The organism is Mesorhizobium sp. M0293, from assembly GCF_040321735.1.
In the GTDB taxonomy this organism is placed as follows: domain Bacteria; phylum Pseudomonadota; class Alphaproteobacteria; order Rhizobiales; family Rhizobiaceae; genus Mesorhizobium.
In genome coordinates this window covers 1-42234 of the sequence record NZ_JAMYSA010000053.1, presented here as the reverse complement: position 1 = coordinate 42234, position 42234 = coordinate 1, and the positions used below count along the sequence as shown (strand labels likewise).

Sequence of the window (42234 nt, the reverse complement as noted above, 5' to 3'; positions counted from 1 at the left end):
CCCTCTGGCCTGCCGGCCATCTCCCCCTCGAGGGGGGAGATTATGCGCTCAGCTTGCCAGCCGGCTCACCATCTCGTGCTGGGCATAGGCACGGCCGAAGCGGTTGGCGAGGAAGGTGTCGAGCGCGATTTCTTCCTGCTTGATGAAACCGGTCGCCGGCAGGCTGCCGTCGGCCAGCATGTCGAGCACGGCGCAGATGCCGGAGGCGGTGGTGATCTGGATGGCGCTGCGCACCTGATCGCCGACGCGTTTCGAGTAGATCTTGTTGGCGTAGGTCTCCTGCAGCAGGCGGCCGTTCTTGCGGCCCGAGACGGTGACGAAGACGATGACGACGTCCTGCAGCGTCGCCGGCAGGGCGCTTTCGAAAATGTCCTTCAGCACGTCGCGGCGGTGGCGCAGGCCAAGGTCGTTGAGCAGCGCCTTCATGATCGCGGCGTGGCCGGGGTAGCGGATGGTGCGGTAGTTCAGCGTGCGCACCTTGCCCTTCAGCGTCTCGGCCAGCGTGCCGAGGCCGCCGGAGGTGTTGAAGGCCTCGTAGGTGACGCCGTCGAGCGAGAATTCCTCGCGCTCCTCCAGCGGTGGCACTTCGACCAGCTCGCCCTCGACGATCGCTTCGCAGGGCTCGCAATATTCGTTGATGACGCCGTCGGTGCTCCAGGTCAGATTGTAGTTCAGCGCGTTGGACGGGTATTGCGGCAGGGCGCCGACGCGCATGCGCACGCTTTCCAGCGTGTCGAAGCGGCTGGCGAGGTCATTGGCGACGATCGAGATGAAGCCCGGCGCCAGGCCGCATTGCGGGATGAAGGCGCTCTTGCCCGAGCGAGCCAATTCCTTGACCCGGCGGGTCGAGACGACATCCTCGGTGAGGTCGAGATAGTGCACGCCGGCACTTGCCGCCGCCTCGGCGATGCGCGTGGTCAAATGGAAAGGGGCAGCGCTGAGCGCCGCGAACTTGCCAGCGAGCGCCGCTTCAAGCGTGCCGGAGGCCTCGATATCGAGCTCCAGCGTCGCAACCGTGGCCGGCACTTCGGCAGCAGTGAGCTGCGCCGCCGAGCGGTCGACGAGCGTGACCTGATAGTCACCCGTGGCGGCGAGCATCTCGGCAATGGTCGAGCCGATCTTGCCGGCGCCGACAACAACAATTTTCTTCATGACCGATCCCTCGCGCAAAAGCTGATTTATGTCTTTTTGTCTTATGCATGTCGTTGCCCCAAACCGCTGAAAACTTTGGGCGACATGCATGAGTTTTGCAGCTTGCCCGTCGAAAGGAAGCGTGGAATTGTTCGAAACGAAACTCTAATTGCGCAATCTGCCGACGGGAATCGTTGAAATGCTCAGTGACGCCGAACAGGCCCTGCTTTCCCTGCTGCGCGAGAACGCGCGCGCCTCGACCGCCGAGCTCGCGCGGAAGCTTGGTGTGTCACGCACGACCGTGCAGAGCCGGCTCGAACGGCTGGAGCAGCGCGGCATCATCATAGGCTATGGCGTCCGGCTGGCGCCGGACTATGAGCAGGGGCTGGTGCGGGCGCATGTGCTGCTCACCGTGACACCCAAACTCGCCGACAAGGTGGTGCGCGGCCTGCGCGACCTGGCGCCGGTCAGGACGCTGCATTCGGTCAGCGGCAATTTCGACATGATCGTCATCGTCGACGCGCCGTCGATCCGCGACCTCGATCTGCTGCTCGACCAGATCGGCGCCATGGACGGGGTCGAGCGGACCTCGTCATCGATCATCCTGTCGACGCGGATTGACCGGTGAAGCTGCTGATCTCCCCCCTTGCGGGGGAGATGGCCGGCAGGCCAGAGGGGGTCGGTTCGACCGGATGCGACCTCCTCACGACAGATGGGGGTTAGCGCTTCACGTGAGGCGACCCCCTCTGTCGCCTACGGCGACATCTCCCCCTCAAGGGGGGAGATCGACCTCTAATCCACCGCCAAGGGAAAACTCACCACCACCTCAAGCCCGGGCCGGCAATCCTCGAGCGTAATCGATGCGCCATGCAGATCGGCGATGGCCCTGACAAGGCTGAGGCCCAGCCCGCTGCCGGGCGTCGAGCGGCTGTGGTCCAGCCGGTAAAGCCGCTGGAAGACCTTCTCACGCTCGTCGGCGGGAATGCCGGGTCCGTTGTCGGCAACGCTGGCGACAACGTGGTCGCCCTGGCGCGTCACCGACAGTTTGATGGATGTGCCTGATGGACAATGGCGCAGCGCGTTCTCGACTAGATTGGCGAACATCTGCGTCAGCAGTTCGCGATCGCCGTGGATACGGTCCATCGTTTCCTGCCGTTGCGCCAACGACAGCGATTTTCCGTCGTCCTCGGCCACGTCGGCGTAGATCTCGGCGATGGTTTGCAGCACCTCGCCCAGATCGATATCGGTAAACCGCGCCCTGCGGGCGCCGGCCTCGATCTGCGCGATGCGCAGCAGCGCGTCGAAGGTCTCGTTGATCTGCAGGCTCTCGGCATATGCCTCGGCGAGTTCACTGGTGATTTTCTGACCCGACAGGTTCTTTTCGGTCGCGGTGTCGAGGATCATCTGCAGTCGGTTGAGCGGCGTCTTCAGATCGTGTGCGATGTTGGCGCTGACCTGTTTCATGCCTTCGACCAGCGCCGACAGGCGGTCGAGCGCGGCGTTGACCTGGTTGGAGACGATGTCGATATCGTCGCCCTTGCCGGTCAGCGGAATGCGGGTGTCCAGCCGTCCATGCGAGACGTCCACCATGGTGGCGGCGATGCCGTCGAGACGGCGCTGGACGCGCGAGGCAAGCAGCGCGCCGCCGGCGACCGCCAGCCCGGTGATGATCAGCGTCCCCCAGCCGAAGCTCATCAGCACCACCTCTTCCAGCTCCTCCGTTTCGGAAAGGCTGAAGGCGACGGTCAAAGTGTTGCCGCCGATCGAGCCGGAATAGGCGCGGTACTCGGCGCCGGGCGGCACGCCAGGCATCTCGGCATTGAACATCGAGAAGCCGTCGGGAAGCCCCGCCGCGGTGAAATTGCCGGCCAGGCGATTGCCGGCCGCGTCGGTCAGCGAAAACAGCTGTTGCTTCCTAGGGCTGCGCATGGAGTGGCTGCCGACGGTCTCCACCAGCTCCTTGAGATCATTGTCGGCATAGGTCGCGGCGACGACGGCGTAGGTTTCCTTGATGGTGTCGTCGAGCCGCTCGGCAAGATCGGCGCTCATCATCTGGTAGACGATGGCGCCCGACAAGATGAAGGCCAGCACGAACAGAAAGGCGAAGGTCAAGGCAAGCCGGAACGGCGTGCTGCGCAGCAGGCGGGACCAGGTCTCGGTCATGGCGGCGCGTGCAGGCTGTAGCCGGTGTTGCGGACCGTGTGGATGAGCTGGGTTTCGAACGGCTTGTCGATCTTGGCCCGCAGCCGGCTGATATGGGTCTCGACGACGCTGGTCCTGGGATCGAAATGAAAATCCCAGACGCGCTCCAGAAGCATGGTGCGGGTGATGACGCGGCCCTCGCCGCGCATCAGCACTTCCAGCAGGCTGAACTCCCTCGGCTGCAGGTCAATCGGCTGACCCCGCCTGACAACGCGCCGCATGATCAGGTCCATCTCGAGGTCGGCAACCCGCAGAACGGTTTTCTGCTCCTGCGCGGCCGGCCGGCGGCCAAGCGCGTTGATGCGGGCGAGCAGCTCGGAAAAGGCGAAGGGCTTGACCAGATAATCGTCGCCGCCGGCCTCGAGGCCTTCGACGCGGTCGTCGACGCCGCCGACGGAGGTGAGAAAGATCGCCGGGGTCCGTACGCCCGCGGCGCGGATCGCCTTGATCATCGACAGGCCGTCGAGGCCCGGGATCATGCGGTCGGCGACGATCACGTCATAGCTGCCGCTGGTCGCAGCGAAAAGCCCGTCATGCCCGTTGCGCAAGAGGTCGCAGACATGGCCGGCCTCGGTCAGTCCCCTGACGATGTAGTCGGCCGTCCTGAGGTCGTCCTCGACGAGAAGCAGTCGCATGAAAGGTCCGGTCCGTTGCCGAGATCGGCAAGCTAACACCGGCACGGGCTTGTTCCTAGGATGTCGCGAGGCCGCATGTCCGGTGGCGCTTCGCTCTAAACATTCGAGATTGGCCGAGGCCTTCACAACTTCGTCATCCCAGGGCGGAGCAGGAGCGGAGCTCCGTCGCGGAGACCCTGGGATCCATGCCGCGACCCCAACGTGTCGCCACGGTTCAGAATTCTGCTCCGCTGCATCCTTCGGCCGAGGTCGCGGCATGGATCCTCGGGTCTGCGCCGCGTCGCTACGCTCCTTGCTCCGCCCGTGGATGACGAAGCGGGGGGGTTTTCGGTAATTGTCAACGCTAGCGCAACCGCCCTGTACCCTATTCCGATTCCAGCAGGATTTCGTCGGCGTCGTCGGTTGCGCTCTTCAAGGTCATGTGAACGACGAGGGCAATGATGCAGCCGAGGAAGAGCAGGCTGGTGAAAATGGTGCCGAAGCCCAGGCCGCCATGCCTGACCGACCGTGACAGCAGGTCGCCGAAGGAAGCGCCGAGCGGCCGCGTCAGGATGTAGGCGAGCCAGAAGGCCAGGATGCCGTCGAGATCGAGCAGCCAGTAGGCGAGCGCGATGAGCGCGATCGCGCCGCCGAACAGCAGACCGGTGCCGAGGTAGCCCATGCCGAAGCTTTCGGCGACGAGGTCGCCGGCGGCGGTGCCGAGCGAGAACGTCAGGAGGATCGCCAGCCAGTAGAAGATCTCGCGCCTGGTGGTGAAGATGGTATGGATCGACAGCGTCCTTTCGCTGGCGTACCAGACCGCGAATGTCGCGGCGAGTGCCACCGAGAAGGCGATGGTCGTCGTCTGCAGGCGCACGCCGAAATCGTCGACCAGATTGTCGGTGACCAGCGTGCCGACGATGCTGATCAGCACCACCGCCAGCCAGTAGGCCCAGGGCACATAGCGTTTCTGCGCGAATTGGACGACAAGCGCGGCAATCAGGACACCGGTCATGATCAGCGAGGTGACGGGCAACCCAAGTCCGATCGTGTCAGAGAGATAGTCGGCCGCCGTCTCGCCCATGGTGACCGCCATCAGCTTGATCAGCCAGAAATCGAGGGTGACCTCCGGAACCCTGTTGTGGCTCGGTGCGGCGGGTTGCTGCATGTTGGGCGCGAGCATGGCTGATGTCCCGAGATCCTTGATTGCGGCGGCGCAGAATTGAGCCGGCATGGCGCACAGTACGCAGCAGAGTTCGCATCAGCCTGTCCGGCGGCATACAAATTCGTAAGAATGGGTCTCGTAAAAGGCCGCTACGCCCGACGGCGCGCCGATGGTGCCGGCCTGCTGTTCCCGGCCTTCGTCGCGCTCTCCTGAGCGGCTGCTTGTCGTTGTTTTGGCGCAATTCCCAAGGGAAAGCGCTATGCGCTTTTCCCGGGAAAAGCGCTTCACACTTTTCCTGGAATTGCTTAGCCGCCAAGCGGATGCGGCATGTAGCCGACAAAGCCCGCGATCTTCCAGCTGCCGCCGACCTTGGTGCAGAAATACAGCGTCTGCCATTTCAGCCTGTCCACGCTGCCGTCGGCCTTGGCGACCGAGCCGTCGAATTTCTTGTGCAGCACGGCGCGGTCGCCGTCGACATCGATGTCGCGCATGTTGGTGACGCGGAACAGCGCCTCGCGCAGAGGCTCGGCGAATTTGGTCGCCGCGGTCTCCTTGGCTTGGCGCAGCCACTCGTCGCGATAGATTTCCAGCCGCGGAAACTGCAGTCGCCAGGCATCGGCATTGCTCAGGAAACGCGCGTGCATGCCGAAGAAGCTTTCGGCGACGAAATCATCCTCGACCATCGGCCAGTCCTGGCCGATGAAAGCGTCGATGTCGCGCCGCACCAGCATTTCCCAGAGCGCGTGACGATCGGCGTCGCCTGCCGGAAACGGGTTCTTGTCGTAGGTCATTGCTGCTGTCTCCGGTCTGGCAAATGCTGTGCGTTGCGACCGCAAGGCGGGCCGCCAGTGCGCACGATGCAAGCGCTTCTGTAATAAAGCAACATGAATTCCTGGGAATGTTGCTTTCCAACAAGGCCTCTATGAGGATCGCCCCGATCGGGGTAAATGTCGATCGAAGCGGGCGCTGTCATGGCGCCCCGCCCTGTCATCAGAGGAGGCCTTCCCTTGCCCAAGCAATGTTTTGGAACGTCGCATGTGCCGCTGTCGCCCGCCGTGCGCGCCGGCGATCTCGTCTATGTCTCCGGCCAGGTTCCCGTCGGCAGCGACGGCATCGTGGTCAAGGGCGGCATAACGGAACAGACCGAGCAGGTGCTCGCCAATATCAAGGCCGCACTGGCGCTCGCCGGCTGCACCCTTGACGATGTCGTCAAGACGACGATCTGGTTGGAAGATGCGCGCGATTTCGGCGCCTTCAACGCGGTCTATGCCAGGCACTTCCCGAAGAACCCGCCGGCCCGCACCACGGTCGAATCGCGGCTGATGATCGACATCAAGATCGAAGTCGAGGCGGTCGCGTACAGACCGGTCGGATAGGCGACAACGAAGCGGAGGTTCCCCCCATGCAATTCGACCTCCTGCTGAAGGGTGGACGGCTGATCGATCCGGCGGCCGGCATCGATGCGCTGCGCGATGTCGCCATTGCCAATGGCCGAGTCGCTGCGATCGATGCCGATATCCCGGTGACCAGCGCCGCGCAGGTCGTCGATGCCGCCGGCTGCATCGTCACATCAGGCCTCGTCGACCTGCACAGCCATGTCTATTGGGGCGGCACCTCGCTCGGCGTCGATGCCGACCGGTTGGCCGCAAAGAGCGGCACCACCACCTTCATCGATGCGGGCAGTGCGGGTGCAGGCAACTTCCTCGGCTTCCGCCGCCACGTCATGGAGCGCTCGAAGGTCCGCATCCTGGCCTATGTCAACATTTCCTTTGCCGGCATTTTCGGCTTCTCGCAGACGGTGTCGGTCGGCGAGTGCAGCGATCTCCGGCTCTGCGAGCCGCGCGAGGTCGTGGCGGCGGTGCGCGAACACCGCGATGTCGTGGTCGGCGTAAAAGTCCGCTCCGGCAAGCACGCCGGCGGCACCAGCGGCATCGCACCCGTCGATCTGGCGCTGGAAGCCGCCGATCAGGCCGGGCTGCCGCTGATGGCGCATATCGACGAGCCGCCGCCCGGCCGCTCGGAAGTGCTGCCGCGCCTGCGCAAGGGCGATATCCTCACCCACTGCTTCCGGCCGTTCCCGAATGCGCCGGTCTTCGCCTCCGGCGCGGTGCGGCCGGACATGCGGCTGGCGCGCGAGCGCGGCGTCATTTTCGACATCGGCCACGGCATGGGCTCGTTCGATTTCGCGGTCGCCCGGGCCATGCTCGAGGAGGGGCTGGCGCCCGACGTGATCTCGAGCGACGTGCATCTCTACTGCGTCGACGGGCCGGCTTTCGACATCCTGGTCTGCATGTCGAAGCTGCTGGCGCTCGGCATGCCGCTGGTCGAGGTCTTGCGCGCCGCGACGCAGGCGCCGGCACAGGCGATCGCGCGGCCTGATCTGGGCACGCTGGCGGTCGGCACGGTTGGCGATGTCGCCGTGCTCCGGCAGCACCCAGGCCGCTTCACCTTCGTCGACGCGGTCGGCGCATCGCTGGTCGCCGACCAGCGGCTGGTCTGCGAAGGCATCGCCATCGGCGGCACCTGGTGGCCAAACGAGACGGTGAACGACGTCAGCGAGACGGAACGTTTCGGGGCGCATGAACGGCATACGCATGTCGAGGTTGCGGCGAGGCATTTTGGGCATCGGCATGAGTAGCTGATCTCGGCCGTCGGGGTTGTGCCTGCCTAACGGCGGCTGCGCGTTTGGCGAATGGCTTCCCCCACTCCGTCACCGCTTCGCGGCGCCACCTCTCCCCCCTCCGGAGGGAGAGGAAAAGCGCCAAGGCTGGCAAACTCGTGCCCTTCCTCTACCCCGTCGATCGGGGGAGAGGTGGCGAGCGAAGCTCGACGGAGTGGGGGTCGATCTTACCTGGCGTTGCTCACCGCCCCATAGACCGGCGTCTCTATCCCCTCCATCCGTGCCTTGATCTGCAGCGCCACATATTTCGAGTAGAAGCGCGACAGTGCGAGGTTGCCGCCGTGGAACCATAGCGCTTCCTGCGCGGTTGGTTTCCACATGTTGCGCAGCTCGCCTTGCCATGGGCCGGGGTCGCCCTTCACGCCGGAGCCGAGGCCCCAGCAGGGGCCGACCTTGTCGGCGACCTCGCGCGAGACGATTCCCGCCACCGTCTCGTTCATCGACTGATAGCCGGTGCAGGCGATGATGGCGTCGGCGGCGAGTTCGGTGCCGTCCTCGAACAGGATGCCGCTCGGCGTTAGTGACTTGATGGCGACGCCGCTGCGGACGCCGATCTTGCCGTCGATGATCAGGTCGGACGCGCCGACATCGATGTAGTAGCCGGAGCCGGTGCGGTAGGCCTTCATCAAAAGGCCGGTCTCGTCGTCGCCGAAATCGATGGCGAAGCCGGCGGCGCGCAGGCGGTCGTAGAAGGCCGCGTCGCGCGCCTTGACCACCTCGTAGAGGGCGCGCTGGCCCTTGGGCACCAGCGCGAACGGCGTCGAGGCGACGATCATGTCGGCCTTCGCGGTGGTGATGCCGCGCGCCAGGGCGGTCTCCGAGAATATCTCGAAGCCGACTTCCATCAGCGTGTCCGACTTGACCACGGTGGTCGGCGAGCGCTGGATCATGGTGACGTCGGCGCCGCTTTCCCAGAGATCGACGCAGACATCGTGCCCGGAGCTTGCCGCGCCGATGACGGCGACCTTTTTGCCGCGAAATTTCTCGCCGCTGGCATACTGGCTGGAATGCAGCAACTCGCCCTTGAATTGATCGGCGCCCGGCAGATCGATCCGCCGTGGCGGGCCATAGGCGCCGGTGGCGAAGACGATGTGCCTCGGCTTCAGCGTGATCTGCCGGCCGACGCGGTCGACCACCACGGTCCAGACCTTTTCGGTTTCGTCATACGAGGCGCTGAGGCACTTGGTGGCGACCCAATAGTTGAGTTCCATGACGCGCGTGTACATTTCCAGCCAGTCGCCCATCTTGTCCTTGGGCGTGAACACCGGCCAGTTTTCCGGGAAGGGAATGTAGGGCAGATGGTCGTACCAGACCGGGTCGTGCAGCACGAGCGTGCGGTAGCGGTTGCGCCAGGAATCGCCCGGCCGCGCATTCTTCTCGATGACGATGGTGGGCACGCCGAGCTGGCGCAGCCGCGCGCCGAGCATGATGCCGCCCTGGCCGCCGCCGATGACCAGGCAATAGGGCTGTTCATCAGTGCCAAGCTCGCGCGTTTCGCGCGCCCGCGCCTCCGACCAGGTCTCGCGCTTGGGATCGGCCTTGTGGCGCACGCCCAGCGGCCGCGCCGCCCCCTTGCGCTCCTCGAACCCTATCAGGTCGGGCATCGCCGTGAACAGCGTCCGGCAGCGGCCATCGCGCAGCCGCATGATGCCTTCCCCTGACGCCACTGCGGTTTCGAAGCTGAACCAGGCTTCGATGATGCCCTCGTCCGAAGTTGCCTCGCCGGTCAGGCGCCATGCCGTCGGCTTCGCCGTCGCCAGCGTTGCCGCCAGCATACCGGCGATCGCCTCGCGACCTTCCATGGTCGTGATGTTCCAGGTGAAGGTCAGGAGATCGCGCCAGTAGCAATCATCGACGAACAGGTTGCTCGCTGCCGCCGCGTCGCCCGTTTCGAGCGCCTGCGCCAGGGATTCGAGCCATGCGGCGGCCTGTTTCGATGGGGCTATCTCGAGCATTTTTTCCTCTTCCTGCATGCGTCTAATCTGTGTTGGAACGGTAACTTGTCGGACTCGGCGCTGCCCCTCATCCGCCTGCCGGCACCTTCTCCCCGTGAACGGGGGGAAGAAACTAATCCCCGAGCGGCTCCATCTCCTTGCCGGTGCGGTGGATCTGGGCGTTGTATTTGATGCGGCGGACGGTCTCGCGGGCCGAGCCGTCGAGCTTGTAGGCGGAGGCCACCGCCAAAAGGTCGATCGCGGCCAGGAAGGCGAAGCGCGAGGCCGTCGGCTTCAGCGTGTCGGGATATTCCGGCACCGCCACCGTCAGCCTGACGTCGCAGGCGCGCGCGAGTTCGGTGTCGGGCGCGGTCACGGCGATGGCATTGGCGCGGTAGTGCTTGGCAAGTTCGACGGCCTCGATCACCTCGCGCGTGCGTCCCGTCGCCGAAATGGCGATCACCAGATCGCCGGGCTTCAAGGTCGAGGCGGTCATGCGCATCAGGTAGGGATCGCACTGGGCGCTGATCGATATGCCGTAGCGAAACAGCCGGTACTGGGTTTCCTGCGCCAGTGCCGAGGAGCTGCCGCCGAGGCCGAAGACCGTGACCTGGCGCGCCTTGGCGATCAGCTCGGCCGCCTTCTGCAGCTGCGCGGGGTCGAGCTGCCGCTCGGCCTCCTGCAGCGCCCGGCGCGCCTCGCCGAACACGGCATTCCAGAACGGCATGCCATTGTCGTTGCTGACGGAAGGTGACTTGGCCAGATAGAGCGCACCGACGACGAGGCTCTGCGCCAGCTTCAGCTTGAAGTCGCGCACGCCCTCGCAGCCGATGGCGCGGCAGAACCGGGTCACCGTCGGTTCGCTGACCCCGGCGCGTTGCGCAAGGGCGGCATTGGAGGCATCGACGGCGTATTTGACATCGTCGAGCACGACGTCGGCGACACGCCGTTCGGCCGGACGCAATTCCCCGTAGGAATCCTTGACCAGCGAGATGATGTCGGGGATGCGCCGGACAGGATCGCGCCCCTCCGCATCGTCGCTTGGAACAGGCTCTTCCTGGCTGCCAGCTTCGGTCATGAGATCCCGGTCTTTCCCTGGTTGCGAGGCTGACGTCTTAGCATGTTTGCACGCCATGGCTCCACGTGCCCGGCCGCATCGCAACCGCAGCGTGTCGTTGGGGAAGCTTCACGTCGCCGCTTTCTTTCCAGTCCACGCGAATTCAGAAGTATGTAGGAAAGCAACATAGATTTCAAGACGTAGAAAATTGTTCAAAAACAGCAAATTAGCTATTGGACCAGACTTTTGTGATACAGGTACCAGCGCTCGTGCTTGACAGGAAAGTAGGATAGTTACAGACTGATTTTCGCAGGGATGAGCCAATGGATCATCGCGCAATCTTCCCGGGGGGCAGATGAATACGGGCGATGCGAAAAACCCGAAGCTTGGCGTGCAGGCAGCGACCAAGATCTATCACACGGCCTCCGGCGACCTGCTGGCGCTGGACCGTTGCAGCCTCGATATCAGTGCCAATGAAATCGTCTCGATCGTCGGTCCTTCCGGTTGCGGCAAGACGACCCTTTTGTGGTCGATGTCGGGCCTGCATGGCCTGACCAGCGGCGAGATCCGGCTCGACGGTATCAAGATCACCGGCCCACATCCCGATATCGGCATCGTCTTCCAGGAAGCGAACCTTCTGCCGTGGCGCAATCTCGACGCCAACATCCGCTTCCCCTTCGAGATCAAGGGCGAAAAGCCGGACCGGGCGTGGATCGCGCATCTGCTGAACCGCGTCGGGCTCGATGGCTTCGGCGGCAAGTTTCCGCGCGAACTGTCGGGCGGCATGCAGCAGCGCGCGGCGATCGTGCGGGCGCTGGCGCTGAAACCCTCGGTGCTGCTGATGGACGAGCCGTTCGGCGCGCTCGACAGTTTCACCCGCGAGGAGATGAACCGCCTGGTCGAAGAGATCTGGCTCGACACCAAGACCACCATCGTCTTCATCACCCACAGCATCGAGGAGGCGATCTTCCTCTCCGACCGGGTGGTGGTGCTGAGCGCCCGGCCGGGCCGCGTCGCCAAGGAATATCGTGTGCCGTTCGCGCGGCCACGCTCGCTGGAGATCATGGCGACGAAAGAGGTCTTCGACCTCACCAACCGGATCAAGATGGACATAGTCGGCGAGCGCACGCGGCCAAAAGCGCCGGAGCGCCCGAGCGCCGAGATCGTGAGGATCAGACCGTGAGCGGAGGTGACGCCATCCCGGAATTCTCGAAAGCCAAGTCGGGGGCCAAATCCGGCGACGGCCACGAGGTCAGCCTGACCAATCTGTCGGCCTTCGCCAGTGGGCCCGGCATCAAGTCGGGCAAGGAAGTGACCGCCATTCTTGCCGTGGCGGTGATCATCATCGGCGGCATCGAGCTGGCGTTGCGGCTGTTCCACGTGCCGCTCTACATCATGCCGCCGCCGAGCTCGATTGCCTATGCGCTGTTCGACGAGTTTCCGCTGATCGCGCCGCATCTCGGCTACACGCTGGTCGAGCTGGTGTCCGGCTTCGCCATCGGCGCCGTTATCGGCCTCATCCTGGCTGCGGTCATCACCCAGTTCCCGTTCGCCGAGAAGATCGTCGCGCCCTACATTTTGCTGCTGGTCACCACGCCGATGCTGGCGCTGGTGCCGCTGCTGATCCTGCGCTTCGGCTTCGGCTACACGCCGCGCATCATCGCGGTGGCGCTGGCCGCCGGGCCGATGGTGATGATCAACGCCGCCACCGGCTTTCGCCGCGTCGACAGCGCCAAGATCGTGCTGGCGCGCTCCTATGGCGCCAGCACCTTGCAGATCTTCTGGAAGATCCGCGCGCCGATGGCGCTGCCGATGATCCTGGTCGGACTGATGATTGGCGCCATCTTCGGCCTGCTGACTGCTGTCGGCGCCGAGATGGTCGGCGGCGGCTTCGGCCTTGGCAACCGGCTGACCACCTATTCGTCGATGATCCAGATGCCGCAGTTCTTCGCGGTCGTGCTGATCCTGTCGACGCTCGGCATCCTGATCTACGTGCTGTTCTTCCTGATCGGCAAGAAATGGGCGAGCTGGGAGGCATGAACGCGGGAAACTAGTGGCGCCCGGGAGGCGGGCGACAGGGCAAGACTGACAATCAACAAAAAGGGGAAATGCCATGACCAAAAAAATCTCGATCAACCCGGTGGGGATAAGCCGCCGCTATTTCCTGCAGGTGACCGGCGCCGGGCTGGTGACCGCGACGACACTTGGCGCCACGGGCCGCAAGGCCAGGGCCGAGCCTTATGGAAAATTCACCTGGATCTCGCCGCGCGGCACGCTCGAAGTGCTCGACGACTATCCCTACTGGGCAGCCAAGAAGGCCGGCTATTTCGACGGGCTGGACACCGACATGCAGCCGGGGCCGTCGGATGGAACCGCGACGGTCAAGTTCGTCGATGTCGGCCAGGCCGATATGGGCTTCCCGTCGCCTGGTGTGTTTTCCTTCGCCATCCAGAACGGCATGAAGCTGAAGTCGGTGTTCCACATGGGCGCTCGCGACACGTTCAGCATCGCCTTCCGCAAGGGTGAGGGGTCGAACGACCTGAAGAAGCTGGAAGGCAAGACCATCCTGCTCGGCTCCGCCGCATGGCAGTCGATCACCGACCCGCTGCTGGCCGCTCAAGGCGTCGACATCAAGAAGGTCAAGTATGTCGAGGCCGGCTGGCCGACCTGGGGCACCGCCCTTGCCGGCGGCCAGGGCGATGCCGCTTTGGCATGGGAAGGCCTGCGCGCCGAATGGATCGCCAAGGGGCTCGACTTCGAATACTGGCTCGGCGTGCAGAACTCGAAGCTGCCGGCCAACACCTTCGTCGTGCGTGCCGCCGATCTCGAGGATCCCGACCGCAAGGCGTTCCTGGAAAAGTATCTGCGCGGCTGGGCGATGGGCCTGGAGTTTGGGTATCAAAACCCTCGCGCGGCCGTCGAAGCGGTGTTCGAGCAGTTCCCGACGCTGGCCAAGAATCTCGGGCCCGAACTTGGAACGACGTCGATCCTGCAGCAGATCAACGTCTTCCGCGGCGACATGGACAAGCGCGGCGGCTGGGGCTCGCACGATATGGCGAGCTGGCAGGGCTTCTTCGACGAAATCCACAAGATCGGCCAGATCACCGCGCCGGTGAAGGCCGAGGATGTCTGCACCAATGAGCTGATCGGCCCGGCCAACGATTTCGACAAGGCTAAGGTCAAGGCCGACGCCGACGGATACAAGCTGTCGGAAGGCTTTGCCGCTCTCGATGTCGAGAAGATCAAGGCGCATCTGTTCGATTCGGCGGTGAAATAGGGCTGCGCAAACGAGCAATGTCGGCGCTGCCCCTCGTTGTCCTGCCTTGGCTCCTTTCCTCTCCCTCCGGAGGGGGGAGAGGTGGCGCCGCGAAGCGGCGCCGGAGTGGTGGAATGCGTTCGCCAAACGGGCAGTCGCCGCAGGCACAATCTCTGGCGAGCAAGAAACCTCAGCGCGCGGCGAAGGTCGACCCCCACTCCGTCGAGCCTCGCTCGCCACCTCTCCCCCGATCGACGGGGGAGAGGAAGGGGCAGCGCCAAGCTGAGGTGATTGTCCTGGATTAACATACGGGCGACGACGAGGTCGCCGCCCAAGATTCAATCAAGAATTGGGAGGCGGAATTGTCCGACAAGGTAAAAGTTCTGGTGGTTGGTCTCGGCAATATGGGTGCGTCGCATGCGAGCGCCTATCACCGGCTCGACGGTTTCGAGATCGTCGGCATCATGAGCCGCTCGATCAAGAGCAACACGAAGATCCCGGCGGAGCTCTCCAGCTATCCGCTTTATGAGGACTTCGATCAGGCGCTGAAGGAGACCAGGCCGGACGCCGTGTCGATCAACAGCTGGCCGAACACCCATGCCGAATATGCGCTGAAGGCGATCGCAGCCAATTGCCATGTGTTCATGGAAAAGCCGCTCGCCACCAACAATGAGGATGCCGAAAAGGTTGTTGCCGCGGCGCGGGCCAAGAACCGCAAGCTGGTGCTCGGCTACATCCTGCGCGTCCACCCCTCCTGGATCAAGTTCATCGAAGTCGGCAAGACGCTCGGCAAGCCGCTGGTGATGCGGCTCAACCTCAACCAGCAGAGCAGCGGCAGTGCCTGGCACTGGCACAAGAACCTCATCGATTCGCTGATTCCGATCGTCGATTGCGGGGTCCACTATGTCGACGTCATGTGCCAGCTGACCGGCGCCAAGCCGGTGCGTGTGCACGGCATCGGCGCCAAATTGTGGGCGGAAGCCGACAAGCAGAATTACGGCCATCTGCACGTCACCTTCGATGACGGCTCGGTCGGCTGGTACGAGGCCGGCTGGGGCCCGATGATGAGCGAGACGGCCTATTTCGTGAAGGACGTGGTCGGCCCCAAGGGCGCTGTCTCGATCGTCGCCGGACAGCAGGCGAGCAGCGCGGCCGAACTGGCCGAAGTGTCGAACTCCGCCGACATCGACCGCCACACCAAGACTGACGCGCTCAAGATCCACTATGCCGCGGTCGACGGCGACAAGAATTTCTCGAAGCCCGACGAGATCGTCAGCATGGAGGACGAGCCCGGCCACCAGGAACTCTGCGACCGCGAGCAGGCCTTCTTCCTGCGCGCCATCCGCGAAGATCTCGACCTCAGCGAGCAGATGGATGCGGCGGTCAACAGCCTGCGCATCGTGCTGGCCGCCGAACAGAGCATCGCGCTGGGGCGGACCGTCGACCTGGCCTGAATCCGGCTGCTGGCGCTGGAGGCGGCGCCGGAGGAACGAGAGCATCGACAAGATTGGTGTGTCCAAAGGGCGATCGCTTTAGGTTCGCGAATGTTGGCCCGGAAGCGACAGCTCGGGCACCTCAACGGGTGGCATTGAGAAACTGGGAGAGCGAGACATGGCTACCGACAGTCTGCTGAAAACCTGTGCGGAGTCCGACGCACTGGACCTGGCCGGATTGGTGAAGCGGGGCGACGTTACGCCGGCTGAACTGGTAGACGCAGCAATCACCCTGGTCGAGCGGCTCAACCCCCCGCTCAACGCGGTGGTCCATCGCCTCTACGACATGGCGCGCGCCCAGGCGCAGACGGTCGACAAATCAACACCCTTCGCCGGCGTGCCGTTCCTGCTCAAGGAGCTGGCCTCGTCCTGGACCGGGGCGCCGAACACCAATTCGTGCTTCTACCTGAAAGACGTCGTCGCCGACTTCGATACCGAAGTCGTTCGCCGCATGAAGGCGGCAGGGCTGGTGCTGGTCGGCAAGTCGAACGCGCCGGAGAACGGTTGGTCGATCACAACCGAGCCGAACTCTACGGCGCGACGAAGAACCCGTGGAAGGAAGGCATCACGCCCGGCGGCTCAAGCGGCGGTGCTGCCGCGGCCATCGCAGCGCGCATGGTGCCGATCGCCGAGGCCAGCGATGGCGCCGGCTCGATCCGCATTCCGGCCTCCTGCTGCGGCATCGTCGGGCTAAAGCCGTCGCGCGGCCGCGTCAGCCTCGCGCCGTTCGGCGACTATTGGTATGGCGGCGCCTATTTCCTGTGCTGCTCGCGCACCGTGCGCGACACCGCGGCCTATCTCGACGCGGTGGCCGGCGCGCTGCCGGGCGACCCCTACACGCCGCCGATTCCCAATGGTTCTTGGCTCAGCCTCTCGGCGCGGGCACCAAAGAAGCTGCGCATCGGCTTTTCCGTCACGCCACCCAACGGCACGGCGATCGACCCGGAGGTGAGGGCTGCGGTGCTGGCGACCGTGGCGGCGCTCGAGCGTCTCGGGTACGACGTCGAGGAGCACGACATGCCGCTCGACGCCAACGCGGTCTGGAAAACCTACACCAACATGACCTGCGTGCAGACGGCGGCGACCTTCGACTACCTTGAAACGGTGATCGGCCGGCCGGTGACGCCAAATGACGTCGAGGCGGTGACCTGGGCGATCATCGAGCGCGGCCGCGCGACCAGCGGTATCAGGCACATCTCCGATGTCGAGCAGCTCAGGCAGGTCGGCCGCGACATCGTCGGCGACCTCGGCGCCTACGATCTCTTCATCACCCCGACACTGACTCAGCTGCCGCGCCCGCTCGGCTACTACGACATGTCGGAGACGGACATCGACCGCTACAACGCCAAATGGGCGGATTCGGTGTTTGCCTTCCCCTTCAACATCTCCGGCCAGCCGGCGATCTCGCTGCCGCTCGGCTGGTCGAAAGGCGGCGTCCCGATTGGCGTGCAACTGGTCGGCTGCTACGGCGACGAGGCCACCGTGCTGGCCACCTCAGTGCAGCTCGAACAGGAGATGCCGTGGAAGGGGCGGCGGCCAGCGGTGAGCGCTTAGTTGTACAAGGCAGACACGCGCCGCCGAGTTCCGTGGCGCCCCCCTCTGTCCTGCCGGACATCTCCCCCACAAGGAGGGAGATTGGCAGCTTCGGCGCCGGCCTCTTTTCTTGCAATGTTGAAAATAGGCGAAGGCGGTCGCGACAGCCCTTCTCCCCACTCGTGGGGGAGATGTCCGGCAGGACAGAGGGAGGCGCCGTAGAACGCTACCCTGCAGCAGCGACCACCATTGCTACCCAATCCTCTCCAACCGCCTCGGGAGACGGTTCATGGCAACAGGCCCGTCCGGCGTGATCAGGAACTGGTCTTCGAGATTGAAGCTGGCGAGGCCGTCGATGTAGAGCGGGATCTCGAAGGCCAGCACCATGCTGGCTTCGATCACGACATCGCTGTCGGCCGCAATGAACGGCCATTGTTCGGAAAAGACCGACTGGCCGACGCCATGGCCGAAATGACCGCGGCGGTAGGAGCGCAGGCCTTGCCGCGCGAGGCTTTCGGTCGCGACGCGATGCACGTGGGCGAGCGCGGTTCCCGGAACAAGTACGGCCAGTCCGTCCTCGAAGGCCCGCTCGGCGATCGCGTGCAGCTCGGCCTGCTCAGCGGATGGCGGCCCGAAAATGAAGTTGCGCGACATATCGGAGGCGTAGCCGCCCACGGTGCAGACCATGTCGCATTTAAGCGGATCGCCAGGCGTGGCCTTCGCATCGGCACCCTTGGCCTTCGCGCCCAGCGTCACATATTCGGCAGTTGCCACCGGATGGGCCAGTCCGGACGCCGCGGTGGCGACGCCTGCCCGGTAGAGCGCAATAAGATCGGCCTGGCGTATGCCGGCCATGGCATCCACCTGCAGCCGGTCCAGCCCGGCTTCCGACAGGATGATGCCTTGCTGCAGCAGGTCGATCTCACGTTGCGACTTGATGGCCCGCAGCCTGTCGAGCACCGCTGAGCCGTCGACCATCGTGCAGGCCGGCAGCAACTCCTTCATGGCTGAGAAATCGGCGGCGGCGATGAAATCGAGATCGATGCCGATCGTCGCGCGATCGAGCCCGAACCCGCTCAGGATGTGCTTCAGCTCGCGGACGGAATGGGCAAGTTCGAATGTCGCCGGCCGCGAAAAACCGAGCGCCCGGCCGGACGCGGCAATGCCCGCCTCGATGCGTTGCGCCAGCCCCTGCCCGGATGTCGAGGCGTCAAGCGTGGCCGACTCGATCCAGATCGGGTGGCTGCGGATGACAGCGTCCGGCATGACCCGCTGCAGCTGTGCCGAATTGAAATCCGCCGCCACCACGCCGATCGGCAGGTCCTGGGCCGCGGGAATGACGACGAAGCCGGCGCCGGCGCGCCGGAATAGTCCCGCCGGGCCGATCGAGGTTCCGGTGGCATAGTGGAAGGCCTCGGGCGCACACAGCACCAGCGCCTCGATGCCGGCGTGCTCCATCAGTTGCGCCGCGCGCTCGCGGTCGACAAAGCCTGTCATGAGTTTCTCCGAATGTCCGAAGCGGCAACGGAGCATTCCATGTGGAGACAATCAAGCCGGTTTATGGGCCGCCGGTGCTGTCCTGCTGTCAGCAAAGGCTATGCACCGCAGCGGTCAAGCCGAATCCGCTACTTGATCGATTCCAGCTTGGCGATGGCGGTCGTGAAGCCGGCCAGCGACACCGGGATGGTGACCGGCTTGCGGGTGACCGATTCCATGCCGATGTTCAGATTGGTGCCGGACTTCATGGCCTTGATGAGATCGGCCGACAGCGGCGTGGCGGCATAGGCGCCGTTCTGGTCGCTGGTCTGGATGGCGAGGGTCGTCTTCTGGCCCTGGTCGATCTGATAGCTGGCGCCGGACGGCAGGAACAGCCCGTGCGGCAGAGCAAGCAGCATGGCCAAGCCGCCATTGCCGCTGTCGCGGCGCATGGTCACGGTCAGCACGCGCTGTCCGGTCTTGGCCTCGGTCAAGTTCTGCGACACCTGGCACTGAAGTTCGACGCTTGCCGTGCCGCTGGAGCAGTTCACCGCCCACGGATTGGCATCGGAGGGCTTTGGCTGGGCCGGCTTGGCGTCTTCGGCAAGGGCTGGTCCAGCGGCGGCCAGGATCAGCCACAGGGCGCCACAACCCGCCGCCATGCCAAGTAGATTAGCTTGTGCTAAAGTAAATGTCATGATCTTTTGTCGGATGCCTTGCATGTTTCCTCGCCCCACCAGGTATTCTCCTCGGTAGAGCTTGATACAACAGTCGGGACTGTTCCGAAAGCTGGGCCGGAGACAAGAAAGCCGACGAAATACTGTGACCTTTCGGACACACCACGCGACTTTGCAGGAAACTTCCAGAAATCGAAGGGCCCGAGACTCGCTATACAATAGAATTCGAGTAACAATCGCACGGTGGACGTGTAGTCCCGGAAGGACTCGCCAGGGATGGGCACTACCGAGATTTCTCGGCAAGTTGGTGGGGTGGCGGCGCGTGGGGAGGATTTCCACGTTCGCGCCGGCTATCGGCATTCACGAATTGCAAAGCATCTGTGGAAGACGACGGCGCTTACGACGCTGGCGCTCGGCCTTTCGGGCATGACCGCCCACGGCGACCCGAACGGGCTGTGGCAGCCGCAGATTCGCGCCATCATCGGTGCCGACAACAATGGCGGCAACGCCGCGCTCGAAGGCTTCATCCCGCTCAAGCAGACGGCCGAATCGGTGCTGTTCCTGGATGTCCGGGCCAAGCATGATTTCAAGGACAGTTTCGGCCAGGATGTCGGCCTCGGCATTCGCCGCATCGTCAACCCCGACCTGATGATCGGCGGCTACGCCTATCTCAACGTCGAGAACTATAACTCCAGCCAGTTCACATCGGCCACGCTGGGCGCCGAGGCGATCACGCCGCATTTCGACGCGCATGTAAACGTCTATCTGCCGATCAAGGGCGACCACACCGATCACTCGTCGAGTTCGACCCTGTCGATGGTCGGCAACCAGCTGATGGAGCAGATTTCGGTCCTCGACCATCGCGACTACGCGGCATGGGGTATCGAAGGCGAGATCGGCGCCCAGGTGCCGATCAACCTGCCCGACAAGCATTCGCTGCGGCTCGACATCGGCGGCTACCATTTCGAGGACCCGCACGGCAACGACCACAGCGTCACCGGCGCCAAGGCCGGCTTCGAATACACGATCGGCGATGTCTTCGGCAGCGGCACCGAACTGGTGTTCGCCGGCGAGGTCCGCAATGACAATCGCGACGACACCCAGTTCGCCGGCAGCGTGCGGCTGAACATCCCGTTCAATCCCGGCCATGGCTCGGACAATGGGGCCGACAGCGGGCCGGAGCCGGTCTATCCGGTCAGCGAAGGCCTGCGCAAGCGCGTCAACGAGCGGGTGCGCGGCGATATCGGCGTCAGGATCCAGTCGCAGGAACTGAACGGCGGATCGACGACGCGCGTCGCCATCAACGCCGCGACCAACGCCGCCTTCGGAAAATTCTACTTTGCCGATGGCGGCTTGGCGGGCGCAGGCACCCAAGCCGATCCGACAACATTGGACGATGCCGTCACCAAGGCTGGCGGCGGCGGGTTTGTGGTAGCGCTCGGCGGCAACGGCAATCTGACGACCGACGGCGTGACGCTTGCCGACGGCCAGACCGTCATCGGCGGCGGCGAAAGCGTCACGGCAAAGCTTGTCGGCGGCGGCACCGGCACCTTCAACCTGGGCGGCAGCGACGGCACGATCCAGGGCACCAACGTCGCCAACCCGGTCATAACACTGGGCAACGGCAACACCTTGAACGGCATCACCATCACCGGCGGTGGCGATGGCATCTTCGGCGACAATGTTACCGGCGCCACGCTGACCAAAGTGACTGTCGACGGTGCGGGCGGCAATGGTGCCGAGTTCACCGGCAATTCGACCAACGTCACGGCATCCGATTTCACCGCGAAGAACAACGGTCTCGATGGCCTGCACATCGAAGGCGACGGCACCTACAATTTCACCGGCACGACGCTGCTGCAGGGCAATCTCGACGACGGGCTCGATATCACGGGCAAGGGCACCTATACATTCGCGACCGTCAATGCTCTCGACAACAACGATGCCGGCATAACCGTAAAGGGCACCGGCGGAAGCATCACAATCACCGGCGGCAAGGTATCGGGCAACAAAGCCCTGGGCGATGATGGCGTAAGCGTCTTCATCGACCCGATCACCGCCCATGTCGTGCTGGATTCGATCACTCAGACGGGCGGCACGTCGGGCGTCGTGCTCGAAAATGTTTCGGGCAGCTTCACCGTCAATGGCAAGACGACGATCTCGAACACGGCCGGACCGGCAATCGCCATCTCGGATTCGCCGGCGGCGATACGCTTCGGCGACGTCGCCATCTCGGCACCCGGCGGCGACGGCATGTCGTTTGCCGGCGCCAATGCGGCGGTGGTCGCCGGAAACATCGTCATTTCCGGGCTGGGAGTCGGCCAAGCCGGCCTCGACTTCTCCGGATCCAAGACCAATTTCACCGCGCAGTCGCTCAACATCACCGGCCCCGGCGCGGCCGGGTCGATCGGCATCGACCTTGCGTCGCCGAGTGCGGGCGGGGCAACGATCATCATCACCAATGGCGGCTCGATCGCCGGCGTCGACACCGGCGTGCGCTTCGGCATATCGGGGTCGCTGGCCAATTCGGCCAATGCCGAGTTCAGCTTCGGCGGCGGCTCCATCGCCGGTATCACCGCTTCGCTCGACGCGCGTGGTTTGAACCAGACGCTCGGCCACTATGTTTTCGGCTCGACGACGTTCAGTGGCGCGCAGCTGTTCGACGTGCAGAATGTGATCTTCGTCGGCGCCACCGCGACCGGCACGGGCAGCGGCTCGTCGCTGCTGGACCTGGCCTCGGTCGCGACAGCGGACGCCAACACCGACGCGGACGCGATCTTCGTGCTGGTCAATCGCGGGACGGCCATCGACGACGCCGATGGCTTCTCGCTGGGCGCCGGGCAGACACTGGCCTCTTTCGGCAACGGGCGGACCTTCTCGCTCGGCGGCCTCCCGGTCAATGTAACCGGCGACAATGTCACCCACACCGGTGCCATCGCGGAGGCCGGCGGCGCGGCGACGCTGACCAAGTCCGGCGCCGGCGATGTCGGCACGCTGGCCAACAACAGCTCGCTGCTGGACTTCAACGTCTCCGGCGGCAGCGCCAATGGCATCTACGGCAACGGCGTCAGCAATGTCACGATTTCAGGCGTGTCCGTTTCGGGGGCTGGTCTAAACGGCGTGCTGTTCGATGGCACCAACGGCGTCACTGCTGCCAATTTGAGCTCAAGCGGCAATACCGATGCGGGCCTGTCGATCCAGGGCGACGGCACATATGCATTCAACGGCACGACGATGCTGTCGGACAACGGCGACAACGGTCTGTTCATCGTCGGCGACGGGACATACGCATTCCAGACACTGAACGCGTCCGGCAATTCCGGCTTCGGCGTCAACGTCCTCTCCACCACCGGCACATTCAGCACCACCGACGGCACGATCTCCGGCAATGGCGCGGCCGGCGTCGTCTTGCTCGGCGCCAATATCGACGTGACGCTGGCCAGCTTGACGCAGGACGGCGGCGGGTTCGGCGCGATGTTTGCAGGCGTGTCGGGAAATTTCGCCGTTTCCGGCGCAACGACTGTCAGCAACACCATCCTCGGCGGCATCGGGATCTTCGACAGCACCGCCGATTTCACGTTCGGAGCCGTCGACATCTCGGACATCACCGCCCCGGGCGGCATCGGCATCGACGTCCAGAATTCCGGTGGCGCGGTCGCTTTCGGCGGGCCGGTGACCCTGACCCATGTCGACAGCGAGGGCATCCTCGCCATCGGCAACGCCGGCGCGATCACCTTCAGCGGCCCGGTCAGCATGACCGATCCCGGAGACGGTATCTGGCTGGAAGACAACACCGGCGCCGTTTCGTTCGGCGGCGCAGTCACCATCGACCAGCCGTTCGGAAACGGCATCGACGTCGTCGGCAGCAACGGCACTATCAGCTTCGGCGACATCGATATCACCGGCCTGTGCAACTGCTCCACCGCGCTCGACCTGTCGGGAAGCACCTCGACCTTCACCGCCGCCACGCTCGACGTCAGCGGTAGTTCCGGCGGCTCCTCGACCGGCATCGACCTGTCCGGCACCAATGGCGGCTCGGTGACCATCGGCAGCGGCGTCATCACCGGTGTCGACACCGGCGTCCAGTTGGGCACCAACGGCCTGGCCGGAACCACCGCCAACACGACGTTCTCGTTCGGCGCGGCCGGCGGCGCGTCGATATCGGGCGTCACGGCATCGCTCGACATGCGCGGCCTGTCGCCGGGCAGCGGCACCTACGCCTTCAACGACACGGTGCTGAACGGCCCGCAGCTGTTCGACATCGCCAATGTCATCTACGTCGGCGCCGCCAACACGGGCCTCGGCGATGGCTCCAGCGTCAACGACCTGATCAACGCCACCGCGGCGGACGCGCTGGCGGCCCCGGCCAACACCATCTTCGTTCTGGTCAACAACGGGGCCGGAAACATCGACACCGATGCCGACGGCTTTACGCTGGCCGACGGCCAATCGATCGTGTCCTTCGCCAATGGCGCTTCCGTGAGCCTTGGCTCGCCGCCCGCCAATGTCACCGGTGCGAATGTCATCAGCGGCACGCAGGTGCAGGACGACCCCTTCGGCAATGGCGGTGCGACGCTCAACAATGCGGCCGGCAATACCATCGACCTGGCCAACGGCAATGTCGTCGAGAATCTTGCCGTCGGCAGCTCCAACCGTGCGATCGACGGAGAGGGCAGCGATGGTGCAACGATCAACGGCGTGACGATCAGTGCCGCCAAGGTGGGTCTTATACTTGACGGCACGACCGGCATTGTCACGGTCGACAATCTGACCATCCAGAACCCGAGTCAAACCGGCATTGCGATTGTCGGTTCGAGCGCGACCCTCAATTTCACCGGCAACACCAGGATCACCAGCGCCGCCAATGTCGCGCTGTTCGCCAACGATTTCGACGGCACCGCCACCTTCGACGACCTCGATATCTCTGGCGTCGGCACAGGCATAGGCGTCGAAATCCTTGGTGGCTCAAGCGGAACCTTGACCTTCGGGGTCGCTAGTTCCATCGCCGACACGGGCGACCAGGCCTTCAGCATCAACAGCTCCACGCCCAACCTTACCTACAACGGCACCATCGACCAGACCAGCACAGCCAGCGCGGTGCGGATCTTCGGCATGATCGGCGGCACCGCCACGTTCGGCGGCAAGATCACCGCCACCGGTGCGGCCAATGCGATCAACCTGGGCGGCAATGCCGGCGGCACGATCAATTTCGCCGGCGGGGTGGCCATCACCATGGGAGTCACCGCCAACACGGCTGGTATCAATTTCGTCGGCACCAATGGCCACGTCACCTTCGGAACGACCACTGTGACGCTGGGCGCCGGCGCCAACCAGACCGGCATCGACTTCAGCGGGTCGTCCACGACCGCCGATTTCGGCCTGACCACGATCACCGGCACCGGCGACTTGACCTCACGCGGTATCGACCTGTCGTCGACCACAGGCAACAAGACCATCACCTTCCTGCAGGGCTCCAAGATCAACAATGTCGGCGTCGGCGTCGAACTGTCGTCGGGCGGCACCACCGCGACTACCGCCAACGCCACCTTCACGTTCGGCGACGGCGATTCGACCGACGGGCTGGAATCCTTCATCATCGCGGCATCCGGCGGCTACACCGTCAACACCGTCGGGCTCGACCCGACGAAGGGCAGCTACGATTTCGACGACGTGTTGTTCACCGGCAGCGCCAATCTGGCCACGGCTCTCGGTTCGGTCACCATGGTTTCGCAATCGGGCGGCTTCATCGCGGCCGGTACGACGGGCAATCTCAGCACGGGCGTCAACTCCATCTCGCTCGCCGCAGCCGATGCGCTGACCGGCGCGCAGAACTTCGTCTTCGTCGGCACGATCGATCTCGGCGCCACCGCTTTCACGCTCGACTCAGGACAGACCATTGCCGGCTTCGGAAACGGCAACGCCGTTTCGACAGGGACGATCCAGCCCGCCAATGTCCATGGCAATCTCGGCGCCACCGGCGGCAACATCACCGGCGACGAGGCCGTGGTCAGCGGCACGGCCAATTTGATGCAGCTGCTCGGCGACAATGCCGTGCGCAACACCGCCTTCGACTTCAGCGGCGCCACCGGCGCTGCCTTCCTCATCGACCAGGGCGCGGTCGGCTTCAGCAATGCCAGCGGCATCACCATCGAAGGCGTGACGATCAGCAACGTCGCGGCCGGCCAGACCGCGATCGAGGTTGCCGGGCTGAACACCAACCTGTCGGTCATCAACAACAATATCAACGTCGCCGGCACCCTGCTCGACGTGAATGCCGGCTCCGGCACCATCTCGGTCTCGCGCGGCTTCCTGCCCAACGCCGGACCGGCAGGCACGCTGACCGGCGGCGGCATCAATATCGCCAACCGCACCGGCGGCTCGGTGACCTTCACCGACCAGGTGACGATCGGCGGCACTGGCGTTTCGCTCACCAACAACACCGGCTCCACGGTCACTTTCGCGGATGTGGATATCACCACGAACGGTGCGACAGCATTCAGCGCCAGCGGCGGCGGCACGGTCAATGTCACGACCGGCACGATCAACGCCACCAACGCGCAGGCGGTGGCGCTCGACAGCATCGTGGCTGACATCAACTTCGCCTCGACCAGTGCGACATTCGCTTCCAGTAGCGGCGTCGACCTGCAGAACCTCAGCGGCACGGTCGCTCTCGGCACCGGCACGCTGACCAACAGCGGCTCGGGCACGTCGTTCAATGTCGGCTCGGCCACCAATGCGAGCGGCGGCAACGCGACCGTCACCTACGGCGGCATCATCGCGAGCAACGGCATCGGGGCCGCGGTTTCGATCCAGGAGCTGACCGGTGGCTCGGTGACCTTGTCGGGCAATCTGAGCGACAGCAACGCGGCGGGGGGCGGCAACATCGTCGTTGCCGGCAACAACTCGGCCACGATCACCTTCTCGGGCTCGACCAAGCAGATCAGCTCGGGCGCGACCGACGGAGTCAATATCGGCTGGCCTGGTGGTGTGGTCTCCGGCATACCGAACCCGAACCCGAACTCCACCATCAACTTCACCAATGGCGGCCTCGACATAACGACGACGACAGGCGGCATGGGTTTCGTCGCGTTTGGCGGTTTCGGTCCAGGCACCCTTACCGTCACCGGCAGCGGCAACAAGATCAACTCCGGCGGCGACGGGCTGCTGGTGGCCGGTACCAATGTCGGCGCCGGCGGCATCACCTTCGACAGTATTTCGGCGGTATCGACGATCAACGCCGCCGGCGTGTTGTTGTCAGGCCTCGACCTGGCCGCCGACATCAACATTGGCGGGCTGAGGGATACCGGCTACACCGGCGCCTTGTTGGCCGGCCTGACAGGCGCCGGTGTGGTCAATTTCACCGGCACGACCGATCTCGACGTCAGCTACAGAGGGTTCGATATCAGCGGCCAGCTTGGCACCATAAACATCGCCAACGTCGCCGGATCCACCCTGACCATCGACGGCGGGCAATTTGGCATTGCGCTGAACACGGAGGGCGGGACCATCAACGTTGGTGGCAATGGCGGTATCGCCAGCATCGGCGCGACGACAAGCACCACCGCTGCGGCCATCAGTACCTCGGGTGGCAATAGCCTTGCCTTTGCGACGCTGACCTACAACGGTTCGATCAATGTCGACACGGGCTCCGTGCTGTCAGCCGGTGGAGGCGACTGGACCCATGCCAACCTCAGCGGTTCGGTCACCTCGACTACGGCGTCGATGGCCTTCGGCTTCTTTGGCGCCGATGGCGTGTATGATATTTCCAGCACCATCGCTCATACCGGTGGCATCGGCATCGCGTTCAACGGAACGTCCGAGGGAACGGCCACCTTCTCCGGCACGTCGAAGACCTTCAATACCGGCGCCAACGACGCCATCGTCAGATCCGCCGGCATCGGCACGCTGGCTTTCACTAACGGCGGTCTCGGCATCACTACCGGCTTCGGCTATGGCATCAACGCCAGCACCACCGGCGCCGGCAGGTTCAGCGTCTCCGGCCTCAACAACACCATCACCACGACGACCGGAAGCGCGCTGAGGCTCGACGGCGCGACGGTGGGCACGGACGGCGTCAACTTCGCCTCGATCTCCGTCAATGGCGCGGGGACCGGCATTTTGCTCAACAATGTCAGCGGCGGCGCTGTCAACCTCGGCACGGTCAACCTGCAAGGGATAACCGCGACCGGCGTCGATATCACCGGCACGCTGGGTGCTGCGCTGTCGTTCAGCAATCTCGACATCGGCCTGAACAGCACCACGGGCGTCGCCTTCGACCTCAACGGCGCCGCCATCAACGCGCCGATCACGGCCGATGATTTCGATGTCACCAACCCGATAGGCGCCGGCACCTCGATCGGCGTCGACCTGCGCGGCGCCACCGGCGGCCAGATCGTGCGCCTCGGCGACACCGTTGTCGGCGGCGCCAGTTCGCGCATCACCGGCGTCAACACCGGCGTCTTCCTCGACAGCGCCACCAACCTCGCCTTCACCTACGGTGACGGCGAAACGGCGACGGACCAGAATTCGACCATCGGCGCCGCTATCGGCATCGACGCGTCCAGCGCGCCGACGCTGGGCACCTATAACTTCCAGGACGTCAACTTTGCCGCCAGCCCCGGCCTCGGCTTCGGCGTCGGCAAGATCTATTTCGTCGGCGCGAGCGCGACCGGCGACGGAACCGGCCGCGACCAGAACAATCTGGCGACGCTTTCCACGGCGGAAGCAGCGGCGGTAACGAGCGATGTCCTCGTCCTCGTCAACGACGGCGGGACCATCACAGCGGCCGGCAGCAATGCGAACGACACGCTGGTGCTGGCCACCGGCGAGCAGGTGCGCGGCTTCGGCAATGGCAACATCAACCTGGCGATGACGGTGCCATCCACCATCCAGCTTGCCAACAACAACATCTCGATCGTCGACGCCACGGCCGATGGTGCCGCCACGCTGACGACGAGTGCCGGCAGCAACGCCATCACGCTCGGCGCCAGCGGCAACTTCATCGACGGCTTCATCCTCGACGGCAGCCCGGCGGGTGCCGCACGCGGCATCAAGGACAATGGCTTCGGTGCGTCCGGCACCATCATCAGCCACATGACGATCCAGAATTTCGCCACCGCCGGCGTCGAGGTCACGCCGTCGACCAGCACGGGGATCGACAATGTGACGTTCTCCGGCAATGCCAGCGACGTCATCGTCAACGCGCTCAACACCACCATTAGCAACGTCAGCAGCACCGGCGCCACCGGGATTGCCTTCGATATCCGCAACGCAACCGGCACGACGACACTGGCCAACCTCAACGTCACCACGGCGGCGACCGGCACCGGCATCGTCTTCGGCGGTGGAACCGGGCCACAAGGCACGATCACTGGCACCAATGTCGATGTCACGGGCGGCGCCGGCGGTGGGATCACGGTTGCCGGCGGCAACGCCACCATCGGGTTCGATGCGGCAAGCTTTGTCGGCGTCCCCGGCACGTCGACCGGCACAGCGGTCACGATAACGGGCCGCAGTGGCGGCAGCTTCGGCTTTGCCGGGGCGGTCGTGGCGAATGGCACGGCGAGCGGCATCAGCGTTTCCGGCGCGACGGCGGCCAACACGGTCAGCTTCACCGGCGCGGTCGGTCTCGGCACGGTCTCGACGCTGACCGGCACCGCGGTCTCGATCAACAACAACGGTACGGCCTCGACTGTCAGCTTCGCCAACCTCGGTATCGTCACCAACGGCACCACCGGGTTCAGCGCCAGCGGCGGCGGCACCGTCAATGTCACCACCGGAACCGTGAGTTCCACGGCCGCACAGGCGGTCAACCTCAACGGTGTCGCCGCGGGCATCAATTTCACCGCGACCTCGTCGACCGGTGGCGCCAACAATGTCGGCCTCACCAATGTCACCGGCACGGTCGGCCTTGGCACCGGCGCGCTGAGCGGCGCGACGGGCACGTCGTTCAATGTCAGCGGCGGCAGCGCCACCGTCACCTATGCCGGCACGATCACCCAGGCCACCGCCAGCCAACGCATGATCGCGATCGCCAACACGACCGGCGGTGCGATCAATTTCACCACCGCCGTGGCGAACGGCCTCAACGACACCGCCGGCACTGGCATCCTGATCGACGGCGCGGCGGGCAGCGTCACCATCAACAATGCGAGCCTGACCGGAGCGCGCGGCATCACCATCCTCGGTGACGCTTTGAACAACGCGACCGGCACTTTCACCTTCAACAATGTCGCCATCCAGACCGCCGCCGGGGCTGCGAACCATGCCTTCGTCATCGACGGTGACCAAGGCCTGCCGCCCAACAACGATGTCAGCGCGGTCGTCAACCTGAGCAATGTCGACATCACCAACCCTGGCGGCAATGTCGTCAACATCCAGGGCATGAATGGCGGTTCGGTGACTTTCGACGCTGCCAGCACGATCACCCGGACCAACAATGGGCTGGGCATCCTCGCCACCAGCAACCTCAGCGGCACGATCACTTTCGGCGGCGCGACAAAGACGCTGACCACCGGCGGAAACAACGCCGTCAGTCTGACCAACAATGGCGGCACGGCGATCAACTTCACCAATGGCGGGCTGGCGATCAACACCACCAACGGCACCGGCTTCAACGCCACGAGTGGCGGGACGGTCTCCGTGACGGGCGCCGGCAATTCGATCAGCACGACGACGGGCGCCGCGCTAAATCTCGACACCGTCGTCGTCGCCGCCGGCGGCGTGAATTTCTCATCGACCAACAAGATACTGGCCGGCGGCACCAGCGCCGTCATCATGGACACAGTCACTGGCACCGGCACGGTCAGCCTCGGCACCGGCTCGCTCATCGGCGGCACCGGCGCCACGATCCGCATCGGCGACGGCGCCGGTGGCGTCAACAGCGGCGGCACGACGGGCTTCAGCTACGCCGGTACCATCACCAGCGGCACCGGCCGTGCGGTCGATATCCAGGACCGCGCCGCCGGCGCCGGCAACATCACGCTATCGGGCAATATCACGCACAATGTCAGCGGCCAGATCGGTATCGTGCTGGACGACAACGCCGCCGGAACGATCACCTTCTCGGGTACGTCGAAGTCAATCACTTCGACGACGAGCGCAGGCGTCACCCTGACCGACAACACCGGCGTGACGATCGACTTCACCAATGGCGGGCTGGTCATCGACACCACCAGCGGCATCGGCTTCAACGCCACCGGCGGCGGCACGGTGACGGTGCAAGGCACCGGCAACACGATCACGTCCACAACGGGCACGGCGCTCAATGTCGCCAACACGACGATCGGCGCGAGCGGGCTGACGTTCCAGAGCATCTCGGCGAATGGCGGCACCAACGGCATCGTGCTCAACACAACGGGTCTCGCCGCCGGCAATGGCGGGCTGACGGTCACCGGCACTGGCGTTACGGCAGGTTCCGGCGGCACAATCCAGAACACAGTGCAAGGCGCGCTGTTCACGTCGACGAAGAATCTGTCGCTTTCGAACATGAACTTCACCAATGCCAACAGCGGCAACGGCACGCTCAACAATGTCGACGGTCCGACATTCAACAGTGCGGCCCAGGCGGCGATCAACATGAGCGGCGTGGCGACGGCAGCGTTCGCCAATTTGAATTTGAACGGCGGCGTCCAGGTCGGCATCAACGGCCAGAACGTCTCGAACCTGACGATCGCCAACACCACTGTGACCGGCTTCGGCGATGCCGTCTTCGAAGGCGGCATGCGGTTCTATAATCTCACCGGCACGTCATCGATCACGAATTCCACATTCAGCTTCACCGCTGGCGCTGGCGGCGACAATCTGGTCGATATCCGCAACGATGCCGGGACAAGCCTGACGCTGAATATTGCCGGCAGCACGTTCAGCAACACAAAGCTTTCCGCAAACGGAGCGCAGGGTCTCAACTTTGAGGCCTTTGGCAGCGCCAACGCGACGCTCAACATCTCGAACAGCAATTTCGTCAGCCTCAAGACCTCCGGCGTCGAAGCTTTCGCCCGCGACACCTCGACGCTGAATGTCAACATCACCGACGGTGGCACGGCCAGCAACGGCAATACGTTCGATCCGCAAGGCGGCCTCGGCCGCGCCATCGGCCTCAACGCCGAGGACACCGCCCACCTGAATTTCAAGATACTCAACAACAAAAAAATCTATGGCAATGGCGGCCCGGTCATCAACGTCTTCGGCATCAACAATGCCGTCATCATGGGCCGCATCAACAACAATGCCGATATCCAGGGCGGCGGCGTCGGCTCGGCGGGCTCGCCGATCTACATCCATCCCGAAGACGCTTCGACCGGCGTTGTCGAAATCATCGGCAACACGATCACCAAGTCCGGCAACGATCCGGCGATCCTTGCCATAGCGCATGGCGACGGCGCCGGCCCGAGCGCCGACAACGGCTCGCTCGATCTGACGATCCGCAACAACAACATCACGCTTTCGGGCACCGGTTCGGCGGGCAACGGCGCAGTCGGCATCGACGTGCGTTCAGGAACTGCTAACGGCGAACTCTCATCCGTTTATCTGAACATCGCCAACAATGCAGTGACCCTGGCCCAGCCAGCCGACGACATTGCCTTCCTGACGCGCGAAGGCAGCAACACGTCGCATCTGTATTTCCAGAACTTTGCGGTCGGCGCGAACAATCAGGCGATTGCCACCTCCGTCTGGAATGCCGGCGGCAACACGCCGATAGGTTCGGTGTTCTCGTTCGACGCTGGCGGTGCGCTGGCTTACGCCGCGATCCCGGGTGGGCACAATGGTGGGCTTGTCCTTGTGCCGACTAACTAATTTCGATGGGGCATACTTACGAAGCGTTAGGTATATCCATCAGCAGTAGTGCGGCGTTAATTTTCTTGGAGATTTCTGTCGACTCACTAATGTAGCTTAAGGTCAGTACAAGTAGTTTTGGGAGAGGGCTTATGTCTGAACCGTTTTTGTCGGAAATCAGAATCATGTCGTTTGTGTTCGCGCCAAAAGGCTGGGCACTCTGCAACGGACAACTCCTGCCCATCAATCAGAACCAAGCGTTGTTTTCGCTGCTCGGCACTACCTTCGGCGGCGACGGCCGGGTGAATTTTGCGCTCCCCGACTATCGCGGACGCATGCCAATTCATGTCGGCGGCGGCCATACGCTGGGCGAACGCGGCGGCGAGCAGGCCCACACGCTGTCTATCGCGGAAATACCCATGCATATACACGGCGCCACCGCATCATCCGCCACCGGCGTGAGCAACCTTCCGGCTAACAACGTACTGGGCAACAGCACGCCGAACCTCCTTTATGGCCCGGTGCAAAACCTCGGTGCCATGGCTTCCGGCACCGTCACCGATATCGGCGGCAGTCAGGCGCATCTCAACATGCAGCCATTTCTGACGTTGAGCTTCTGCATTGCCCTGCAGGGCATTTTCCCGTCGCCGAATTGAGGAAACACGGTCATGGCACAGCCTTTTGTTGGTGAGGTCCGTATGTTTGCCGGCAATTTCGCACCGGCCGGCTGGATGTTTTGCGAAGGGCAGCTTCTGCCGATCTCCGAGAACGAGACGCTTTTCCAACTGATAGGCACCACCTATGGCGGGGATGGCGAGAGCACCTTCGCGCTGCCTGACCTGCGTGGCCGCCTTCCCATCCACCAGGGCAACGGGTTCATCCTGGCCGAGACGGGGGGCGTGGAGGAGCTCACGCTGACAATCCAGCAGATCCCGGCGCATACCCACGCCTTGCTAGCCTCAAACGACATCGCCAATCAGCCCAACCCCAGCCAAAGCGTCATCGGCAGGTCGGGTCAGGTCAACGCGTTCATCAACGGCGGTCCATCGGTGCCAATGAGCACCCAGTTTCTAGGCAGCCGCGGCGGCAGCCAGCCACACAGCAATTTCCAGCCCTATCTGTGCGTCGACTTCATCATCTCGCTGTTCGGCATATTCCCTTCGCCGACTTAAAGAGGACCGCCATGGCCGATCCGTTCGTTGCCGAAATCCGTATCTTTCCGTTCAATTTCGCACCCAAGGGCTGGGCTTGGTGCGACGGTCAATTGCTGCCGCTGTCGCAGAACACCGCACTTTTCTCGTTGCTCGGCACCACCTATGGCGGCAACGGCAAGTCCAACTTCGCCTTGCCCGATTTGCAAGGCCGCGCGCCGATGCACCCGGGGCAAGGGCCGGGCCTGTCGCTGCATGATCTCGGCGAAACCGGCGGTTCTGAAACCGTGCCTCTGCTGGAGTCCGAGATGCCGATGCATGCCCATTTCGTCCAGGCAGCTCCTTCGATCGTCAGCGGGGACAGCAACATCGCTCCCGGCAATGCGTTCGCCAAGTCGAGCCAGGGAAATGTATATGTCGCGCCAGGCAGCATGGTGTCGCTGTCGGACCAGACAATATCGCCTGCCGGCGGCGGCCTGCCGCACAACAATTTGCAGCCCTATCTCACCTGTTACTTCTGCATCGCGCTGCAAGGCGTTTTCCCACCAAGAGGCTGACACCGAGTCAACAGGGCAGGACCGATACAATGGCCAAGACAGCAGCACCAAAGTCCAAAGCGCCGACCTCCGCAGCCAAGAAGACGGCCGCGAGCGCCACGGCCACATCGCCGACAGCCCCCGTTTTCCAGAGCATGCCGGCCGGCGCGTCCTTCTTCGAATTGTCGCGGCTGATGGTCGTGGCGATCGATTCGGCGGCGGGGCGCTTGATCCAGAAGGCGCAGACCGCGCCCAACGGGTTGTGGCCCTCCGCCTGGTCGATCATCGCTCCCGGCGCCTGGGTGATCATGACCGCCGGCCTGACCAAGGACGGTCGGGTGGCGGTGGTCGCGCAGCCGTCGGGCACTACCAATCTGTCCTTCATCACCGAGGATGCCAACCAAGTCGGCCCGATCGACAAATGGAATGCGCCGATCGGCATCGGCACGCCGCCGGGCGCCACCAGCTATCAGAAGCTTTCGATGGCCAACGATGCCGACGGCCGCATCGAGGTCTTCCTGACCGACAATCAAGGCCGCATCTGGTGGATCTACCAGAATCCGGATCAGATCGTTCAGGTGCAGAAAACCATCACGCCGCCCGGCACAAAGACACCGATCGTCGTCACCGTCGATGTGCTCGCGCCGCCCGCTAAGCCGTGGAGCGACTGGATTCAGATTCCCGGCGGGTTGGTGGCAGTCACGGCGATACGCCAGGGTGGCGGCCGCATCGCGCTGTTCGGCATCAATTCGGGCCTGCATCTCTACCGTTGCCAGCAGGCGAAGGCTCAGGCGCTGAAAGCCGCCGACTGGACGGGATGGGTGCAGATCGACACGACCCAGACGGGTGGCTTCACCGAGATGGCGCCGGTGATCGGGCCGCTGGGCGCCACCAATCTGTTCGCCTTGACGCAGAGCGGGCAGGTCCTGCACACGCGCCAGCAGCCGGCGGGTTCGGATACATGGACGCAGTGGGCGGCGCCCGGCTACTCCAGCGAGCACAAATATTCGCTCGCCGCCGGCATCCAGGGCGACGGCGACATAGTGCTGGTCGCCTCCGATCAGCAGCGTGTCCAGTTCAACGCGCAATGGGATGCCACCACCCAGAACTGGTCGGGATGGCGCGACTTCAACGTCGGGCAAGCCTCGGCACGGCTCTCGCTCGCCTACAATGCCGACGGCCGGCTCGCTTTGTTCAGCCTGGTCCTCATGCAGGACGGCACCAATGGGCTGTGGACGCTCAACCAGATGGGCATCGACAGCTCCGAATGGGAGTGTGGCTGGACGACGCTTGCCGACAACAATCTCAAGCAGATTGTCGTGGTTCGCGGCCTGACGCCGCCGGTCTGACGGTTGATTTCCGGCAGCGTGACAGAAGCGAAGCAGGCACAGCCCCGTCCAGTCTGGCCCCGGTCTGATAAGGCCGGGCTCGGTTTCCGTGCGGCGGCAGCGGCCGACATGCCCTTTCTGTCGCGGCTCTACGCCTCGACGCGCATGGAAGAACTTGCCGTGACGTCCTGGACCGACGCGCAGAAGACGGCGTTCCTCGACATGCAGTTCCAGGCGCAGCACGCGCATTACCAAAAGCACTATCCCAAGGCCGACTGGCTGGTGGTGGAACGCGATAGCGAAGACATTGGCCGGCTTTATGTCGAGCGCTGGCCGAGCCAGCACCGCATCATCGACATTGCCTTCCTGCCGGATCATCGCCGCAAGGGCTACGGCAGGGCGCTGCTGCGCGACCTGATCGACGAGGCATGGTTAGCCGGCAAATCAGTTTCGATACACGTCGAGAAGCACAATCCGGCGAGGCGGCTCTATGTCGCACTCGGTTTCGCGGTTCTCGAGGACAAGGGCGTCTACGACCTGATGGCCTGTGCGCCGCCGGGGGGCTGGTATGTGACGGGCTGAAGGCATGCGGGGTTGCAGGATAAAAGGTTGGTTCTGCCGCGATCCTTTACACCCCCTCTGGCCTGCCGGCCATCTCCCCCGCAAGGGGGGAGATCGGCAGCTTCGGCGCCGAGTTCTTCCTGCTGCATTCGAGATTGGCGAAAGCGGCTGAGCGCTCAATCTCCCCCCTGTCCCGCCGACGTCAAAGTTCAGCGTCGCAGCGCAAGCGTCGCCTCAGAAAGCTAGCGACGCCTAATTGAACACCGCCTCATACAGCCGCCCCGCCGCATCGGCGGCGACTGGCACGATGAAGATCTCGTGGGTGCCGCTTGTGCCGGTGAAGAGATAAGTCGCCTGCGGCAGCGCGATTTCGCGCGGGCCCCTGAACAGCAGCGAGAAGCCGCCGCCCGGGCGCGGGCTGGCGGCGATGGGGTTGACCGCGCTCAGCTCGAGCGGGATCTGCTGGCCCCCGGCTTCGATGGTGAAGGTTTGTCCCTGTTCGAAATCCGATACCGACGCCATGCTAGCCTCAATTGTCCGCTGCCGGCGACCACTGTCACCGCTTCGCGGCAAGCTGTCCAGAGGACCCGCAGGCAGCCGGGCCCTGCCTCAAGACAATTCGCCACCGCAAACCCCAAAATACAGCGCCGCCTGTCCTTTTATGCGCGCAAGAGACGCTGTAGTACTTTGTTCGCGCGCGGGATTCTTTTCGATCCAAGATGAGCGCAAACAAGACCGGATCCCGGCTTCGGGACCTTTGGCGGCCGGATCGGCTTGCGGGAGACGGACAATGGCGGATGCAAAGACGGACTTAGCGGGCGATGCGATGCCGCTGTTCTATTCCAGGCCGGAGGCGCTCAACCCGGCGCGGCACGGCTCGCTTGGCCTGACCGCGCGCAGCGACTTCGGCTTCGCCCGCGCGGCGCACGCCATTCCGGTGGTGGCGTCGGAAATGCCGGCGGCGATGCGCTCCTACCCGATCGTCTTCATCGGTGCCGCCAAGGCGCCGGTGATCATCACCGGCGTGCGCCAGGACGAGAACCTGTTCGTCGACGCCGACGGCAAATGGACCGGGCCGCATTACATCCCCGCCTATGTCCGCCGCTATCCCTTCATCCTGGCCGAAGACCCGAAGGCGCCCGGCCGGTTGACGCTTTGCGTCGACCGGGCCAGCGAGCGCGTCGTCGACCAGCTGCTGGCGCCGTTCCGCGACGAGAAGATCGCGCCATTCTTCAGCGGCAGCGAGCCGACCGAGGCGACCAGGCAGGCACTCGCCTTCTGCAACCAGTTCCAGATCGATTTCAACGCCACCCGCGCGATGATCGAAAGGATCGACGCGCATGGCTTGTTCGCGCCCCGCCAGAGCAAGGTGACGCTGGAGGGGGGCGAGGTGCTCAACCTCACCGATTTCCAGGTGATCGACGAGCCGGCCTTCAACAAGCTGAGCGACGAGGCGTTTCTCGACCTGCGCAAATCCGGCGCGCTCGGCCTGCTCTACTGCCACCTCGCCTCTACCAACAGCTGGACCTCGCTGGTCCACCAGGCGTCATTGCGGAAGGCATGGCTGCCGGCGGGCTGATTTCTCGCTGACCTTCATGAGGTGAAGGACTTGAGGAGGCAGCTGCGGAAGCCGATCAAGCAGACACTCGACCGCAAAACATCAAGAACCCGGCAAGATTTTGCCGGCGTGAGGGCAGAGCCGTTGATGCCGATGTGACTTGCAGTCAGTCGCAGAGTATTTGTTTGGCAGTGACCAGCTTAGGATACAGTGATAGTTCCATCTTCAGGGCCACTTGCAATCGTTTCACCTGAGGATTTTTTCTTGATCTGAACATAATATTCTCCGGGCGAAGCGCCATATTCTGCTTTAACCATAAAGTTGATTTCTGTTGCATTCTCGACGGTTATATCGTCATTGCATAGATATTCGGTGCCTTCTAAAGTAGCAGCGTAAATAAATTTAATTACCAAGTCTTCTGCCTCTTTAAACCAACCTGGGGCCACCGTCACACCGACCGTAACCGGATCTTTGCCTCTTGCGGCATTCCCTTCAGGTGTAGCGACATGCACTATCTCTGCGTTTGCCATGGTCCATCTCCTTCGGCATTTCTCAATTAACGATCGGAAACGCTAGTCCAAATCGCCGCGCCCGCCGCGGTTCATGGCGCCACCGGACCGCCCCATCGCACCGCCGGATCGGCCCATTGCTCCACCCGATCGACCAAACGAACGCGGGTCCAGCTCGGCACTCAACAGGACATCCTCGAGCGTTCCGGTGTCGAGTTCCAGCCGCATTGTCAGGTCACTCTTGTCGTAGACCCAGACCAGCATTCCGCGCGCAAACGAGCCTATCTGTGATGATAATCCGGTATAGGCAGGGTCGCTTGGACCGCGGCTCATGACCTTGAGGTCGGTGTCCGCCGGGGCCGGATAATCAACCGCACTGCCAGGCCCATGAACGAGAAGTATGGTCGGTCGGGCCAGTTCGTAGAACTGTGCCTCGAAGGTGAACGCATATATCCTTGCAAGCAGGCTGCCGGAGGCGTCGATCTGGTTCTGCAAAAATCTGTTGTTGCCAGGCCTTGGAGGTCGTCCCCCATCGATCCTCTTCTTAAGCTTCAAATCCTCAAGAACTCTGCCGAACAAATGTATGGCGGAAGTATTTAGAATGGTTTCAGGTATCATGGATCACCCCATCTTCTGCGTGTCGATCAAAGCTCGGCGCCACTTCTGGACATCCAATATTTCTCGAAATAGCTCATGTTCGGCAGACGCGCCTGGTCCAGTGGGCGAGCGATTCGGCCTTCATGAACATGGCTCTTTCGGTTTGGCTTCGTCAGGCGGGGCCCGGCACGGTAGCGAAAAATCCCTCTCCGGTCGAAATCCCGGAAGATGATCCTTGATAGTTCTCCTCCGGTCACACTGTCGTCGACCGCGAGCATCGATCTCGCCACGTCACCGTAGTCCAGGAAATCCGGGGTGAGAGCCCACAGCGTCTCGGCGAGATAGGTACCCACGATATCCCGCGCGTCGAGCAGCGCTTCGACAAACCCTTCTGGATTGCGGGCGAAATCGCGGTCAAAGACTTCCTGGTGCGGCAGCTCGGCAGCTGGGTCGATCTCGGCGAGGTCGGCAAGATTTTCGGCCTCCGGCGAGATCAGTCCTCGAGCCACCAAGCTCTCGTGAAAGACATCGATCAGAATGTCGAAGATGGCGCCCGTGAGAGGTTGTGACAGTGCATGCTCGTCGGTCCAGCCCTCCGCAAAATCGGCCATCGTCAGTTTGTTGTTGGCCTCGCGTATCTGGCGGTGCGGCGAGAATTCCGAGAAGCGAGAGAGTTGGTTGGCGATGTAGAGATTCCCACGCGTCACCGTCAGAACATTTTCGATCACGGAGGGAAAATGCATGGCCGCGATCAACGAAACGCAGTCGGAAAAGGCCTCCTGAAAACCCAGATATTCGGGGAACTCGGCTCCCGGGTTCGGTATGCCGAGGACGCCATAGACGAACGCATGGCCAACCTCGTGCGCGATAACATCGAAGTCGACGCTGAAGGGGAGTGCGCGCCCGTCTTTCGCGAATTGGCTGCCGAGCTCGAGGAAGCCATAGCCGTATTGGGCGTTATCCCAACCCGGCAGAATCGAGATTTCCAAACGGTCGTAGTGATCGCGGAAATGCCAGATGAGCGGTTGGCCGATGTAACGCTCCCAAACGTCGAGCGTGAAGCGCACGCAACCGAACGCGTGCGCTGCTTCGAAGCCTGGCGTCGAGGGCTGATAGTGATCGAAATTGCCTTCCTCGTCGGGAACGGCCGGATCGAGGATCGCTCGCGTCCAGGGCGGCAGGGAGATGAAGGGCGTGCCCAACGGGCCGTGATTGACGCCATAGGGCCGCGTCTTGTCGACCGGCTCGACGACATACATACGATCGTCGGACGGGCCAGGTCCGACGCTGCCTGCCGGGGAAGAAACCGTAATGATCTCAGGGCTTGACATAGGGTCTTCAAACGGAGGCTGAACGAACAGCCTGAACCGGGTACCCATTCCCCACCTCTCGGTTATATTAGTAACATAACATCATATCTATAGGATGGCGAGGGCGTTGGTTTGTCCGGTAAATCTTCCTGAAGCCCGGTTCTTGATTGTCGGCAATAAAATTGCCTCAAGAACAATGCGTATCGCTACTGCAGGAGCTGGAGCAACTTCTGGTAGCGAGGATGGCTGCGAACAGCGGCGAAATCGGAATCGTTCTTGAACCAGAGTCTCATCTCGGCGCCAGCCTGCGGCAGCCACGCTTCCAAAAGGTCGATCGAGCGTTCGAACTCCCCCAGCAACGCATAGGTACAAGCGGCGTTGTATTGGACGTTGATATCGCTTGGGTCGATCGCCAGAGACCGGTCAAGCCACTTCGCTGCCCTATCGCGTTCACCAAGGAAGGCCAGCACGATCGCCCCCAGGCAGGCACAATTGGCGTTCTCCGGATGCAGACGGAGTTCCTCTTCAGCTCTCTCCAATGCGATCCGCGCATAAAGCTCCGCGTCGTTCTGTTGGCCGAGAGTGCGGAAGACGTTCACCAGCATGACCGGTGCGCCGTAGTCGGTCGGTTTGATCTCCATCGCGCGCATGAAATACGTCGCGGCGAGTTCGAACTGGCCGCCGGTTACACAGAACTCGGCATAGTAGCGGTTGGCCTCGTGGCAATTGGGGTCGAGCGCGAGAGCCTGTTCAAACGCCACCGCGGCCTCGGAACGGCGATCGGCGAGAGATAGGGCAAAGCCCCTGGCTGAATGCGCCTCGGCCAAATTCGCGTCCAGAGCCAGGGCCTGATCGGCGGTCGCGAGAATGTCGTCCACCTGGATCGGTGAGCCGTAGATCGACTGAAGGCGTACGTCGCAGACCGCCAAGCCTGCATAGGCGCGTGCATATCCCGGATCGAGCTCGATGGCCCTGATATAACTTTGTCTGGCCATCAGGTGGTTCGCTCTGGTCGCGATGTGGCTGTAATCGCGCCCTCGAAGATAATGCGTATAGGCTTCCACATCGTCCGTCGGCGCCTGCTCAATCGCCTTCTTCTCCTCGGGCAGGAGCCTGACCCTGAGCTGCGCCACGACCGCCTTGGCGATTTCGTCCTGCACGGCGAAGATGTCGGTGAGGTCGCGGTCGTAGCGGGCAGCCCAGACGTGTCCGTCCGTGGCGCCTTCGATCAGCTCGGCATTGATCCTGACCCGGTTTCCCGCCTTGCGGACGCTGCCCTCGACAATGTAGCCGACGCCAAGCTCCCTGGCGATGCGTTCCATCTTGTCGGTCCTGCCCTTGAAGGCGAAGACCGTATTGCGGCTGAGCACGAACAGGCCGGAGACGTTCGAGAGGTCGGTTATGATATCTTCCGTGATGCCGTCGCTGAAATACTGCTGGTCGGGATCATTGCTCAGATTGGCGAAGGGTAGGATCGCCACCGACGGCTTGTCGGACCGCACTAGCGTCTGGACGCTCCCGGCCGCAATATGCGTCTCGACATGCGGGACGCCCTGGTCCCAGTTGGCGAAATAGACGTGCACCGGCTGCGCAATGTTCTTGACGGTCCTGGCGCCCTGATCGGCGAAGTCGACGCCCAGCTTGTTGCCGACCTCATGGCGCACCGCTTCCGAGCAGGCGATGCCGCCGGGGATCGCGAGGCCCTGCAGCCGCACCGCAAGATTGACGCCGTCGCCATGGAAATCATCACCGTCGACGATGATGTCGCCAAGGTTGATGCCCATGCGAAACTTGAAATGCCGGTCCTCGGGGATGCCGGCATTCCGCTCGGACATGCCGCGTTGGATCTCGACCGCGCAGCGCGCCGCATTGATGACGCTGCCGAACTCCACCAGGAAGCCGTCACCCATCACCTTAAAGATGCGCCCACCGTGCTTGGTGACGGTCGGATCGAAGAACTCCCGTCGATGCTGCCGAAGGAGATTGAGCGTGTGCTCTTCGTCGACCTCCATAAGACGGCTATAGCCGACCACGTCTGCCGCCAGGATCGCCGCCAGCCGACGCTCAACATGCTCCTCTGACATGTCGCCTCCTGAAATCGCAGACAATGGTTCTGCCTGATTTAGTTCTATCTGATTTACCTGGTCGGCGCCAACGCCGCTGGAATGGTCGCTCATGCCGGTCCTGATACGGCTGCCAAACCAGGCGGCGCAGCACTAGTCGCAGCCTAAGCGATCCGGCCGTGCGGTCGACGTCGTACACGGGAATAGGAATCGGCACCGAGGCGACCAGGCAGGCGCTCGCCTCTGCAACCAGTTTCAGATCGATTTCAATGCCACGAGATCGATGATCGAAAGGATCGACGCGCATGGCCTGTTTTCGCCACGCCAGAGCAAAGTGACGCTGGAAGTGGCGAAGTGCTCAACCTCCCCGATTTCCAGGCTCACCGATTTCCAGGTGATCGACGAGCCGGCCTTCAACAAACTCAGCGACGAGGCGCCCGCTCGAAAAGCTTGCGCCGATTGGCACGACCTTTCATGAAATCCAGGCCCAGGCGGGCTAGGCTGCCGCCCTCCTGTCGTGCCGCCCTTCCCTGATTTCCTCGGCGAGCTTGCCGCAGAACGCGTCGAGATCGCCTGGGTTGCGGCTGGTGACAAGACCCTGGTCGGTGACCACCGCGCTGTCTTCCCAG

Annotated in this window: 30 protein-coding genes and 2 pseudogenes; 16 read left to right on the top strand and 16 right to left on the bottom strand. The window is 63.5% G+C overall.

Features of this window, described 5'->3' with window-relative positions; genetic code table 11:
• Positions 1 to 48 precede the first annotated feature (48 nt).
• Positions 49 to 1152: a saccharopine dehydrogenase family protein gene (locus NKJ06_RS20300; RefSeq protein WP_352632077.1), complete on the bottom strand. Its 1104-nt coding sequence runs from the start codon at positions 1150 to 1152 to the stop codon at positions 49 to 51.
• 178 nt (positions 1153 to 1330) lie between these two features.
• On the opposite strand from NKJ06_RS20300, the gene NKJ06_RS20295 reads away from it, so the two are divergent.
• Positions 1331 to 1759, top strand: coding sequence for an Lrp/AsnC family transcriptional regulator (locus tag NKJ06_RS20295; RefSeq protein ID WP_352632079.1), 429 nt, complete (start codon positions 1331 to 1333; stop codon positions 1757 to 1759).
• 164 nt (positions 1760 to 1923) lie between these two features.
• Here NKJ06_RS20295 and NKJ06_RS20290 read toward each other — a convergent pair whose 3' ends face one another.
• The 4 genes from NKJ06_RS20290 to NKJ06_RS20275 form a co-directional block, all read right to left on the bottom strand.
• Positions 1924 to 3294 (bottom strand): HAMP domain-containing sensor histidine kinase, encoded by a 1371-nt coding sequence (locus tag NKJ06_RS20290; RefSeq protein WP_352632081.1) that lies wholly within the window; start codon positions 3292 to 3294, stop codon positions 1924 to 1926.
• On the bottom strand, positions 3291 to 3968 hold the full coding sequence (locus tag NKJ06_RS20285; RefSeq protein WP_352632084.1) for a winged helix-turn-helix domain-containing protein: 678 nt from the start codon (positions 3966 to 3968) through the stop codon (positions 3291 to 3293). The genes NKJ06_RS20290 and NKJ06_RS20285 overlap by 4 nt, the downstream gene beginning before the upstream one ends.
• Before the next feature lie 364 nt (positions 3969 to 4332).
• The gene (locus tag NKJ06_RS20280; protein WP_352632087.1) at positions 4333 to 5130 is read right to left on the bottom strand and encodes a COG4705 family protein; all 798 of its coding nucleotides are present in this window, start codon (positions 5128 to 5130) and stop codon (positions 4333 to 4335) included.
• A gap of 287 nt (positions 5131 to 5417) precedes the next feature.
• A complete protein-coding gene (locus tag NKJ06_RS20275) occupies positions 5418 to 5903 on the bottom strand; it encodes a hypothetical protein (RefSeq protein WP_352632089.1) in 486 nt (161 codons plus the stop codon).
• 180 nt (positions 5904 to 6083) lie between these two features.
• On the opposite strand from NKJ06_RS20275, the gene NKJ06_RS20270 reads away from it, so the two are divergent.
• Positions 6084 to 6488: a RidA family protein gene (locus NKJ06_RS20270; protein WP_352632241.1), complete on the top strand. Its 405-nt coding sequence runs from the start codon at positions 6084 to 6086 to the stop codon at positions 6486 to 6488.
• 26 nt (positions 6489 to 6514) lie between these two features.
• A complete protein-coding gene (locus NKJ06_RS20265) occupies positions 6515 to 7750 on the top strand; it encodes an amidohydrolase/deacetylase family metallohydrolase (RefSeq protein WP_352632090.1) in 1236 nt (411 codons plus the stop codon).
• A gap of 209 nt (positions 7751 to 7959) precedes the next feature.
• On the opposite strand, the gene NKJ06_RS20260 is transcribed toward NKJ06_RS20265, so the two are convergent.
• Both NKJ06_RS20260 and NKJ06_RS20255 read right to left on the bottom strand, forming a co-directional pair.
• Positions 7960 to 9747 carry an NAD(P)-binding domain-containing protein gene (locus NKJ06_RS20260; protein ID WP_352810464.1) on the bottom strand — a complete coding sequence of 596 codons (1788 nt, stop codon included), beginning with the start codon at positions 9745 to 9747 and terminating at the stop codon, positions 7960 to 7962.
• Between the two features lie 112 nt (positions 9748 to 9859).
• On the bottom strand, positions 9860 to 10804 hold the full coding sequence (locus NKJ06_RS20255) for a MurR/RpiR family transcriptional regulator (RefSeq protein ID WP_352632094.1): 945 nt from the start codon (positions 10802 to 10804) through the stop codon (positions 9860 to 9862).
• Between the two features lie 334 nt (positions 10805 to 11138).
• Between NKJ06_RS20255 and NKJ06_RS20250 the strand changes: the two genes are divergently transcribed.
• From NKJ06_RS20250 to NKJ06_RS20230, 5 genes and pseudogenes are all read left to right on the top strand, one after another.
• Positions 11139 to 11966 (top strand): ABC transporter ATP-binding protein, encoded by an 828-nt coding sequence (locus NKJ06_RS20250; RefSeq protein WP_352632096.1) that lies wholly within the window; start codon positions 11139 to 11141, stop codon positions 11964 to 11966.
• Positions 11963 to 12823, top strand: a complete 861-nt coding sequence (locus tag NKJ06_RS20245; RefSeq protein WP_352632098.1) for an ABC transporter permease — start codon at positions 11963 to 11965, stop codon at positions 12821 to 12823. Before NKJ06_RS20250 ends, NKJ06_RS20245 begins: the two co-directional genes overlap by 4 nt.
• 73 nt (positions 12824 to 12896) lie before the next feature.
• The gene (locus tag NKJ06_RS20240; protein WP_352632099.1) at positions 12897 to 14060 is read left to right on the top strand and encodes an ABC transporter substrate-binding protein; all 1164 of its coding nucleotides are present in this window, start codon (positions 12897 to 12899) and stop codon (positions 14058 to 14060) included.
• A 341-nt stretch (positions 14061 to 14401) separates the two neighbouring features.
• Positions 14402 to 15493, top strand: a complete 1092-nt coding sequence (locus NKJ06_RS20235; protein WP_352632100.1) for a Gfo/Idh/MocA family protein — start codon at positions 14402 to 14404, stop codon at positions 15491 to 15493.
• 157 nt (positions 15494 to 15650) lie between these two features.
• A pseudogene (locus tag NKJ06_RS20230) lies at positions 15651 to 17086 on the top strand (amidase).
• Between the two features lie 231 nt (positions 17087 to 17317).
• Here the strand turns inward: NKJ06_RS20230 and NKJ06_RS20220 are convergent.
• Positions 17318 to 18562 (bottom strand): M24 family metallopeptidase, encoded by a 1245-nt coding sequence (locus NKJ06_RS20220; RefSeq protein WP_352632102.1) that lies wholly within the window; start codon positions 18560 to 18562, stop codon positions 17318 to 17320.
• 128 nt (positions 18563 to 18690) lie between these two features.
• Positions 18691 to 19239, bottom strand: a complete 549-nt coding sequence (locus NKJ06_RS20215; RefSeq protein WP_352632104.1) for an invasion associated locus B family protein — start codon at positions 19237 to 19239, stop codon at positions 18691 to 18693.
• A gap of 255 nt (positions 19240 to 19494) precedes the next feature.
• Here NKJ06_RS20215 and NKJ06_RS20210 point away from each other — a divergent pair, with 255 nt between their 5' ends.
• From NKJ06_RS20210 to NKJ06_RS20195, 4 genes are all read left to right on the top strand, one after another.
• Positions 19495 to 32013 carry an inverse autotransporter beta domain-containing protein gene (locus tag NKJ06_RS20210; protein ID WP_352810463.1) on the top strand — a complete coding sequence of 4173 codons (12519 nt, stop codon included), beginning with the start codon at positions 19495 to 19497 and terminating at the stop codon, positions 32011 to 32013.
• A gap of 131 nt (positions 32014 to 32144) precedes the next feature.
• Positions 32145 to 32648: a phage tail protein gene (locus tag NKJ06_RS20205; RefSeq protein WP_352632108.1), complete on the top strand. Its 504-nt coding sequence runs from the start codon at positions 32145 to 32147 to the stop codon at positions 32646 to 32648.
• A gap of 12 nt (positions 32649 to 32660) precedes the next feature.
• Positions 32661 to 33164 carry a phage tail protein gene (locus NKJ06_RS20200; protein WP_502905640.1) on the top strand — a complete coding sequence of 168 codons (504 nt, stop codon included), beginning with the start codon at positions 32661 to 32663 and terminating at the stop codon, positions 33162 to 33164.
• A gap of 11 nt (positions 33165 to 33175) precedes the next feature.
• The gene (locus tag NKJ06_RS20195; protein ID WP_352632112.1) at positions 33176 to 33700 is read left to right on the top strand and encodes a phage tail protein; all 525 of its coding nucleotides are present in this window, start codon (positions 33176 to 33178) and stop codon (positions 33698 to 33700) included.
• Between the two features lie 7 nt (positions 33701 to 33707).
• Here the strand turns inward: NKJ06_RS20195 and NKJ06_RS20190 are convergent, their stop codons facing one another.
• On the bottom strand, positions 33708 to 33989 hold the full coding sequence (locus NKJ06_RS20190; RefSeq protein ID WP_352810462.1) for a hypothetical protein: 282 nt from the start codon (positions 33987 to 33989) through the stop codon (positions 33708 to 33710).
• Here NKJ06_RS20190 and NKJ06_RS20185 point away from each other — a divergent pair.
• Positions 33988 to 35028 (top strand): DUF8189 domain-containing protein, encoded by a 1041-nt coding sequence (locus NKJ06_RS20185; RefSeq protein ID WP_352810461.1) that lies wholly within the window; start codon positions 33988 to 33990, stop codon positions 35026 to 35028. The two genes, NKJ06_RS20190 and NKJ06_RS20185, sit on opposite strands and share 2 nt — an antisense overlap.
• Positions 35029 to 35046: 18 nt before the next feature.
• Positions 35047 to 35589 (top strand): GNAT family N-acetyltransferase, encoded by a 543-nt coding sequence (locus NKJ06_RS20180; RefSeq protein WP_352810460.1) that lies wholly within the window; start codon positions 35047 to 35049, stop codon positions 35587 to 35589.
• 231 nt (positions 35590 to 35820) lie between these two features.
• On the opposite strand, the gene NKJ06_RS20175 is transcribed toward NKJ06_RS20180, so the two are convergent.
• Complete coding sequence (locus tag NKJ06_RS20175) at positions 35821 to 36090, bottom strand: DUF6916 family protein (RefSeq protein WP_352632118.1); 270 nt, start codon at positions 36088 to 36090, stop codon at positions 35821 to 35823.
• Positions 36091 to 36358: 268 nt separating this feature from the next.
• Here NKJ06_RS20175 and NKJ06_RS20170 point away from each other — a divergent pair, with 268 nt between their 5' ends.
• Positions 36359 to 37147 carry a SapC family protein gene (locus NKJ06_RS20170; RefSeq protein WP_352810459.1) on the top strand — a complete coding sequence of 263 codons (789 nt, stop codon included), beginning with the start codon at positions 36359 to 36361 and terminating at the stop codon, positions 37145 to 37147.
• A 179-nt stretch (positions 37148 to 37326) separates the two neighbouring features.
• On the opposite strand, the gene NKJ06_RS20165 is transcribed toward NKJ06_RS20170, so the two are convergent.
• From NKJ06_RS20165 to NKJ06_RS20150, 4 genes are all read right to left on the bottom strand, one after another.
• Positions 37327 to 37656, bottom strand: a complete 330-nt coding sequence (locus NKJ06_RS20165) for a hypothetical protein (RefSeq protein ID WP_352810457.1) — start codon at positions 37654 to 37656, stop codon at positions 37327 to 37329.
• A gap of 42 nt (positions 37657 to 37698) precedes the next feature.
• Positions 37699 to 38253, bottom strand: coding sequence for a hypothetical protein (locus NKJ06_RS20160; RefSeq protein WP_352810455.1), 555 nt, complete (start codon positions 38251 to 38253; stop codon positions 37699 to 37701).
• A 26-nt stretch (positions 38254 to 38279) separates the two neighbouring features.
• Positions 38280 to 39611, bottom strand: coding sequence for a gluzincin family metallopeptidase (locus tag NKJ06_RS20155; protein WP_352810454.1), 1332 nt, complete (start codon positions 39609 to 39611; stop codon positions 38280 to 38282).
• Positions 39612 to 39748: 137 nt separating this feature from the next.
• A complete protein-coding gene (locus NKJ06_RS20150; RefSeq protein ID WP_352810453.1) occupies positions 39749 to 41626 on the bottom strand; it encodes a TPR end-of-group domain-containing protein in 1878 nt (625 codons plus the stop codon).
• A 262-nt stretch (positions 41627 to 41888) separates the two neighbouring features.
• On the opposite strand from NKJ06_RS20150, the gene NKJ06_RS20145 reads away from it, so the two are divergent.
• Positions 41889 to 42083: a hypothetical protein gene (locus NKJ06_RS20145; RefSeq protein WP_352810452.1), complete on the top strand. Its 195-nt coding sequence runs from the start codon at positions 41889 to 41891 to the stop codon at positions 42081 to 42083.
• A gap of 18 nt (positions 42084 to 42101) precedes the next feature.
• Here the strand turns inward: NKJ06_RS20145 and NKJ06_RS20140 are convergent.
• Positions 42102 to 42234, bottom strand: a pseudogene (locus tag NKJ06_RS20140) (protease); the annotation flags it as partial.

Excerpts from the sequence above, each read along its gene's own strand:
- NKJ06_RS20270 (WP_352632241.1), top strand. The coding sequence starts at position 6,084 with ATGGCGCCCCGCCCTGTCATCAGAGGAGGCCTTCCCTTGCCCAAGCAA.
- NKJ06_RS20170 (WP_352810459.1), top strand. The coding sequence starts at position 36,359 with ATGGCGGATGCAAAGACGGACTTAGCGGGCGATGCGATGCCGCTGTTC.
- NKJ06_RS20175 (WP_352632118.1), bottom strand. The coding sequence starts at position 36,090 with ATGGCGTCGGTATCGGATTTCGAACAGGGACAAACCTTCACCATCGAA.
- NKJ06_RS20240 (WP_352632099.1), top strand. The coding sequence starts at position 12,897 with ATGACCAAAAAAATCTCGATCAACCCGGTGGGGATAAGCCGCCGCTAT.
- NKJ06_RS20145 (WP_352810452.1), top strand. The coding sequence starts at position 41,889 with ATGATCGAAAGGATCGACGCGCATGGCCTGTTTTCGCCACGCCAGAGC.
- NKJ06_RS20190 (WP_352810462.1), bottom strand. The coding sequence starts at position 33,989 with ATGATCACCCAGGCGCCGGGAGCGATGATCGACCAGGCGGAGGGCCAC.
- NKJ06_RS20265 (WP_352632090.1), top strand. The coding sequence starts at position 6,515 with ATGCAATTCGACCTCCTGCTGAAGGGTGGACGGCTGATCGATCCGGCG.
- NKJ06_RS20255 (WP_352632094.1), bottom strand. The coding sequence starts at position 10,804 with ATGACCGAAGCTGGCAGCCAGGAAGAGCCTGTTCCAAGCGACGATGCG.
- NKJ06_RS20285 (WP_352632084.1), bottom strand. The coding sequence starts at position 3,968 with ATGCGACTGCTTCTCGTCGAGGACGACCTCAGGACGGCCGACTACATC.
- NKJ06_RS20155 (WP_352810454.1), bottom strand. The coding sequence starts at position 39,611 with ATGGGTACCCGGTTCAGGCTGTTCGTTCAGCCTCCGTTTGAAGACCCT.
- NKJ06_RS20195 (WP_352632112.1), top strand. The coding sequence starts at position 33,176 with ATGGCCGATCCGTTCGTTGCCGAAATCCGTATCTTTCCGTTCAATTTC.
- NKJ06_RS20275 (WP_352632089.1), bottom strand. The coding sequence starts at position 5,903 with ATGACCTACGACAAGAACCCGTTTCCGGCAGGCGACGCCGATCGTCAC.
- NKJ06_RS20220 (WP_352632102.1), bottom strand. The coding sequence starts at position 18,562 with ATGACAGGCTTTGTCGACCGCGAGCGCGCGGCGCAACTGATGGAGCAC.
- NKJ06_RS20210 (WP_352810463.1), top strand. The coding sequence starts at position 19,495 with ATGGGCACTACCGAGATTTCTCGGCAAGTTGGTGGGGTGGCGGCGCGT.
- NKJ06_RS20165 (WP_352810457.1), bottom strand. The coding sequence starts at position 37,656 with ATGGCAAACGCAGAGATAGTGCATGTCGCTACACCTGAAGGGAATGCC.
- NKJ06_RS20280 (WP_352632087.1), bottom strand. The coding sequence starts at position 5,130 with ATGCTCGCGCCCAACATGCAGCAACCCGCCGCACCGAGCCACAACAGG.
- NKJ06_RS20295 (WP_352632079.1), top strand. The coding sequence starts at position 1,331 with ATGCTCAGTGACGCCGAACAGGCCCTGCTTTCCCTGCTGCGCGAGAAC.
- NKJ06_RS20300 (WP_352632077.1), bottom strand. The coding sequence starts at position 1,152 with ATGAAGAAAATTGTTGTTGTCGGCGCCGGCAAGATCGGCTCGACCATT.
- NKJ06_RS20215 (WP_352632104.1), bottom strand. The coding sequence starts at position 19,239 with ATGACATTTACTTTAGCACAAGCTAATCTACTTGGCATGGCGGCGGGT.
- NKJ06_RS20260 (WP_352810464.1), bottom strand. The coding sequence starts at position 9,747 with ATGCTCGAGATAGCCCCATCGAAACAGGCCGCCGCATGGCTCGAATCC.
- NKJ06_RS20160 (WP_352810455.1), bottom strand. The coding sequence starts at position 38,253 with ATGATACCTGAAACCATTCTAAATACTTCCGCCATACATTTGTTCGGC.
- NKJ06_RS20185 (WP_352810461.1), top strand. The coding sequence starts at position 33,988 with ATGACCGCCGGCCTGACCAAGGACGGTCGGGTGGCGGTGGTCGCGCAG.
- NKJ06_RS20250 (WP_352632096.1), top strand. The coding sequence starts at position 11,139 with ATGAATACGGGCGATGCGAAAAACCCGAAGCTTGGCGTGCAGGCAGCG.
- NKJ06_RS20200 (WP_502905640.1), top strand. The coding sequence starts at position 32,661 with ATGGCACAGCCTTTTGTTGGTGAGGTCCGTATGTTTGCCGGCAATTTC.
- NKJ06_RS20150 (WP_352810453.1), bottom strand. The coding sequence starts at position 41,626 with ATGTCAGAGGAGCATGTTGAGCGTCGGCTGGCGGCGATCCTGGCGGCA.
- NKJ06_RS20290 (WP_352632081.1), bottom strand. The coding sequence starts at position 3,294 with ATGACCGAGACCTGGTCCCGCCTGCTGCGCAGCACGCCGTTCCGGCTT.
- NKJ06_RS20205 (WP_352632108.1), top strand. The coding sequence starts at position 32,145 with ATGTCTGAACCGTTTTTGTCGGAAATCAGAATCATGTCGTTTGTGTTC.